At 64.7% G+C, this 54910-nt stretch carries 57 protein-coding genes and 3 pseudogenes; 35 read left to right on the top strand and 25 right to left on the bottom strand.

Annotated elements, in window-relative coordinates; translation table 11 throughout:
• Window positions 1-69: 69 nt before the first annotated feature.
• The 3 genes from ACT6VE_RS17760 (at window position 70) to ACT6VE_RS17750 (ending at window position 2395) form a co-directional block, all read left to right on the top strand.
• Window positions 70-687, top strand: a complete 618-nt coding sequence (locus tag ACT6VE_RS17760) for a LysE family translocator (RefSeq protein WP_444799853.1) — start codon at window positions 70-72, stop codon at window positions 685-687.
• A gap of 188 nt (window positions 688-875) precedes the next feature.
• Window positions 876-1844 (top strand): cysteine synthase A, encoded by a 969-nt coding sequence (cysK, locus tag ACT6VE_RS17755; RefSeq protein WP_444799852.1) that lies wholly within the window; start codon window positions 876-878, stop codon window positions 1842-1844.
• A 152-nt stretch (window positions 1845-1996) separates the two neighbouring features.
• Window positions 1997-2395: a VOC family protein gene (locus tag ACT6VE_RS17750; RefSeq protein ID WP_444799851.1), complete on the top strand. Its 399-nt coding sequence runs from the start codon at window positions 1997-1999 to the stop codon at window positions 2393-2395.
• A 145-nt stretch (window positions 2396-2540) separates the two neighbouring features.
• Here the strand turns inward: ACT6VE_RS17750 and ACT6VE_RS17745 are convergent, their stop codons facing one another.
• The 10 genes from ACT6VE_RS17745 to rsmI form a co-directional block, all read right to left on the bottom strand.
• On the bottom strand, window positions 2541-4073 hold the full coding sequence (locus ACT6VE_RS17745; RefSeq protein WP_444799850.1) for a YifB family Mg chelatase-like AAA ATPase: 1533 nt from the start codon (window positions 4071-4073) through the stop codon (window positions 2541-2543).
• Window positions 4074-4375: 302 nt separating this feature from the next.
• Window positions 4376-5320 carry a glutathione synthase gene (gshB, locus tag ACT6VE_RS17740; protein WP_444799849.1) on the bottom strand — a complete coding sequence of 315 codons (945 nt, stop codon included), beginning with the start codon at window positions 5318-5320 and terminating at the stop codon, window positions 4376-4378.
• Between the two features lie 107 nt (window positions 5321-5427).
• Window positions 5428-5931 carry a cupin domain-containing protein gene (locus ACT6VE_RS17735; protein WP_069060238.1) on the bottom strand — a complete coding sequence of 168 codons (504 nt, stop codon included), beginning with the start codon at window positions 5929-5931 and terminating at the stop codon, window positions 5428-5430.
• Between the two features lie 100 nt (window positions 5932-6031).
• On the bottom strand, window positions 6032-7024 hold the full coding sequence (locus ACT6VE_RS17730) for an endonuclease/exonuclease/phosphatase family protein (RefSeq protein WP_444799848.1): 993 nt from the start codon (window positions 7022-7024) through the stop codon (window positions 6032-6034).
• Entirely contained in the window at window positions 7021-8130 is a 1110-nt protein-coding gene (locus ACT6VE_RS17725) for a sn-glycerol-3-phosphate import ATP-binding protein UgpC (protein WP_444799847.1), read from the bottom strand. The genes ACT6VE_RS17730 and ACT6VE_RS17725 overlap by 4 nt, the downstream gene beginning before the upstream one ends.
• Before the next feature lie 11 nt (window positions 8131-8141).
• Entirely contained in the window at window positions 8142-8984 is an 843-nt protein-coding gene (gene ugpE, locus ACT6VE_RS17720) for a sn-glycerol-3-phosphate ABC transporter permease UgpE (protein ID WP_069060241.1), read from the bottom strand.
• A 13-nt stretch (window positions 8985-8997) separates the two neighbouring features.
• Window positions 8998-9930 carry an ABC transporter permease subunit gene (locus ACT6VE_RS17715; protein ID WP_444799993.1) on the bottom strand — a complete coding sequence of 311 codons (933 nt, stop codon included), beginning with the start codon at window positions 9928-9930 and terminating at the stop codon, window positions 8998-9000.
• Between the two features lie 17 nt (window positions 9931-9947).
• Window positions 9948-11246 (bottom strand): extracellular solute-binding protein, encoded by a 1299-nt coding sequence (locus ACT6VE_RS17710; protein ID WP_444799846.1) that lies wholly within the window; start codon window positions 11244-11246, stop codon window positions 9948-9950.
• 103 nt (window positions 11247-11349) lie between these two features.
• Entirely contained in the window at window positions 11350-11718 is a 369-nt protein-coding gene (locus ACT6VE_RS17705; protein ID WP_444799845.1) for a YraN family protein, read from the bottom strand.
• A complete protein-coding gene (rsmI, locus tag ACT6VE_RS17700; protein WP_444799844.1) occupies window positions 11708-12634 on the bottom strand; it encodes a 16S rRNA (cytidine(1402)-2'-O)-methyltransferase in 927 nt (308 codons plus the stop codon). Before rsmI ends, ACT6VE_RS17705 begins: the two co-directional genes overlap by 11 nt.
• 232 nt (window positions 12635-12866) lie before the next feature.
• On the opposite strand from rsmI, the gene dnaN reads away from it, so the two are divergent.
• The 6 genes from dnaN (at window position 12867) to ACT6VE_RS17670 (ending at window position 17669) form a co-directional block, all read left to right on the top strand.
• Window positions 12867-13985 (top strand): DNA polymerase III subunit beta, encoded by a 1119-nt coding sequence (gene dnaN, locus ACT6VE_RS17695; protein WP_444799843.1) that lies wholly within the window; start codon window positions 12867-12869, stop codon window positions 13983-13985.
• A gap of 219 nt (window positions 13986-14204) precedes the next feature.
• A complete protein-coding gene (gene pmtA, locus ACT6VE_RS17690; RefSeq protein ID WP_444799842.1) occupies window positions 14205-14807 on the top strand; it encodes a phospholipid N-methyltransferase PmtA in 603 nt (200 codons plus the stop codon).
• Between the two features lie 9 nt (window positions 14808-14816).
• Window positions 14817-15398, top strand: a complete 582-nt coding sequence (locus ACT6VE_RS17685) for a histidine phosphatase family protein (RefSeq protein WP_444799841.1) — start codon at window positions 14817-14819, stop codon at window positions 15396-15398.
• Between the two features lie 2 nt (window positions 15399-15400).
• Window positions 15401-16099, top strand: coding sequence for an orotidine-5'-phosphate decarboxylase (gene pyrF / locus ACT6VE_RS17680; RefSeq protein WP_444799992.1), 699 nt, complete (start codon window positions 15401-15403; stop codon window positions 16097-16099).
• 180 nt (window positions 16100-16279) lie between these two features.
• Window positions 16280-16567 carry a DUF1330 domain-containing protein gene (locus ACT6VE_RS17675; protein ID WP_444799840.1) on the top strand — a complete coding sequence of 96 codons (288 nt, stop codon included), beginning with the start codon at window positions 16280-16282 and terminating at the stop codon, window positions 16565-16567.
• Between the two features lie 121 nt (window positions 16568-16688).
• Window positions 16689-17669, top strand: coding sequence for a complex I NDUFA9 subunit family protein (locus tag ACT6VE_RS17670; protein ID WP_444799839.1), 981 nt, complete (start codon window positions 16689-16691; stop codon window positions 17667-17669).
• Window positions 17670-17763: 94 nt separating this feature from the next.
• Here the strand turns inward: ACT6VE_RS17670 and ACT6VE_RS17665 are convergent, their stop codons facing one another.
• Entirely contained in the window at window positions 17764-17970 is a 207-nt protein-coding gene (locus tag ACT6VE_RS17665) for a hypothetical protein (protein ID WP_444800002.1), read from the bottom strand.
• A gap of 197 nt (window positions 17971-18167) precedes the next feature.
• Complete coding sequence (locus tag ACT6VE_RS17660) at window positions 18168-18974, bottom strand: undecaprenyl-diphosphate phosphatase (RefSeq protein WP_444799838.1); 807 nt, start codon at window positions 18972-18974, stop codon at window positions 18168-18170.
• A 186-nt stretch (window positions 18975-19160) separates the two neighbouring features.
• Between ACT6VE_RS17660 and ACT6VE_RS17655 the strand changes: the two genes are divergently transcribed.
• The 16 genes and pseudogenes from ACT6VE_RS17655 to ACT6VE_RS17580 all read left to right on the top strand — a co-directional run bounded on the left by ACT6VE_RS17655 (window position 19161) and on the right by ACT6VE_RS17580 (window position 34274).
• Window positions 19161-19853, top strand: a complete 693-nt coding sequence (locus tag ACT6VE_RS17655; RefSeq protein ID WP_444799837.1) for a glutathione S-transferase family protein — start codon at window positions 19161-19163, stop codon at window positions 19851-19853.
• Window positions 19854-19863: 10 nt separating this feature from the next.
• Window positions 19864-21009, top strand: a complete 1146-nt coding sequence (gene queG / locus ACT6VE_RS17650; RefSeq protein WP_444799836.1) for a tRNA epoxyqueuosine(34) reductase QueG — start codon at window positions 19864-19866, stop codon at window positions 21007-21009.
• Entirely contained in the window at window positions 21006-21881 is an 876-nt protein-coding gene (locus ACT6VE_RS17645; RefSeq protein ID WP_444799835.1) for an SDR family oxidoreductase, read from the top strand. Before queG ends, ACT6VE_RS17645 begins: the two co-directional genes overlap by 4 nt.
• Before the next feature lie 363 nt (window positions 21882-22244).
• A complete protein-coding gene (locus ACT6VE_RS17640; RefSeq protein WP_444799991.1) occupies window positions 22245-22604 on the top strand; it encodes a septal ring lytic transglycosylase RlpA family protein in 360 nt (119 codons plus the stop codon).
• 77 nt (window positions 22605-22681) lie between these two features.
• Window positions 22682-23971 (top strand): RsmB/NOP family class I SAM-dependent RNA methyltransferase, encoded by a 1290-nt coding sequence (locus tag ACT6VE_RS17635; RefSeq protein ID WP_444799834.1) that lies wholly within the window; start codon window positions 22682-22684, stop codon window positions 23969-23971.
• A 194-nt stretch (window positions 23972-24165) separates the two neighbouring features.
• Window positions 24166-25443 carry an imelysin family protein gene (locus ACT6VE_RS17630; RefSeq protein ID WP_444799833.1) on the top strand — a complete coding sequence of 426 codons (1278 nt, stop codon included), beginning with the start codon at window positions 24166-24168 and terminating at the stop codon, window positions 25441-25443.
• 45 nt (window positions 25444-25488) lie between these two features.
• On the top strand, window positions 25489-27021 hold the full coding sequence (locus ACT6VE_RS17625) for a di-heme oxidoreductase family protein (protein WP_444799832.1): 1533 nt from the start codon (window positions 25489-25491) through the stop codon (window positions 27019-27021).
• Between the two features lie 64 nt (window positions 27022-27085).
• Window positions 27086-27212, top strand: a pseudogene (locus ACT6VE_RS17620) (endonuclease domain-containing protein); the annotation flags it as partial.
• Between the two features lie 12 nt (window positions 27213-27224).
• A complete protein-coding gene (locus ACT6VE_RS17615) occupies window positions 27225-28328 on the top strand; it encodes an imelysin family protein (protein ID WP_444799990.1) in 1104 nt (367 codons plus the stop codon).
• Complete coding sequence (locus tag ACT6VE_RS17610) at window positions 28328-29431, top strand: DUF1513 domain-containing protein (RefSeq protein WP_444799831.1); 1104 nt, start codon at window positions 28328-28330, stop codon at window positions 29429-29431. The genes ACT6VE_RS17615 and ACT6VE_RS17610 overlap by 1 nt, the downstream gene beginning before the upstream one ends.
• A gap of 53 nt (window positions 29432-29484) precedes the next feature.
• Window positions 29485-29943 carry a TspO/MBR family protein gene (locus ACT6VE_RS17605; RefSeq protein WP_444799830.1) on the top strand — a complete coding sequence of 153 codons (459 nt, stop codon included), beginning with the start codon at window positions 29485-29487 and terminating at the stop codon, window positions 29941-29943.
• Window positions 29944-30026: 83 nt separating this feature from the next.
• Window positions 30027-30476 carry a PaaI family thioesterase gene (locus tag ACT6VE_RS17600; RefSeq protein ID WP_444799829.1) on the top strand — a complete coding sequence of 150 codons (450 nt, stop codon included), beginning with the start codon at window positions 30027-30029 and terminating at the stop codon, window positions 30474-30476.
• Window positions 30473-31117 (top strand): 5'-methylthioadenosine/S-adenosylhomocysteine nucleosidase, encoded by a 645-nt coding sequence (locus ACT6VE_RS17595; RefSeq protein WP_444799828.1) that lies wholly within the window; start codon window positions 30473-30475, stop codon window positions 31115-31117. The genes ACT6VE_RS17600 and ACT6VE_RS17595 overlap by 4 nt, the downstream gene beginning before the upstream one ends.
• A gap of 53 nt (window positions 31118-31170) precedes the next feature.
• Window positions 31171-32733 (top strand): glutamine-hydrolyzing GMP synthase, encoded by a 1563-nt coding sequence (gene guaA, locus ACT6VE_RS17590; protein WP_444799827.1) that lies wholly within the window; start codon window positions 31171-31173, stop codon window positions 32731-32733.
• A 202-nt stretch (window positions 32734-32935) separates the two neighbouring features.
• The gene (locus ACT6VE_RS17585; RefSeq protein WP_444799826.1) at window positions 32936-33397 is read left to right on the top strand and encodes a carboxymuconolactone decarboxylase family protein; all 462 of its coding nucleotides are present in this window, start codon (window positions 32936-32938) and stop codon (window positions 33395-33397) included.
• The gene (locus ACT6VE_RS17580; protein WP_444799825.1) at window positions 33387-34274 is read left to right on the top strand and encodes a sigma-70 family RNA polymerase sigma factor; all 888 of its coding nucleotides are present in this window, start codon (window positions 33387-33389) and stop codon (window positions 34272-34274) included. Before ACT6VE_RS17585 ends, ACT6VE_RS17580 begins: the two co-directional genes overlap by 11 nt.
• Here the strand turns inward: ACT6VE_RS17580 and ACT6VE_RS17575 are convergent.
• Window positions 34271-34831, bottom strand: coding sequence for a methylated-DNA--[protein]-cysteine S-methyltransferase (locus ACT6VE_RS17575; RefSeq protein ID WP_444799824.1), 561 nt, complete (start codon window positions 34829-34831; stop codon window positions 34271-34273). The two genes, ACT6VE_RS17580 and ACT6VE_RS17575, sit on opposite strands and share 4 nt — an antisense overlap.
• A gap of 134 nt (window positions 34832-34965) precedes the next feature.
• Here ACT6VE_RS17575 and ACT6VE_RS17570 point away from each other — a divergent pair, with 134 nt between their 5' ends.
• Window positions 34966-36024 (top strand): peptidase M14, encoded by a 1059-nt coding sequence (locus ACT6VE_RS17570; protein WP_444799823.1) that lies wholly within the window; start codon window positions 34966-34968, stop codon window positions 36022-36024.
• Window positions 36025-36143: 119 nt separating this feature from the next.
• Window positions 36144-37604 (top strand): phospholipase D-like domain-containing protein, encoded by a 1461-nt coding sequence (locus ACT6VE_RS17565; protein WP_444799822.1) that lies wholly within the window; start codon window positions 36144-36146, stop codon window positions 37602-37604.
• Here the strand turns inward: ACT6VE_RS17565 and ACT6VE_RS17560 are convergent.
• Window positions 37576-38397: an endonuclease/exonuclease/phosphatase family protein gene (locus ACT6VE_RS17560; RefSeq protein WP_444799989.1), complete on the bottom strand. Its 822-nt coding sequence runs from the start codon at window positions 38395-38397 to the stop codon at window positions 37576-37578. The genes ACT6VE_RS17565 and ACT6VE_RS17560 overlap by 29 nt on opposite strands.
• A 116-nt stretch (window positions 38398-38513) precedes the next feature.
• On the bottom strand, window positions 38514-38984 hold the full coding sequence (locus ACT6VE_RS17555) for an Lrp/AsnC family transcriptional regulator (RefSeq protein ID WP_069061551.1): 471 nt from the start codon (window positions 38982-38984) through the stop codon (window positions 38514-38516).
• 159 nt (window positions 38985-39143) lie between these two features.
• Here ACT6VE_RS17555 and ACT6VE_RS17550 point away from each other — a divergent pair, with 159 nt between their 5' ends.
• The 3 genes from ACT6VE_RS17550 to ACT6VE_RS17540 are packed head-to-tail and all read left to right on the top strand — an operon-like array spanning window position 39144 to window position 41332.
• Window positions 39144-40313, top strand: coding sequence for an amino acid aminotransferase (locus tag ACT6VE_RS17550; RefSeq protein WP_444799821.1), 1170 nt, complete (start codon window positions 39144-39146; stop codon window positions 40311-40313).
• A gap of 7 nt (window positions 40314-40320) precedes the next feature.
• Window positions 40321-40938 carry a YitT family protein gene (locus ACT6VE_RS17545; protein ID WP_444799820.1) on the top strand — a complete coding sequence of 206 codons (618 nt, stop codon included), beginning with the start codon at window positions 40321-40323 and terminating at the stop codon, window positions 40936-40938.
• Window positions 40939-40987: 49 nt separating this feature from the next.
• Complete coding sequence (locus tag ACT6VE_RS17540; RefSeq protein WP_444799819.1) at window positions 40988-41332, top strand: ArsC family reductase; 345 nt, start codon at window positions 40988-40990, stop codon at window positions 41330-41332.
• A 3-nt stretch (window positions 41333-41335) separates the two neighbouring features.
• On the opposite strand, the gene ACT6VE_RS17535 is transcribed toward ACT6VE_RS17540, so the two are convergent.
• The gene (locus ACT6VE_RS17535) at window positions 41336-41722 is read right to left on the bottom strand and encodes a helix-turn-helix domain-containing protein (RefSeq protein ID WP_444799818.1); all 387 of its coding nucleotides are present in this window, start codon (window positions 41720-41722) and stop codon (window positions 41336-41338) included.
• 311 nt (window positions 41723-42033) lie between these two features.
• On the opposite strand from ACT6VE_RS17535, the pseudogene ACT6VE_RS17530 reads away from it, so the two are divergent.
• The 5 genes and pseudogenes from ACT6VE_RS17530 to ACT6VE_RS17510 form a co-directional block, all read left to right on the top strand.
• Window positions 42034-42594: pseudogene (locus tag ACT6VE_RS17530) on the top strand (ABC transporter substrate-binding protein); the annotation flags it as partial.
• Between the two features lie 63 nt (window positions 42595-42657).
• Window positions 42658-43263: pseudogene (locus ACT6VE_RS17525) on the top strand (branched-chain amino acid ABC transporter permease); the annotation flags it as partial.
• Window positions 43264-43536 (top strand): SDR family NAD(P)-dependent oxidoreductase, encoded by a 273-nt coding sequence (locus ACT6VE_RS17520; protein WP_444799988.1) that lies wholly within the window; start codon window positions 43264-43266, stop codon window positions 43534-43536.
• A 64-nt stretch (window positions 43537-43600) separates the two neighbouring features.
• Entirely contained in the window at window positions 43601-43978 is a 378-nt protein-coding gene (locus tag ACT6VE_RS17515; protein ID WP_444799817.1) for an MbcA/ParS/Xre antitoxin family protein, read from the top strand.
• On the top strand, window positions 43938-44696 hold the full coding sequence (locus ACT6VE_RS17510) for an RES family NAD+ phosphorylase (RefSeq protein WP_444799816.1): 759 nt from the start codon (window positions 43938-43940) through the stop codon (window positions 44694-44696). Before ACT6VE_RS17515 ends, ACT6VE_RS17510 begins: the two co-directional genes overlap by 41 nt.
• Here the strand turns inward: ACT6VE_RS17510 and ACT6VE_RS17505 are convergent.
• The 9 genes from ACT6VE_RS17505 to ACT6VE_RS17465 form a co-directional block, all read right to left on the bottom strand.
• The gene (locus tag ACT6VE_RS17505; protein ID WP_444799815.1) at window positions 44685-46211 is read right to left on the bottom strand and encodes an ABC-F family ATP-binding cassette domain-containing protein; all 1527 of its coding nucleotides are present in this window, start codon (window positions 46209-46211) and stop codon (window positions 44685-44687) included. The genes ACT6VE_RS17510 and ACT6VE_RS17505 overlap by 12 nt on opposite strands.
• A 369-nt stretch (window positions 46212-46580) precedes the next feature.
• Entirely contained in the window at window positions 46581-46757 is a 177-nt protein-coding gene (locus ACT6VE_RS17500; RefSeq protein ID WP_444799814.1) for a hypothetical protein, read from the bottom strand.
• Between the two features lie 302 nt (window positions 46758-47059).
• The gene (locus ACT6VE_RS17495) at window positions 47060-48787 is read right to left on the bottom strand and encodes a thiamine pyrophosphate-requiring protein (protein ID WP_444799813.1); all 1728 of its coding nucleotides are present in this window, start codon (window positions 48785-48787) and stop codon (window positions 47060-47062) included.
• A 145-nt stretch (window positions 48788-48932) separates the two neighbouring features.
• Window positions 48933-49649 (bottom strand): ABC transporter ATP-binding protein, encoded by a 717-nt coding sequence (locus tag ACT6VE_RS17490; RefSeq protein ID WP_444799812.1) that lies wholly within the window; start codon window positions 49647-49649, stop codon window positions 48933-48935.
• On the bottom strand, window positions 49630-50394 hold the full coding sequence (locus ACT6VE_RS17485; RefSeq protein WP_069060286.1) for an ABC transporter ATP-binding protein: 765 nt from the start codon (window positions 50392-50394) through the stop codon (window positions 49630-49632). Before ACT6VE_RS17485 ends, ACT6VE_RS17490 begins: the two co-directional genes overlap by 20 nt.
• A complete protein-coding gene (locus ACT6VE_RS17480) occupies window positions 50391-51374 on the bottom strand; it encodes a branched-chain amino acid ABC transporter permease (protein ID WP_444799987.1) in 984 nt (327 codons plus the stop codon). Before ACT6VE_RS17480 ends, ACT6VE_RS17485 begins: the two co-directional genes overlap by 4 nt.
• Window positions 51375-51397: 23 nt before the next feature.
• The gene (locus ACT6VE_RS17475) at window positions 51398-52261 is read right to left on the bottom strand and encodes a branched-chain amino acid ABC transporter permease (protein WP_444799811.1); all 864 of its coding nucleotides are present in this window, start codon (window positions 52259-52261) and stop codon (window positions 51398-51400) included.
• 222 nt (window positions 52262-52483) lie between these two features.
• Window positions 52484-53656 carry an ABC transporter substrate-binding protein gene (locus tag ACT6VE_RS17470; protein ID WP_444799810.1) on the bottom strand — a complete coding sequence of 391 codons (1173 nt, stop codon included), beginning with the start codon at window positions 53654-53656 and terminating at the stop codon, window positions 52484-52486.
• Window positions 53657-53795: 139 nt separating this feature from the next.
• Entirely contained in the window at window positions 53796-54851 is a 1056-nt protein-coding gene (locus ACT6VE_RS17465) for a 3-carboxy-cis,cis-muconate cycloisomerase (RefSeq protein ID WP_444799986.1), read from the bottom strand.
• Window positions 54852-54910 lie beyond the last annotated feature (59 nt).

The following is a 54910-nucleotide window of genomic DNA, read 5'->3' as shown; positions in this document are numbered from 1 at the left end:
GGCACGCCGCCACAACCATTGCCGGCACGCGTCGATACGCATAAAAGGAGCCGATCCAGGGAGCCTGCCATGACCCTCGCCGTCCTTCTCGCCTACAGTGGTGCACTGTTCATTGCCGCCATCATTCCCGGTCCCGGCATCACGGCGATCGTCGCCCGTGCGCTCGGCTCCGGCTTCCGGCCGACCTTCTTCATGGGACTCGGCCTGATCCTCGGCGACATGGCCTATCTGACGGCGGTCATTCTCGGCCTTGCCTTCATCGCGCAGACCTTCACCACGACCTTCATGCTGATCAAGATCGCCGGCGCGCTCTATCTCGGCTATATCGCCTGGAAGCTCTGGACGAGCGGCCTGCTGCCGCAGAATATCGAAGCGCAGCGTTCGACCAGCATGACCGCGTCCTTCCTGTCCGGCCTGTTCGTGACGCTCGGCAATCCCAAGACCATGCTGTTCTATGTGGCGCTGGTGCCGACGCTCGTCGATCTCGAAGCCATCGGCCTCAGGGACTACGGCCTGCTGCTCGCCGCGACCTTCATCGTGCTGCTCGTCGTTCTCGTGCCCTATATTGCGCTCGCATCGCGCGCCCGGCTTCTCTTGAAACAGCCGAGGGCGCTGCAGCGGCTCAATCGCGTCGCGGCCGGCATTCTCGCCGGAACCGCCGCCTATATCGCGACCCGCGCCGCCTGAGGCACCCTGTCTTCGCAAGCCGGTGCCCGCAAACTGACATGCTGGGTGCCGGTTGAACGACCGGACCCGGCTTTTGCGGGATCGGCACCCGATTATTCCGTCTTCGGCCCTTTTGTCGCGAAATTCAGACTCGTTTCTCGCCGCGTTCGCCCCTATCTTCACTCCAACGAGAACCGAGGGAGTACCCGATGACCGACACCCGCAAGCCCGGCCGCGGCCGCATCTACACCTCCATCACCGAGACGATCGGCGATACGCCGATCGTGCGGCTCGACAAGTTCGCCAAGGAAAAGGGCGTCGTCGCCAATCTCCTCGCCAAGCTCGAATTCTTCAATCCGATCGCCTCGGTCAAGGACCGTATCGGCGTGGCGATGATCGAAGCGCTCGAAGCGCAGGGCAAGATCACGCCCGGCCAGTCGACGCTGGTCGAGCCCACCTCGGGCAATACCGGCATTGCGCTTGCCTTCGCCGCCGCCGCGAAGGGATACCGCCTCATCCTCACCATGCCGGAAACCATGTCGGTCGAGCGGCGCAAGATGCTGGCGCTGCTAGGCGCGGAACTGGTGCTGACCGAGGGCCCGAAGGGCATGAAGGGCGCGATCGCCATGGCGGAAGAACTGGCTGCCACCATTCCCGGCGCCGTCATTCCCCAGCAGTTCGAAAACCCGGCCAACCCGGAAATCCACCGCAAGACGACTGCGGAAGAAATCTGGAATGACACCGAGGGTGCCGTCGACATCCTCGTTTCGGGCATCGGCACCGGCGGCACGATCACCGGCGTCGGCCAGGTACTGAAGGCCAGGAAACCCGGCCTGCAGGTCGTGGCGGTCGAGCCGGCCGACAGCCCGGTGCTTTCCGGCGGCAATCCCGGCCCGCACAAGATCCAAGGCATCGGCGCCGGTTTCGCCCCGGCGATCCTCGACAAATCGATCTATGACGAAGTCGTGACCATCGGCAACGATGAAGCCTTCGAGAATGCCCGCCTCGTCGCGCGCCTCGAAGGCGTTCCGGTCGGCATCTCCTCGGGTGCCGCGCTCGCCGCCGCCGTCAAGGTCGGCAGCCGCCCGGAAAATGCCGGCAAGACCATCGTCGTCATTATCCCGTCTTTCGCCGAACGTTATCTTTCCACCGCGCTCTTCGAAGGGCTCGGCGGCTGAATAGAACCGCTCGTCGCGTGAAAGATCATGTGACGGGCGCCCTCGCCGGGCGTTTTTCGCGAATTGCGGAAGCGCGCTAGCACTTTGTTTCAATGCAAATCGGCACGCAAAGCCACTTTGCACTTCTGCTGCAATTGCTCTGGTGTTCAAACATGCTTTACCACCTTTCCCTTGGTGTCGCCGACATAGTGCGCGCGGCGGCCTTTTATGACGCAGCACTCGCACCGCTCGGCTATGGCCGTGTCTGGTCGGACATCCGGCCCGGCGAGCCGGACCAGGTCGTCGGCTACGGGCCGCCCGGCGGCGGTGACAAGCTCGCGCTCAAACATCGGGGCGACGTCGCCCGAGCACCCGGCTCCGGCTTCCACATCGCCTTTGCCGCACCGGATCGGCCTGCCGTCGATGCCTTCCATCAAGCGGCGCTCGCCGCCGGTGGGATCGACAACGGCGGGCCCGGCCTGCGACTGCACTATGGCCCGACCTACTATGCAGCCTTCGTCATCGACCCGGACGGCCACCGGATCGAAGCGGTTTTCAAGGCACCGGCATAGTCGCATCCCTCTATGGGGGGACCCATATGTTTCGTCGTCCCTGAGCAGACCTCGCTCAAACCCTGTCGGCCGAGCCTGGACGGCCACCCGCGCAACGACCATCCGGGCGCTTTCCGTTGCCCCCAACGTCACCGCGACGACAGGCTCACGCCGCAGCGACCAACCGCTCGCCTGCGATGCGATAGGAAATCGCTTCCGCCAGATGGATGCGCCCGACGATAGCCGCCTGGTCGAGATCGGCGAGCGTGCGGGCGACCTTCAGAACGCGATGGTAGCCGCGCGCGGAAAACCGCATTTTTTCCGCGGCGTCGCGGAGCAGTTGAAGACCGGCAGGATCGGGCTCCGCGATCTTTTCGACGAGCGCCGTCGAGGCGCGGGCATTGTTCGTTACCGACGTCATGCCGAGGCGGGCAAAACGATCGACCTGCAAGGCCCGGGCGTGGGCGACGCGGCGGGCGACGGTCTCGCTGGGCTCGGCGGCCATTGGGCGGATGAGATCCGAGGCGGAGACGGCCGGCACGTCGATGCGGATGTCGATGCGGTCCATCAGCGGGCCGGAGACGCGCGCCTGATAGTCACTCATGCAGCGCGGTCCGCGAACGCAGCTGCGGCCCGGCTCGCCCGCCATGCCGCAGCGACAAGGGTTCATCGCTGCGACGAGCTGGACGGCAGCGGGGTAGCTCACCCGGTGGTTGGCGCGCGCGATGATACATTCCCCGGTCTCGAGCGGCTGGCGCAACGCATCGAGCGCCTGGGGCGAAAATTCCGGCAGTTCGTCAAGGAAGAGCACGCCATTATGGGCGAGGGAAACCTCGCCGGGCCGGGCACGCGCGCCGCCACCGACGAGCGCCGCCATGGTGGCCGAATGGTGCGGCGTGCGGAACGGGCGGCGATCCGACAGCCGGCCGCCGGACAGCTGGCCGGCGATGGAATGGATCATCGAGACTTCAAGCAGCTCGGTCGGTGTGAGCGGCGGCAGGATGGCGGCAAGGCGTGCAGCGAGCATGGACTTTCCCGAGCCCGGCGGGCCGACCATCAGGAGATTGTGGCTGCCGGCCGCCGCGACCTCCAGGGCCCGCTTGGCGCTTTCCTGCCCCCGGATATCGGCGAGGTCCGGCAGATTGCTTGCCGCCGCACGGATTGCGGGCGTCGGACGTGACAGGACCTGGCTGCCCTTGAAATGGTTGGCGAGCGCAATGAGGCTCCTTGGCGCGAGAATATCGAGGCCGCCGCCGGCCCAGGCGGCTTCCGCACCGTTTTCCGCCGGGCAGATCAGCCCCTTGCCGAGCGCATTCGCCCCCATCGCAGCGGGCAAGGCACCGGCAACCGGTGCGATCGTGCCGTCGAGATTCAGTTCACCGATGACGACATAGCCTTCCACCGCATCGCCCGGCACGGCGCCGAGCGCCATCATCAGGCCGAGTGCGATGGCGAGATCGTAATGGCTGCCTTCCTTGGGAAGATCGGCGGGTGCGAGATTGACGGTCACCCGCTTCGGCGGCAGCGACAGGCCGGAGGCGTGCAGGGCGGCCTGCACTCGCTCTCGGCTTTCGGCGACCGCCTTGTCGGCTAGGCCGACGATCTGCATGCCCACCTTGCCGGGCGCCACCATGACCTGCACATCGACGGGCACGCCCTCGATGCCCTGAAACGCAATCGTACTGACCCGTGCAACCATGACTGCCCCCGCTCGTCCCACAGCGCCGCGCGCCGGTCATGACGCGCAAAGAGCACCGCAACACGTTTTTGCCGAAAACGATCCCTGCAACCGCCCCTGGGTTGCAGGTGTAAATCTGGCATGAAATGCGGAATGAAACAAGAACAATCGTAGAACTTGCTGGAGGATTTTCCGCGTGCCGGTTGTGGCCGGTTGCCTTTGCGGAACGAAGGCGGGACGTTCGCGAACGGACCGTCCCGGAGAGGCCGTTCTACCCGCAAAACGCGGCGGATTTTCCGCCGCGTTCGCGCAGGGAAGAGATCTTAACGCTTCTTCTCGATGGCATCCCAGAGCAGGGCCGCAATGTCGGCGCCGCCGAATTTCTTGACCTCGCGGATGCCGGTGGGCGACGTCACGTTGATCTCGGTCATATAGTCACCGATGACGTCGATGCCGACGAGCAGGAAGCCGCGTTCGCGCAGCGACGGGCCGATGCGGGCGCAGATTTCCTTTTCGCGCGCCGTCAGTTCCGTCGGCTCCGGGCGGCCACCAGCATGCATGTTGGACCGGGCATCATGCTCGGCCGGCACACGGTTGATCGCACCGACCGGCTCGCCGTCGACGAGGATGATGCGCTTGTCGCCCTTGCGCACGTCCGGCAGGTATTGCTGGGCGATGAAGGGCTCGCGGAACATCTGGCCGAACATTTCGAGCAGCGACGAGAGGTTGCGGTCGTCCTTGGTCGAATGGAAGACGCCGGCGCCGCCATTGCCGTAGAGCGGCTTCAGGATCATGTCGCCCATCTCGTCCCGGAAGCGGCGGATCTCGCCGGCATCGCGGGTGATCAGCGTTGCCGGCATCAGGTCGGCGAATTCGGTGACAAAAATCTTTTCCGGCGAGTTGCGCACCCAGGCCGGATCGTTGACGACCAGCGTCTTCGGGTGGATGCGCTCCAGAAGGTGCGTGGACGTGATGTAGGACATGTCGAAGGGCGGATCCTGGCGCAACAGCACCACGTCCATCGTGGAGAGATCGACGCGCTCGGGCGTGCCCAGCGTATAGTGGTCGCCCTTGACGTCGCGCAGCTCCATCGGCTCGACGGTGGCATAGACCGTGCCGTCGCGCAGCGAGAGACGGTCCGGTGTGTAGTGGAAAAGCTTGTAGCCGCGGCTTTGTGCCTCGAGGCTCATGGCGAAGGTGGAATCGCCGGCGATGTTGATGGTCGAAACGTGGTCCATCTGGACCGCGACGTTCGTGATCTTTGCCATGAAAAGTCCCCTCAGGAATGCCCGACACATGTAGGATGCGGCAGGCACAATGGCAACGGGCGCAGCACTTTCCCAGCGCGACGCCCGTCGATCATTCGGGGTGTTTTTTAAGCGGCCAGTCCGCCGGAGGCCTGCCGGCCGCCGCGCAGGCGATCACGCAGCTTCAGGGCGAGATTGATCGGAGCCGGGAATTCCTTGCGGCAGAAGGCGATCTTGCGCACGTAGGTGTCGATGTGCCAGGTCGCCCAGCTCTTGCCGGGGAAATAGGCGATGTCGCCGGCCTTCAGCGTGCGTTCGCTGCCGTCTTCGCCGGTGATGTGGACTTCGCCGTCGAGGATCATGACGGTCTCGTCCCAGCCGAAATACCAGCGGAAGGTGCCGGCCGTGCAATCCCAGATCGCCGTCGTCGCCTGCTCGTCATAGGCGCGCGAATGCAGCGAAAGCCGCGCTTGCGGGTCGCCTGCGATCACCCAGGAGGGTTCGATCGGCTTCGGCTCCATTTCGAGCTTGTCGAGCGAAGACGCGATCAAAGGCCTCGGCGCGTTCATTTCAGCCTGCCGATTGCGCACGGCGACACCGACCATGGCGGCAAGCATCAGTTTCAGTACCATTTCATCCCCCTTGGAAGTCGTGCCGGGAGATTAGTCGATAGCGGTAACGGTGCCGTTCAAACAATCGGTTGCATTTTAAATATCCGTAACAATTCCCGCTTCAGGCGAAACCGTCGATCCGGCAGGTGATGAGATCGTGGTCGGACAGCGGCCGGCCGGAGGGGCAGAGCGAGGAGACGATGCGGGTCTGCGAGACGGCAAGGCCGCGGGTCAGGAACCAGTCGAGCTTCATCGCCCGCTCGGGCCAGCGCGTGATGAGGCTCGGACGTGTCGTCATCGTGTCGAGCGGGCCGCCGTGGCGCGTGAAGCCACGCTCGGCAGCGCGGGCGAAAAGGCCCTCCGCTTCGAAATCACCATCGGCATGGTTGCCGGTGTTGAGATCACCACCAATGATGAGCGGGCGGCCCGGGAAGGCGGCGTCCAGCGCATCCATCAGGCCGACCATCTGGCGCTCGCGATAGGCCGCCGTCGTCGCGCTTTCGAAATGGGTGGAGGCGAGGACGAGCGGACCGGATTCCGTGTTGATGACGGCGCCGATCGCCATGCGTTCGCCAAGACGCGGCTGGTCGACCTCGTCCATGAACCAAAGGCGTTCACCTTCGAGGCGCAGCAGGAAGGGCTCGTGCAATGGCACGGTCGACATCAGGCCGTTGCCATGCAGGCCGCGACGGTTGAATTTGTCCTTGCAGAATTCGAGTTCCGTCTCGGAGCCGAGGCCGAGCTCGATGAATTCGACACCGTAAAGATAGGCCATGCCGAGCTCGTCGGCGACCTCTGCCATGGTGTGGCGCTGGCGCGTGCGGGCCATGCCGTCGTCCATCTCGGAGAGCAGCACGATCTCGGCACCGGTGGCACCCAGATGTTCGGCGCTTTGCAGCGGAAACAGGCAACGCTCCAGGTTCCAAGCGGCGACGGTGAAGGGAAAGGGCAGCGGCTCGGCGCGCTCGGCCCGGCCACCGGCCTCCACCGCGTTCATGCAGGCGAGGTCCGCCATACGGGCGTCGTGCGCGGCGATCGACTTTTCGAGACCTGCAATGGCGGCGCGCTCCTCCGGGGAGGGCGCGGACAGCCTGCCGACGGTCGTGCGGATCATGATATCACGAACTCCACCGTGGAAGCGCTTGTCGTAACCGTTCTTTCGCCCGCCCAGTCGATGCGACGACCGCTGGCCGTGTCGAAGAAATGCAGCCGGGAGGGCGAAATCGACAGCGAGGCGGTTTCCGGAAGCGGGATTTCCGCCGAGAGCGCCGCAACCATCGGCTGATCGCCGACGAGCCCGTGCACGAGGCGCTGGGCACCCAGTTCCTCGACATAGTCGATGCGGAACGGCATGCTGCCATCCAGCCCCTGATGCAGGCGCAGGTCCTCCGCGCGCAGACCCACGGTGACCGCGCCCTGTGCCGGCACCGTCGAACCGAGGTCGATGAGCGCCGGGCCAAGCGCCAGCTTCGTGCCATGCACTTCACCGCTGACGAGGTTCATGGCCGGCGAGCCGATGAAGCTTGCGACGAAGGTGGTGGCCGGGCGGTGATAGACCTCCAGCGGGCGGCCGATCTGCTCGATCCTGCCGCCTGACAGGACGACGAGGCGATCGGCGAGCGTCATGGCTTCGAGCTGGTCGTGCGTGACGTAGATCGACGTGGTGCCGACGCGGCGTTGCAGGCGCTTGATCTCGCCGCGCATGGAGACACGCAGCTTCGCATCGAGATTGGACAGCGGCTCATCGAACAGGAAGGCCGACGGCTTGCGCACGATGGCACGGCCCATGGCGACACGCTGGCGCTGGCCGCCGGAAAGCGCGCGGGGCTTGCGTTCCAGATAGGGCTGGAGTTCCAGCATGCGGGCGGCCTCCGCCACGCGTGCATCGATCTCTGCCTTCGGCGTGCGACGGTTCTTCAGGCCATAGGCGAGGTTTTCGTAAACCGACATGTGCGGGTAGAGCGCGTAGTTCTGGAAGACCATGGCGATATCGCGGTCGGCCGGGTCGACGTCGTTGACCACGCGGTCGCCGATCGTCACGCTGCCCTCGCTGATCGCCTCCAGCCCGGCGATCATGCGCAGCAGCGTCGACTTTCCGCAGCCCGACGGGCCGACGAGCACGATGAACTCGCCGTCGGCGATGTCGATGTTGACGGCGCTGACCGCGGTCACCCCGCCATTGTAGATCTTCGATACGTCCTTGATGCCGATCGATGCCATGGGGAGGTTCCTTACTTGTCGCTTTCGGTGAGGCCCTTGATGAACCAGCGCTGGAAGATCAGCACGATCATCACGGGCGGCAGCATGGCGAGGATCGCCAGCGCAAAGGCCTCGTTGTAATCGGGAATGTTGGAGCCGACCCAGACGAGCAGGATCTGCTTGATGCCGCGCACCAGGGTGAAGAAGCGCTCATCGGTGGTCATCAGCGTCGGCCAGAGATACTGGTTCCAGCCATAGACGAACATGATGATGAAGATCGCCGCGATCATGGTGCGCGAGAGCGGCACCAGAATGTCGAAGAAGAACTTGATCGGCCCGGCGCCATCGATACGCGCAGCCTCCAGCAGTTCCTCGGGTACCGACTTGAAGAACTGGCGGAAGAAGAAGGTGCCGGTGGCGGATGCGAGCAGCGGGACGATGAGACCGGTATAGGTGTTGGTCAGCCCGAGCTTGGTCATCACCTCGTAGGACGGCACGATGCGCACTTCGAGCGGCAGGAGCAGCGTCGTAAAGATCATCCAGAAGAACAGCGTGCCGAACTTGAAGCGGAAATAGACGATCGCATAGGCCGCCAGCATCGAGAGCACGATCTTGCCCGCAGCAAAACCGATGCCGAGGATCAGCGAATTGAGGATCATGCGGGTGCCGGTGATTTCGCCGGTGAAGCCACCCTTGCGCGTCAACACGGTGTTGTAGGTCTCGGTGAAATGGTCGCCCCAGGAGAGGAAGACGCCGTTGCGGTGGATGTCGACCGCGTCGTGGGTCGAGGTCATGAAGGCGACGACGACCGGCGCCACCATGATGAAGACGCCGAGCATGAGGACGAAGTGATCGAAGAAACGGATGCGGTTCATGGCGGGCGCCCTCTCAATTGTAATGGACGCGCCGCTCGATGAAGCGGAACTGGAAGATGGTGAGCACGAAGACGACGATCATCAGGATGACGGACTGGGCCGAGGAGCCGCCGAGGTCGTTGCCGCGGAAGCCGTCCATATAGACCTTGTAGACGAGCGTGATCGGGTTGTTCGCCGCCTTGTCCTTCACCATCACGTCGATGACGCCGAACGTGTCGAACAACGAATAGGTCATGTTGATGATGAGCAGGAAGAAGGCGGTGGGGGCAAGTAACGGCAGCGTCATCGTCCAGAAGCGACGGACGCCGGAGCGGCAGTCGATGGCGGCGGCTTCGCGCACGGAGACGGGGATGCTCTGGAGCCCTGAGAGAATGAAAATGAAATTGTAGGGGATCTGCTTCCACACCGACACGATGATCATGGCGATCGCGGTGTCGTTATAGTTGAGGCCAACTTTCATGTCCCAGCCGAAGAAGCCGGCGAGCTTCACAAGCGGGCCGATATGCTGATCGAAGAACATCATGCCCATCAGGCCGGCGACCGGCGGGGCGATGGCGTAGACCCAGATCAGCAGCGTCTTGTAGGTCGAACTGCCCTTCAGCACCGCGTCGGCCTTGACGGCGAGCAGCATGCCGATGCCCAGCGACAGGAAGGTCACCAGCACCGTGAACACGACGGTGAAGCGGGCGATTGCCTGGTACTGCACGGAGCCCAGCGCATCGGAGTAATTGGAGAGGCCCACGAATGTGGAGCCGAAGCCGAACGGGTCTTCGAGATAGAAGGACGACTGGATCGCCTGCACGGAGGGCCAGTAGAAGAACACGAAGATGATCGCCATCTGCGGCGCGATAAAGAGATAGGGCAGATAGGGCGACGAGAACTGCACGCGCTTCATGGAGCCACCTTCATAGCGGCGTGCCGGGAGCAGGACGCCCCCGGCACGAATTTCAACGGATGGCGGTATCAGCCGGCGGTCTTGGCGAAGCGGGCGAGCAGCGCGTTCGCTTCGGTCTCGATCGTCTTCAGAGCTTCTTCGACAGTCGTTTCACCGGCGAAGATGCGGCCGTATTCGCGTTCCATGATTTCGCGGATCTGCGGGTAGAAGCCGAGGCGGTAACCCTTCGACCAGTCGCCCGACTTCAGCATGAGCTGCTGGATGCCGACTTCGGCAGCCGGCTTCTCCTTGTAGTAGCCTTCGGACTTTGCGAGTTCATAGGCAGCCTTGGTGATGGCGACGTAGCCGGTTGCCTGGTGGTAGAATTTTTGGATTTCCGGCGAGGTCAGGAACTGGAAGAAGTCGGCCGTGCACTTGTTTTCGGCTTCCGGCTTGCCGGACATGGCGAAGAGAGCAGCACCGCCGATGAAGGTGTTGGTGCCGGCACCCTGGATGCTGTTCCAGTAGGGCAGGAAGGTTGCCGAGAACGGCTTCTGCGCGGTCTTCTGGAGGCCGCCGAACGAACCCGAGGAGCCGATCCAGAAGGCGGCCTTGCCTTCTTCGAAGAGCTTCTGGTTGTCGTTCCAGCCGGCGCCGTAGTAGCCGAAGTAGCCTTCGTCAGCCCAGGCCTTGAGCTTGGTGAACATCATGACGAGGTTCGGGTCCGTCATGTTGATCTTGGTGTCGACGACCGAGTCGTAGCCGTTGTTGTTCGTCGCGAACTGGATGTTGTGGCGCGAGAAGAAGTTTTCGGTGAACTGCCAGGTCAGCTGCGACTGGACGAGCGGCAGGTAGCCGGCTTCCTTGAGTTTTGGCGCGATCGCCTCGAACTCTTCCCAGGTCTTCGGGGCTTCGACGCCGGCCTTTTCGAGGGCTTCGGTGTTCACGTACATGATCGGTGCCGAGGAGTTGAACGGCATGCCGACGAACTTGCCATCCGGCGCGGCGTAGAAGTAGCGCACGCCCTCGATGAAGGCTTCGCGGTCGAAGGTGTAGCCGGCCTGGGTGATCAGGTCTTCAGCGGGAATGACGGCGCCCGGCGCATTGATGATCGTCGCCGCACCGGCGTCGAACACCTGCAGGATGTTCGGCTGTTCGCCCGAACGGAAAGCCGCGATGCCGGAAGCGAGCGCTTCCTCATAGGTGCCCTTGGAAACCGGCGTGATGGCGCAGGTCGATTGCGCCGCGTTGAACTTCTGCGCGACTTCGTTGATCACTTCGCCGTTGCGGCCGGCCATGCCGTGCCACCAGGTGATGTTGGTGGCGGCCATCGACGTCGTGGCGGAAATGGCGAGCGCGAAACCTGCGAGGGAAAGCGGCTTGAACATGGGTTGCTCCTCTTCACCGGATTTGGTGTGAGGGGTGCACTAAGGGGCGACCATGACGGGCGCGTTACGCTTTCGTGTCAGTTTCGTTACATTTTCCTTTTGATCAAAACGCATCCGCTAGGTGTTTTGGAAGCCGCCAGGGCCGCACCGCGACAATATCATACCGTAACGACAGGCGATGGCCGTCCGGCTGGCGGGAAAGCCAGAGTTCGCTGGCCGCGCGAATGCGTTGCTGAGTGGTTCCGGTGACGGCGAAGACGGCGCTGTCGATGTCGCGGCGGGCTTTCACTTCCACGCAGACGATGAGATCGCCGCGCCGGGCGATGATGTCGATCTCGCCAAGCTTGGTGCGATAGCGGATGGCGCGGATGCGGTAGCCTTTGGCGACCAGATACAGTGCAGCGATGTATTCGGAAACGTGTCCGCGGCGGAAGGCTTTGAGCCGGTTCGGATCCGCCGCTTTACCCGGCATCGCCGCCCTTCAGGTCGATGAGCCGCTGATAGAGGTCGCGGCGCGGCAGGCCGGTCTGGCGTGCCGCCTCCGTCGCGGCCTTGCCGGCCGACATGTCCTTGACGAGCGCCGAAAGCAGCCGGTCGACATCCGCCGCCTCGGGGGCTGCCGCCTCGCCGGGCGGGGCGATGACGAAGACGATTTCACCCTTCACTGTATGGCCGTCGCCATAAAAGGCGGCGAGGTCGCCGAGCGGGCCGCGGCGGAATTCCTCGAACGTCTTGGTCAACTCACGGCAGACGCAGGCTGCGCGCCCCTCGCCCAATACGTCCGCCGCAGCAGCGACTGTCGCAGCGATGCGATGCGGCGATTCAAAGAACAGCAGCGTTGCCGGAACGCTCGCAAGTTCGGCGAGACGGTCGCGCTTTGCCTTGTCCTTGGTCGGCAAAAAGCCGGCGAAGAAGAAGGCATCGTTCGGCAGGCCGGAGCCAACGAGGGCAGCGAGCGGCGCGGAGGCGCCGGGGATCGGCACGACACGGTGGCCGGCCGCGATTGCCAGCAGCGCCAGCCGATAGCCGGGATCGGAGACGAGCGGCGTGCCGGCATCCGAGACGAGCGCCACGGATTTTCCCGCTTCCAGCGCGGCGATGAGCCGGGGACCGGCCTCGTCCGCATTGTGCTCATGATAGGCATAGGGCCGGTTGACGATGCCGTAACGGTCGAGCAGCACGCGGGTGACGCGGGTATCCTCGCAGGCGAGCACGTCGGCGCCGGCCAGCGTTTCCAGCGCGCGCAGCGTGATGTCGGAGAGATTGCCGATGGGGGTCGCGACCAGATAGAGCGCCGGCTCCTGTGGCCGGGCCGGGATCACGGCATTGTGCAGGCGAAAGCTTTTCGCGTTTTCGCCCGCTCCGCTCGCCACAGCCTCGTCCCGCATATCCGTCACCTTTCCGGCCATTGAAGGGCCGCACTTTTCTCTCCTTATGGGCGAGCAGGCATGCCCTCGCAAGGTGCGACCAGTGAGTATCGCGTGTCCAGCGCCGTTAGCACTTGCAATCGTCCGCATCTTTCTGCCATTTTGCCCGTCCACATCCTTCCGGCACAACCGGAATTCCAAGGCAATGCCGCGCCGGTCTCCGGCGCACTAGCGGTCGAAAGCGGTACAGTTCATGCGCATTACTCTCGAGCGGTCCAATCTTCTGAAGTCGCTGAACCACGTTCATCGCGTGGTCGAACGGCGCAACACGATCCCGATCCTCTCGAACGTGCTGCTGCGCTCGGACGGCACCAGCCTCGACATGAAGGCGACCGACCTCGACCTCGAGATCACGGAAGCCACGCCGGCGCAGGTCGAACAGGCCGGCGCGACCACCGTTCCGGCGCATCTCCTCTACGACATCGTGCGCAAGCTTTCCGATGGCTCTGAAGTGGCGCTCGCCACCAATGCCGACGGCTCCGCCATGACGGTGACGTCGGGCCGCTCGAAATTCTCGCTGCAATGCCTGCCGCAATCCGACTTCCCGGACCTCACCGCCGGCAGCTTTTCGCACACGTTCCGCCTCAAGGCGACGGATCTGAAAATGTTGATCGATCGCACGCAGTTTGCGATCTCGACGGAAGAGACCCGCTATTATCTCAACGGCATCTTCATCCACACGATCGAGAGCAACGGCCAGCTCAAGTTGCGCGCCGTCGCCACCGATGGTCACCGCCTCGCCCGCGCCGATGTCGAGGCCCCGTCGGGCTCCGAGGGCATGCCGGGCATCATCATCCCGCGCAAGACGGTCGGCGAACTGCAGAAGCTGGTCGACAATCCGGACCTCATCGTCACCGTCGAAGTGTCCGACGCCAAGATCCGCTTCACCATCGGCTCGATCGTGCTGACCTCCAAACTGATCGACGGTACCTTCCCGGATTACCAGCGCGTGATCCCGACCGGTAACGACAAGGAACTGAAGATCGACTGCCAGTCCTTCGCGCAGGCCGTCGACCGCGTTTCCACCATTTCCTCCGAGCGCGGCCGTGCCGTGAAGCTGGCGCTCATCGAAGGCCAGTTGACACTCACCGTCAACAATCCGGATTCGGGCAGTGCGACGGAAGAACTGGCCGTCGGCTACGACAGCGATCCGCTGGAAATCGGCTTTAACGCCAAATACCTGCTCGACATCACCTCGCAGTTGTCCGGCACGGAGGCCGTCTTCATGCTGGCTGATCCGGGCTCGCCGACGCTGGTGCGCGATCTCGCCGGCGACGACGCGCTCTACGTGCTCATGCCGATGCGCGTCTAGGCCTGCGGTCTCGACATCGGGAAACCGTTGTGGAACCCGCCGGCCATCCGGCGGGTTCTTTTTTTGCATGAGCGGCGGCGCCCGAGGAAACTTGGGGCGACGGCGCGATCAGACTTGCTTTTGACGCAAACCGCGTCACATATTTGCCCATGGCCGGACGAACTGGACGGGAATGAAACCCGCTGCCGGCCTAGCGAATGCACCATGAAGGGGAATGGCATGACGTTGCGCGTAAAGGTCAAGGAACGGCTGGGCAAAAAGTTCGACGACGAAATCCGCTTCTTCAAGGGCTGGATGAGCAACACGCGGGCCGTCGGCTCGATCATTCCTACGTCCTCGATCACCGCGCGCCGCATGGCGAGCGTCGTCAACCCCGCCTCCGGCCTTCCCGTTCTGGAACTCGGCCCGGGTACCGGCGTCATCACCAAGGCGATCCTCGCAACCGGCCTTGCCCCGGAAAAGCTGACCTCGGTCGAATTCTCGACGGATTTTTACAACCACCTGGTCGAGCGCTTCCACGGCGTGAACTTCATCAATGGCGATGCCTTCGATCTCGACAAGACGCTCGGTGACCTGCGCGATGTGACCTTCGACAGCGTTGTTTCCGCCGTGCCGCTCTTGAATTTCCCGATGCACAAGCGCGTATCGATGATCGAAGACTTGCTGGCCCGCATTCCCGTCGGCCGCCCCGTCGTGCAGATCTCCTACGGTCCGCTTTCCCCGGTCATCGCCATGCCGGACCGCTACCAAATCACGCATCTCGACTTCGTCGTGCGCAACATTCCGCCGGCACAGCTCTGGACCTACCGCCGCACCCATTGAGGCACGGCCATGTTCGCGCTCTACATCACCCATCCGCAGGTGCTGATCGACCCGGCCGTGCCCGTGCCCGACTGGGGTCTGTCGGAGCGCGGCCGCGAGCGCGCCCTGCTTGCCGCGTCATCCGATTGGTCCCGCCAGATCGGCCGCTTCGTGGCGAGCACCGAACGCAAGGCGATCGAGACGGCGGACATTCTGGCCGCCGGCCGTCTCGCCATCGAAACCGACCACGCCATGGGCGAGAACGACCGCTCCGCCACCGGCTTCCTGCGGCCCGACGCCTTCGAGGAGGCGGCCGACTGGTTTTTCGCCCATCCGGAACAGAGTTTTCGCGGCTGGGAACGGGCCGTGGATGCGCAGGCGCGTATCGTTTCGGCCGTCGAGCGGGCATTGGCCGACCACGATCCCAAAATCCCCATCGCCTTTGTCGGCCATGGCGGCGTCGGCACATTGCTGAAATGCCACCTCAAGGGCAAACCGATCCACAGGGATGGTGACCAGCCGGCGGGCGGCGGCAATCTTTTCGCTTTCCGGCTTGCAGACCGCGCTGTCACATGCGACTGGACGCCAATGGAGTTTTGGAAAGGGTTTTGACCATGTCCGCGCGCGACCGTCTGATCGTTGGCCTCGATGTTCCAACCATCGCGGAGGCGGAAAAGGTGGTCCGGGCGCTCGGCAGTACCGCCCTCTTCTACAAGATCGGCTACCAGCTGGTCTTCGCCGGCGGCCTCGAATTCGCCCGCGACCTTGCCAAGGACGGCAAGAAAGTCTTCCTCGACATGAAGCTGCTCGACATCGACAACACGGTGGCGAAGGGCGTCGAAAACATCGTCAAGATGGGCATGTCCATGCTGACCCTGCACGCCTACCCCAAGGCCATGGCCGCCGCCGTGTCCGCTGCCAAGGGCTCCGACCTCTGTCTGCTCGGCGTGACGGTCCTCACCTCCATGGATGCCAAGGACGTCATCGACGCCGGTTATGAATATGACCCGCACACGCTGGTGCTGCGCCGCGCCGAACAGGCGCGCATCGCCGGCATGGGCGGTGTCGTCTGCTCCGCCGAGGAAGCCAAGGCCGTGCGGAAAATCGTCGGTGCGGACATGGCGATCGTCACCCCCGGTATCCGCCCTGCCGGCGCGGAACTCGGCGACCAGAAGCGCGTGATGACACCGGCCGACGCCTTGAAGGCCGGCTCCAGCCACCTCGTCGTCGCCCGCCCCATCGTGAACGCCACCGACCCGCTCGCCGCGACCAAGGCCATCCTCGCCGAGATGGACGGCGCGCTGGCGGCGTGAAATAACAGCCCGTTACAGGGGATACCCCCCTCATCCGGCCTTCGGCCACCTTCTCCCCGCTGGGGAGAAGGGAAACGAGACGTCTGCGATGTCCCCTTCTCCCCAGCGGGGAGAAGGTGCCGGCAGGCGGATGAGGGGGAAATCTCGACGGCGCTTTGACAACAAAAGACGGAGAGAGACATGCCGAAGGGCTACTGGATTGCACAGGTCGACGTGCGTGACGCCGAGCGCTACAAGGACTATGTCGCCGCCGCCAAGCCGGCCTTCGAGAAGTTCGGCGCGAACTTCGTCGCCCGCGGCGGCGCCTATGCGCAGCTGGAAGGCCGCGTGCGCGCCCGCAACGTGATCATCGAATTCCCCTCGCTGCAGGCCGCCGTCGACTGTTACAACTCGCCGGAATACCAGATCGCCGCCGCCATCCGCCAGGAAGTGGCGGATGCGGAGATGGTGGTCGTCGAAGGGCTCTGAGCGTCCCACCGAAAATCGCCGCAAAACCCGGTCGGAGAGACGCTTCGTCGCGCTTCACCTTGTCGGTGCTTTGGGCTATGTAGGCCCTACCTACCTTTCCTATCCTTTCAGGAGCAGCCACATGACCTTGTCCAACCTTCCGCCGCTCGTCACCGTCTTCGGCGGCTCGGGCTTCGTCGGGCGTCATGTGGTGCGCGCGCTGGCGCGCCGCGGCTACCGCATCCGCGTTGCCGTCCGTCGCCCGGATCTCGCCGGCTTCCTCCAGCCGATCGGCGGCGTCGGCCAGATCTCCTTCGTGCAGGCGAACCTGCGCTACCGCCAGTCGGTCGACCGCGCCGTCGAAGGCTCCGACCATGTCATCAACTGTGTCGGCGTGCTCTTCGAGAGCGGCCGCAACACCTTTGATGCCGTCCAGGATTTTGGCGCCCGCGCGGTTGCCGAGGCTGCCCGTGCGGCCGGTGCCAAGCTCACCCACATTTCCGCGATCGGCGCCGACGAAAAGTCGCAGTCCTCCTACGCCCGCACCAAGGGCCGCGGTGAAGCCGCCGTGCTGCGCACGGTGCCGGACGCCACCATCCTGCGCCCCTCCATCGTCTTCGGCCCGGAAGACGGCTTCTTCAACAAATTCGCCACCATGGCCCGCTATGCGCCGGCTTTGCCGCTCATCGGCGGCGGTCATACCAAGTTCCAGCCGGTCTATGTCGCGGATGTCGCAGAAGCCGTTGCCCGTTCTGTGGATGGCACCATCGAACGCGGCCGCATCTACGAACTCGGCGGCCCGGAAGTGCTGACCTTCCGCCAGTGTCTCGAACTGATGCTGCGCGTGGTCGACCGCAAGAAGCCGCTTGTGTCCCTGCCCTTCGGCATCGCCTCGCTGATCGGCTCCATCGCCTCGCTCGTGCCCTTCATCACGCCGCCGCTGACCTCCGACCAAGTGACGCTGCTGCGCTCGGATAACGTGGTTTCGGACGCAGCCCGCAATGAAGGTCGCACCCTCGAAGCCATCGGCATCGAGCCGATCCTCGTTGAGGCGATCCTGCCGAGCTACCTCGTGCGCTACCGCCAGCAGGGCCAATTCACCCGCATCGACAAGACGGCCTGATAGCGCTTTCCTGGAATTCAGAACGGCCGCCGCAGGGGCATTCCCCGCGGCGGCCGCTTCGTTTTCTGAAAGCGCTTTGATCGCCCTGTTGCACTTATGCAGCGGTTAAAAAAAGCGTTGCGGCATTTACGCAGGATTCAGCATGTCGCGATATTGCTTGTCTTCGGGCCAGCGAATAAACACCGCCCCCGTCGCGTTGTACTGAATGACAGTTCTGCGGCGTATTTTCAGGACTTTGAGAGGCTTCTCCGCCCATGGGCAAGGCAATTGCAATCTTCTTCGGATTTTCGGCTCTGATCATCGTGGCCGGATCCTTTGCCGCGCCCTCGACGGTCTCCGCGGGCAAGCATGGCTGCTCGCCGGCCTACGGCGTCGACCCGTGCACGACCGCATCGGTCAAGTAAGCTTCGGCCGGTCCTGAGACCGGCCGAACTGATTCTTTGTTTGACGCAATTCGCGGCAGGGAAAACCGCTACACACTTTTCCTGGAATTGCTTCTCAGCCAAAGACCAGCAGGCCGATAAGGCCCAACGTTCCCACAACGATTCGCCAGATCGCAAACAACGTGAAGCCGCGGCGCGACACGAAGTCGAGCAGCTTGCGCACGACGAACAGGCCGGCCACGAAGGCGGCGGCAAAGCCGACGCCGACCAGCAGCAGGTCGCCCGACGACAGCGCATCGCGGTTCTTGTAGAGATCAAGCGTGAAGGCGCCGACCATGGTCGGCATGGCGAGGAAGAACGAGAATTCTGCCGCCGAACGCTTGTCGGTGCCCATCAGCAAAGCGCCGGCGATCGTGGCACCCGAGCGGGAGGTGCCCGGAATCATCGCGAGGCACTGGCAGAGGCCGATCTTGAAGGCCAGCGACGGCGGGTAGGTCATCGCATCCGTATAACGCGGCGTCAGCGGCAGGCGGTCGATCACGTAGAGGATGACGCCGCCGATGATCAGCACGATGCAGATGAGCATCGGCGTCTCGAACAGCACCGTCTTGATGAAATCATGCGCGAGTGCACCGATGACCGCCGCCGGCAGGAAGGCGACGAGCACGGTGAGCACGAAACGCCGGGCTTCCGGGCTCGATGGCAGCGCGAAGGCGATGCGCAGCAATTTCCCCGCATAGACCGAGAGGATCGCCAGGATGGCGCCGAGCTGGATCAGCACGGCAAAGCTGTTGCCCGGCGACTTGAAGCCGAGAAAATGCCCGGCAAGCAGGATATGGGCGGTGGAGGACACCGGGATGAATTCGGTCAGCCCCTCGATGAGACCGAGAATGAGGGCGCTGACAATCGACTGGTCTGCCATGAAAGTTCCTTGAGACTGGGGAAGGAAGGCATGAAAGTGAAGCAGGCTACGGCAAAAAGCCCGATTCGCTTGTGTTTGTACCACCAAATTTCTATAGGTTCGTCAAATCAGCCGTCGCCAAATCAGCTCCGCATGAGGCGGCAGGCCGGCATCGCCCTTTCCGCAAGACGAGTAAAAGCAGCGTACATGCCCACACTCTATCATCAGCCCATGTCGTCCGCGTCGCGCTTCGTTCGCCTGATCCTTTCGGAATACGGCTTCCAGACGGAGCTTGCCGAGGAGGCGCCGTGGGAAAACCGCCGCGATTTCCTGGCCCTCAATCCGGCCGGAACGCTGCCCGTCTATGTCGATGACAGCATGCGTGCGCTCTGTGGCGCGAGCATCATCTCCGAATATCTCGACGAGACGCACGGCGTGCTGAAGCGCGATCGCCGGCTGCTTGCGGAGGACCCCTTCCAGCGCGCGGAAATCCGCCGTCTGACGGAATGGTTCCTGCAGAAGATGGAACAGGACGTCACGCGCCCGCTGGTGCGCGAGCGCATCTTCAAGCTCCAGATGACACCGGACCAGGGCGGCGGCGCGCCGGACAGCAAGATTCTCCGCAACTCGCGCGCCAACATCCGCCAGCATATGAAATATCTCTCCTGGCTTGCCGGCTCGCGCACCTATCTCGCCGGCGACCGCCTGAGCTATGCCGACCTCGCCGCCGCCGCCATGATCTCGGTGCTCGACTATATGGGCGAGATCAACTGGGCGGACGCGCCGCAGGCCAAGGACTGGTACCAGCGGCTGAAATCCCGCCCCTCCTTCCGCCCGCTGCTCGCCGAGCGCGTGCGCGGCGTCACGCCGGTCTCGCATTACGCGGACCTGGATTTCTGAGGACAAGACAATGTCGGGCGACGAGAGGATCCGGCGCCGCCTGACCGATTTTGTGAAGGCGGAAGCCGCGGACAAGGGGTTCGACCTCTGTCGCATCACCGGCCCCGACTCGATCCCGGAAGCGCCGCCGCGTCTCGCCGACTTCCTCGCCGCCGGCTACCATGGCACGATGGACTGGATGGCCGAGACGGAAGCCCGCCGCGCCGATCCGCGCGTATTGTGGAGCGACGTGCGCTCCGTCGTGCTGTTCGGCATGAATTATGGCCCCGAGCACGATCCACGCGCCGTGCTCGCCATGCCGGACCGGGCGGCGATCTCGGTCTATGCGCAAAACCGCGATTATCACGACATCATCAAGGGCAAGCTCAAGGAAGTGGCGACGCGTTTTGCCGCGCGCGGCGGGGCTGATGTCAAGGTCTTCGTCGATACGGCGCCGGTGATGGAAAAGCCGCTTGCGGCCGCGGCAGGCCTCGGCTGGCAGGGCAAACACACCAATCTGGTCAGCCGCACGCATGGCTCCTGGCTCTTCCTCGGCAGCCTCTTCACCACCGCCGATCTCTTCCGCGACGAGCCGGAGCGCGACCATTGCGGCTCCTGTCGCGCCTGCCTGGACGCCTGCCCGACACAGGCTTTCCCGGCACCCTACAAGCTCGATGCCCGGCGTTGCATCTCCTACCTCACCATCGAGCACAAGGGACCGATCGAGCCGGAATTCCGGACAAAAATCGGCAACCGCATCTATGGCTGCGACGACTGCCTCGCCGCCTGCCCCTGGAACAAGTTCGCAGCCAGCGCCTCCGAAATGAAGCTCGTTGCCCGTGAGGAGCTGAAGGCGCCGGCCATCGCCGACCTTTTGACGCTCGACGATCCCGGCTTCCGCACGCACTTCTCCGGCTCGCCCGTCAAGCGCATCGGCCGTGACCGCTTCGTGCGCAACACGCTCATCGCCGCCGGCAATTCCGGCGACCGCAGCCTGATCGAACCCTGCATGCGCCTTGCCGACGATGCCGCGCCCGTGGTGCGCGGCATGGCCGCATGGGCGCTTTCCCAGCTGATGACACCTTCCGAATTCCGGCAATTTGCGGCAGGAAAGACGGACGACGCGGACGAAGACGTGCGCGCGGAGTATGAAAGAGCGAAGGCAGACGGACGATGACGCACCTCCTGATCCTCGGCGCCGGCTTTTCCGGCAAGGCCATCGGCGAAATTTTTCGAGATGCCGGCTTTTCCGTTTCCGGTACCACGCGCTCGGCCGAGAAAGCCGAGGCACTCCGCGCCCTCGGCATCGAACCGATCCTCTATGACGGCGGCGTCATCTCCGAGCCCCTCGCTGCCGACATGGCGCGCGCCACCCATCTTGTGCAGTCGATCGCCCCCGGCAAGGACGGCGATCCGCTCTTTCGCGCCGACGCACCGGCGCTCGCTGGCCTGATGCCGAAGCTCGAATGGGCCGGCTATCTCTCCACCGTCGGCGTCTATGGCGATCACAAGGGTGGCTGGGTGGACGAAGAGACCGTGCTGAACCCGGTCTCCGCCCGCTCCGTCGAGCGGGTCGAAGCGGAAAACCATTGGCTCGCCTTCGGAGAAGCATCAGGCCTTCCCGTCGCAGTCCTGCGCCTCGCCGGCATTTATGGGCCGGGGCGCAATGCGCTGCGCAACATGGAGGAAGGCACCGCGCGCCGCCTCATCAAGCAGGACCAGGTGTTCAACCGCATCCGCGTCGAGGATATCGGCGGCTCGGCGCTGTTCCTTGCACAAAGGCATCTCGGCGGCGTGTGGAACATCACCGACGACGAACCGGGCCCGCCGCAGGATGTCGTCGCCGAAGCCGCGCGCCTGATGGGCCTGCCGACGCCGCCGGATATTCCTTTCGAGACGGCGGAACTTTCTCCCATGGCCAGGTCTTTCTATGGCGAGAACAAACGCGTCTCGAACGCGAAACTGCGTGTTGCGGGCTTCGACTTCCGCTTCCCGAACTATCGCCAATCGCTCGCCGAACTCCTCTCGTCCGGGCGCTGGCGGGGTTGAGGGGCGAGGCCGGCGGGTCAGCTTTTTGCTGTTTTATGCAACCTGAAATTTATCTGCCCCATTTTTGCCGCCGAATTCCTGCGCAGTTGTTGCTAATATTGGAAGTTTTTTCTGAAAATTTGCATGAATGCCCCATCGACGTTCCAGCTTTACAGTCGATACAGTTTAGCGACTGATTCAAAAGACCTTTTCTGGTCATCTTAACGAAGATTAAAAATCCATCGTGGGCGATGGACTGTATATCGGAACGCCATTCGACAGAATTGCGGCGGGTTGAGGCACGTTTTTGCCACTTTTGCTTCATCATAGGGCGAGCATCACAGCGGAAGTTCACACCTTGCCCGGAAGGTCACCCGATACATGATGCTCAAGCTCTCCAGTCTCGCGCTTGCGTCGCTCGTCGCCGCCTCCTCCACCTTCGTTACATTCTCCGATGCTCAAGCCGCTGGTTGCGGTCGTGCCTCGTGGTATGCGCTGCATTCGCGCACCGCGTCCGGCGAGCGGATGAATCCGAACCTGATGACGGCCGCCCATCGCAGCCTGCGCTTCGGCACCAAGGTGAAGGTCACCAACGCCAACAACGGCAAGAGCGTCGTGGTGCGCATCAACGATCGCGGCCCGTTCATCCGCGGCCGGGTGCTCGATCTTTCCAAGGCTGCCGCTTCCAACATCGGCATGATCCGCTCCGGCCACGCCAAGATCTGCTTCGAAGTCATCGGCTGATCAAACCTTGAATCTGCGTGCGCCGGCTTGCCCTCGGCGCATTCCGCCGCTACCACGACGCAAAATGGAGTAAGCGGATGCGATTGGGTGGGCGGCTCTCGGGAGCCATCGAGGTTCTGACGGATATCGAGACGCGGCGACGCCCCGTCGCCGATGCGCTCAAGGACTGGGGCCTTTCCCATCGGTTCGCCGGGTCCGGCGACCGCGCCGCGATCGGCAATATCGTCTACGACGCGCTGCGCATGAAACTGTCACACGCCTATCTGATGGACGACGACAGCCCCACCGCCCTCGGCTATGCCGTGCTGCTGCGCCAGTGGGGCCTCGCCCCCGAGGCACTGGCCGCGGAATTCGACGGCGACCGGTTTGCCCCGGAGGCACTGTCCGAAGAGAAGCTCGCCACCTTCCGCGCCCGCAACCTCGACGAGGCGGCACCGCATGTGCAGGGCGACATCCCGGAGTGGATCCAGCCCGCATTCGAGACCAACTTTTCCGACGCATGGCTTGCTGAAGCCAAGGCGCTTGCCGGCCGCCCGACACTGGATCTGCGCGCCAACACGCTGAAGGCCGGCCGCGACAAGGTGCTGAAGGCACTGGAGCGCAATGCGGCGGTCGCCTCGACGATTGCCCGCCACGGCATCCGTATTCCTGCGGGCGAAGGCCCGTCGCGCCTGCCGAATGTTACCGCCGACCTCGCCTTCCAGAAGGGCTGGTTCGAGGTGCAGGACGAGGGCTCGCAGATCGTCGCCGACCTCGTCTTCCCGCAGGACGGCGACCAGGTACTCGATTTCTGTGCCGGCGGTGGCGGCAAGACGCTCGCCATGGCGGCCGCCATGCACAACAAGGGCCAGGTTCACGCCTACGATACCGACCGCAAGCGCCTCGCGCCAATCATCGAGCGGCTGAAGCGCGCCGGTACGCGCAATGTCCAGGTCCATGAGGACATTTCCAGCCTGTCGTCGTTCAAGGGCCGGTTCAACCGTGTGCTGGTCGATGCGCCCTGCACGGGTACCGGAACCTGGCGTCGGCGCCCGGACACCAAGTGGCGCCTCACCGAAAAGAACCTCGAGGAACGCATCGTTCAGCAGCAGGAAGCGCTCGCCAATGCCAGCGCCTTCGTGCGGCCGGGCGGGCTTCTGCTCTACGTCACCTGTTCCATCCTGCCGCAGGAGAACGAGGACCAGGTGCACGGCTTCTGTGCAGCCAATCCGGAATTCGAGGTATTGCCCGTCACCGATACGTGGCAGAAGCTGTTCGGCGTAGACAAGCCGCAGCCCTGGTCGCGCGATGGAAAGACCGTAACGCTCACCCCGGCGTCCACCGATACGGATGGTTTCTTCTTCTGCGCCATGGGTCGCAAGGCCTGAGGCGATTGCGCTCTGTCAAAACGGGCAGAACAGCTTGAAATCGTTCTAAACTATACACTTTGACACCAGTTTTTATTTGGTCCATGACAAGACCGCCTGAATAATCCCGGGCTCGGCGACCTGCCGGGCCATCCGGGCAGCAGCGTTACGTTGCGGCGCCCGGTGTCGGGGGGACACGCCAACCAGGAGACGTCATGACCACTTCCTTCCTTCGCGCGGCCACCTTTGCGCTAGCTGCCGCGGCGTCAAGCCTCGCCATAGGCTCCGCGCATGCGGCCGCCGATCCGGCCGCGATCGTCAAGCATTATGCCGAGATTGCGCATGCCAAATTTTCCGACTCGCTCGACGCCGCCAAGGCGCTCGATGCAGCAGTCGATGCCCTCATTGCCAAGCCGAGCGACGAAACGCTGAAGGCGGCGCGCGAGGCGTGGCTGAAGTCCCGCAATCCCTACCAGCAGACGGAAGCCTACCGCTTCGGCAACCCGCTGGTTGACGACTGGGAAGGCAAGGTCAACGCCTGGCCGCTCGATGAAGGCCTGATCGACTATGTCGACCCGAGCTACGGCACGGAAAGCGACGAGAACGCACTGTTCGTCGGCAATGTCATCGCCAATCCGAAGCTGGAAATCGCCGGCAAGACGATCGACGCGACGACGATCACGCCGGCTGTGCTGCAGGAGCTGCATGAGGCCGGCGAAGTCGAGGCGAACGTCGCCACCGGCTACCATGCCATCGAATTCCTGCTGTGGGGCCAGGACCTGAACGGCACCGGCAAGGGCGCCGGCAACCGCCAGGCTTCGGACTACGACAAGGCCAATTGCACCAACGGCAATTGCGACCGCCGCGGCGCCTATCTGAAGGCCGCCTCCTCGCTGCTCGTCACCGATCTCGAAGAGATGGTGAAGGCCTGGGCCGCGGATGGCGACGCCACCAAGAACGTCACCGCCGATCCGAAGGCCGGCATCACCGCCATGCTGACCGGCATGGGCTCGCTCTCCTACGGTGAACTGGCCGGCGAGCGCATGAAGCTCGGCCTGCTGCTGCACGATCCGGAAGAAGAGCACGATTGCTTCTCCGACAACACGCACAACTCGCACTACTACGACGTCGTCGGCATCCAGACCGTCTATACGGGTGAATATACCCGTCCGGACGGTTCGAAGCTGACCGGCCCGTCGCTTTCGGAGCTGGTTGCGGAAAAGGACGCCGCACTCGACACCGAGATGAAGGGCAAGCTCGACGCCAGCCATGCCGCCTTCAAGGCGCTGGTCGACCGTGCGGAAGGCGGCGAGGCCTATGACCAGATGATCGGCGAAGGCAACGCGGAAGGCAACAAGGTGGTGCAGACCGCCGTCGATAGCCTGATCGACCAGACGAAGACCATCGAACGCGTCATCGGGTCGCTGGACATCGGCAAGATCGAGCTTGAAGGCTCCGACAGCCTGGATAATCCTAACGCTGTCTTCCAATGATAGAAGGCGGGCCGCCTCTCCCAAGATGGCGGCCCGATTTCACGCATGACAGAACGCCCTGCCCGTCGCCTGCTCGCGGTTTCTGCCGCGGTCTTCGTCGCGGCGGGCGTTTTTGTTATTGGCGCCCATTCCGCTGATGGCGGGCGCGACGATCTTTCGGAAAAGGATCGCAAACGCGTCGCTACGGTGACGCGGCTAACGACGGACTTTTCAGCCGCCGAACAATACGAGGCCATGTCCGGCGGGGCCGCGACCTCGCTTGCGTCGACCGACGTGAACAGTTTTTCGCATTTTTCGGACAACATCACCTTCGCCGAGGAAGAGACGTTCAAGCTCGGCAACGCGCTGTTCCAGAAGCTCTGGGTCTCCTCGCCCTCCTCCACGCAGGCCTCGGACGGCTTGGGGCCGCTCTACAATGCACGCTCCTGCCAGACCTGCCACATCAAGGACGGCCGCGGCCATCCGCCGGAGGGGTCGGCCGAGGCAAGCTCCATGTTCCTGCGTCTGGCGCGGCCCGCAACGACGCCGGAGGAAGAGACGGCACTGAAGACGTTTGGCGAGATGAGCCTGCCGGACCCCGTCTACGGCCGCCAGCTTCAGGATCTCGCCGTGCCCGGCCTCAAGGCCGAGGGCCGCATGGTGATCACCTACACGGAAGAGCAGGTAGCGCTTGCCGGTGGCGAGGTCGTCAGCCTGCGCCGGCCGAGTTATTCCGTTGCCGCCCTCGCCTATGGCGACCTCGATGCGGCGACCACGCTCTCGCCGCGCGTCACCCAGCCCATGCTCGGCCTCGGCCTCGTCCAGGCGATCCACGCGGCGGATATCCTGGCGCTCGCCGACCCGGACGATGCGGATGAAGACGGGATCAGCGGCAAGGCCGCGATCGCCATCGACCCGAAAACCGGCAAGCAGACGCTGGGCCGGTTCGGCTGGAAGGCGCAGTCCGCCACGGTGCGCCAACAGAGCGCCGACGCCTTCGCCTTCGACATCGGCATCTCGACACCGGAGGTGCCGCTGCACCAGGGCGACTGCATGCCCGCACAGGTCGCCTGCCTGGAGCGCCCGGACGGCGTGCAGAAGCGGCTCGGCGACGTGGAGGCGCCACCGCCGATCATGGATCTCGTAACCTTCTACGCGGAAAACCTCGCCGTGCCGGCGCGCCGCAAGGCGAGTTTTGCCGAGACGCTGGCGGGCAAGCGCGTCTTCTACGAGACAGGCTGCGTCAGCTGTCATCAACCGAAATTCGTGACCCGCCGTGATGCCGAAAACAAGGCCCATAGCTTCCAGCTCATCTGGCCCTATTCCGATTTCCTGCTGCACGACATGGGCGAAGGCCTTGCCGACGGGCAGGCGGTCGGCGTGGCGAGTGGCCGGGAGTGGCGCACGCCGCCGCTCTGGGGTATCGGCCTTACAAAAACCGTCAACGGCCATACGTTCTTCCTGCATGACGGACGCGCCCGCAACCTCACCGAGGCCATCCTCTGGCACGGCGGCGAGGCTGAGGCAGCACGCAACCGCTTCACTGCTCTCGAAAAACACGACCGCGACGCCCTTCTGACCTTCCTGGAGAGTCTCTGATGCAGACCCGGCGCCTATCCTTCCACCGTTTCGGAACTCTCCTCGCCGCAGGCCTGTCCCGCCTTTGTGGAACACCCCCTCATCCGACCCTTCGGGCCACCTTCTCCCCGCTGGGGAGAAGGGAAAACGAGACGTCGGCGATCTTCCCCTTCTCCCCAGCGGGGAGAAGGTGCCGGCAGGCGGATGAGGGGGGTACTCCCCGGATGGTTACCCTGCTGCTCGCCGCCGGCCTGCTGCTCTCGGCGAGCCTGCCGGCCGCTGCGCAGGAGGGTGGCGCGCCGGTGCTGCCGGATCTGACGGACGAGATCGTCACCGGCATCATGACGCGCGCCGTCGACGACGTCATCCGCCCCGGCTACCGCGCCTTCCAGGCCTCTGCCGGCGCGCTTGCCGAGACGACCACCGCCTTCTGCAAGGCCCCGTCCGAGGATGGCCGGAAAGCGGTCGATGACGCCTTCCGCCAGGCGGTGACCGACTGGGGTCACATCGAGATCGTGCGCATCGGTCCTGTGATCGAGGACAACCGCTTCGAGCGCATCCTGTTTTACCCCGACCGCAAGGGCACCGGTCTGAAACAGGTGCAGGCGCTGCTCCAGAAGCAGGACGAAGCGGATACGAAGGCCGAAACGATGGGTGGCAAGAGCGTCGCCATCCAGGGGTTTGGCGCCATCGAATTCGCCCTCTACGGCACCGGCTCCGAAACGCTGATGAATACCCCCGACGGTTTCCGCTGCCGCTATGCCGCCGCCGTCGCCACCCATATCGAGACGACGGCCGGCCAGCTCGTCGCGGCCTGGGACGCGCCGGACGGCGTGCAGCGGGACTGGAAACATCCCGGCCCGCAGAACCCGGTGTTCCGCACCGCCAAGGAAGCAATGACCGCGCTGCTCGGCATTCTCGTGCACGGCGCGGAGGCGGTGCGTGACCAGCGCATCGAAACCTTCTATCGCAATGGCGGCATCGCCCGGCCGAAATCGGCGGTGTTCTGGCGCTCCGGCAACACCTGGACGTCGATCACCGCCAATATCGACGGCCTGAAAACGCTGTTCGACAAGTCCGGCATGGCTGACCTCGTCGATCCCAACGTCGCGTCGATCAACGGCAATATCGAGTTCGTGCTGAAATCGCTTCACCGCATCGCCCCGACGATCGATCCCGACATGGAGAAGGCCGTTTCCACGCCGGCGGAACAGCAGAAGATCAACTTTCTTCTCGTCAACACGCGCGACCTGATCGTCAGCCTCGACGGCGGCTACGGCGGCGCCATCGGTCTCGGCTCCGGCTTCTCCTTCTCGGACGGCGATTGATGACGGCGACAGGCGGCCATAGCGCGCTTGTCGACCGGCGCGCCTTCCTGCGCATGGCGGGTGCGGCCTGGGTCGCGACGCTTGGCGCGCGCCAGGCCTTTGCGCTCACCCGCACGGATGCCGTCTTCGCTTCCGGTTACCGGGACAGCAATGGCCGGTTCGGCATCGCGGTTCTTGCCGAAGACGGCACGATCATCGACCGCACCGCCTTGCCCGCGCGAAGCCACGGCATGGCCTTTTCGCCGGCAACCGGCCACCTCGTCGCCTTCGCCCGGCGCCCCGGCACTTTCGCGCTGGTGATCGACCGCAGCGGCAAGGCGGAGCCCATGACGATCGCCGCAGCCGACGACCGGCACTTCTTCGGCCACGGCTGCTTTTCGCCGGATGGAAGACTGCTCTATGCCAGCGAGAACGATTTCGACGCCAACCAGGGCGTGATCGGCCTCTATGATGCGCGCGACGACTACCGCCGCATCGGCGAATATCCCACCTACGGCATCGGCACGCACGACCTCTCCGTCAGTGATGACGGAAGCCTGCTGATCGCCGCCAATGGCGGCATCGAAACCCACCCGGATTTCGGCCGCACCAAGCTCAACCTCGACCATATGGAGCCGTCGCTCGCCCTCATTGACGCTGCGACCGGCGCGCTGATCGAGCACCACACGCTGCCTGAGAAACTTCGCCAGCTTTCCACCCGCCATATCGATCTCGACGACAAGGGCCGTATCTGGTTTGCCTGCCAGTACGAGGGGCCGCGCAACGACCTGCCGCCGCTCGTCGGCCATTTCGGAAAGGGCGAGGACCTGACCTTTCTCTCCCTGCCGGCGGAGACGACCATCGGCCTCGCCAACTATGTCGGCGCCATCGCCGTCAACCGGCGCGAGGGTCTTGTCGGCCTGACGTCGCCGAATGGCGGACGCTTTGTGGTGCTCGATGCAGGAACCGGCAGCGTGCTGCGCGAGGAAAGCGTCACGGACGCCGCCGGCATCGCCGCCGCGACGCAGGGTTTCGCCGTCTCCTCCTATGACGGGCGTTTTGCCGGCCGTCGCGAGGGCGTTGCCTGGGACCAGCATATTGCCGGGCTGATGCCGCGCCGCTGATTACGGCTCCTCTGCCTCTGGACGGTCGTCTGTCGCGCACTACCTCCAGGCGCATGAACAACAAACCCCTCGTCTATCTGCTCTTCATCATCCTTGTCCTCGGTGGCGGTCTCCTGATCGGTGCCAACAACGTGCCGGGCGACTGGTACCAGTCGCTGGCAAAACCGTCCTTCAACCCGCCGAACTGGGTGTTCGCGCCGGCCTGGAGCCTTCTCTACGTCATCATCGGCGTGGTGGGCGCCCGCACATGGCTTTCCCCGCTCCGCCGGTCGATCGCGATGCGCCTGTGGTTCGCCCAGCTCGTCTTCAACTTCGCCTGGTCGCCGGCCTTCTTCGGCCTGCAGGATCCGATGTCGGCGATGATCATCATCCTCGGCCTTCTCATCTCGGTCGCAGGCTTCATCGTGGTCTCCTGGCGGCAGGACCGGACGGCAGCCCTGCTCTTCCTGCCCTATCTCGCCTGGGTGCTTTTCGCGACGGCCCTCAATGCGGCAATTCTTACGTTGAACTGAAAGACGCTTGCGATGCAGCATGGGCCGTGCAAACGTCGATCAACTCCGTTCCAGGCCGGCGCGCCGGCAGACATGTGTGCACCATGATCGATTTTCCGCCCGCCGATTTTGCCGGCCGCATCACCCGAAGCTTCGACCGGCAGCCCGCGCTGCGGCTGATCGGCGCCGAGCTGACCCGCGTCGAGCACGGTACGGTGGAAATCGAGCTGCCCTTCGACGAGAAGCTGACGCAGCAGCACGGTTTTCTGCATGCCGGCATCATTTCCGCCGCCCTCGATGCCGCCTGCGGCTACGCTGCCTATTCGGTGATCGATGCGGATGCCTCGATCCTCACCATCGAGTTCAAGGTCAACCTCATGTCGCCCGGACGCGGCGACCGCTTCCTGTTCCGCGGCGAGGTCACCAAGCCGGGCTCCAACATCATCGTCGCCGACGGGCGCGGTTATGCCATTTCCGACGGCCCGGCAAAGCTCATCGCCTCCATGACCGGCACCATGATGGTGGTGCGCGGCCGCGAGGACGTCGCCGAATGAGCGTCGTCCTGAAGACGGTCGGCGCGCACCGCATCCTCTATGTCATGGCGGCGAACGCCGAATACGGGCCGCACCTCAAGGCCCGCATCACGCCGTTCATGACCGGCGTCGGCCCGGTCGAGGCCGCGGTACAGCTGACGCTGGCGCTTTGCCACCTCGAAGCCGAGGCCCAGCTGCCTGATTTCGTCGTCTCGCTCGGCTCCGCCGGCTCCGCCACGCTGGAGCAGACCGGCGTCTATCAGGCGACCGCCGTCTCGTATCGCGACATGGACGCCTCGGCGCTCGGCTTCACCAAGGGCGCCACGCCCTTCCTCGACCTACCCGTGGAAGTAACACTTCCCGTTCGCATACCCGGCATCCCGGAAGCCCGCCTTTCGACCGGCGCCAACATCGTCTCCGGTCCCGCCTACAGGGGCATCAACGCCGACATGGTGGAGATGGAAACCTACGCCGAACTGCGCGCCTGCCAGGCCTTCGGTGTGCGCCTCATCGGCCTGCGCGGCATATCCGACGGCAAGACCGAACTCACCCATATCGGCGACTGGACGGAATACCTTGGTGTCATCGACGAGAAGCTCGCCGCCGCCGTCGACCGGCTGGAAGCGGCCGTTCTCGACGGCACGATCGTGTTGAAGGGCTGAAAATCCAGCCTTCCCCCGTTGCGCGGCGCGCGGTTTTTCATTAAAGGCTCGCCATGACCCAGACAGCCACTCCCGACAGCGTTCTCATCATCGATTTCGGCAGCCAGGTGACCCAGCTCATCGGGCGACGCGTGCGTGAAGCAGGCGTCTATTGCGAGATCATCCCCTTCCAGTCGGCGGAAGAAGCCTTCCACCGCATGCAGCCGAAGGCGATCATCTTCTCCGGCGGCCCCGCCTCGGTTCTCGACCAGGGCAGCCCCCGCGCACCGCAGGTGGTCTTCGATTCGGGTCTGCCGATCCTCGGCATCTGCTACGGCCAGCAGACACTCAGCCTGCAGCTCGGCGGCAATGTCGAAGGCGGCCATGCCCGCGAATTCGGCCGCGCCGACGTGGAAATCCTGAAGGACAGCCCGCTCTTCGACGGTTTCTGGGAAGTCGGCAAGAAATACCCCGTCTGGATGAGCCACGGCGACCGCGTCACCGAGGCACCCGAGGGCTTCGAAATCATCGGCACCTCGGAAAACGCGCCCTTCGCGATCTGCGTCAACGAGGCGAAGCGCTACTACACCACCATGTTCCACCCGGAAGTGGTGCACACGCCGGATGGCGCCAAGCTGCTGTCGAACTTCGTGCACAAGATCGCCGGCATCAAGGGCGACTGGTCGATGTCGGCCTACCGCGCCCGCGCCGTGGAAGCGATCCGCGAACAGGTCGGCGAGAAGCGCGTCATCTGCGCGCTGTCGGGCGGCGTCGACAGTTCCGTTGCGGCCCTTCTCATTCATGAAGCCGTCGGCGCGCAGCTCACCTGCATCCTCGTCGACCACGGCCTGATGCGCAAGAACGAGGCGGCCAACGTCGTCGCCATGTTCCGCGAGCACTACAATCTGCATCTCATCCATGTCGACGCCGTCGATCGTTTCGTCGGCGAGCTGGAAGGCGTCTCGGACCCGGAAACCAAGCGCAAGATTATCGGCCGCCTGTTCATCGAAGTGTTCGAAGAGGAAGCCAAGAAGCTCGGCGGCGCGGAATTCCTCGCCCAGGGCACGCTCTATCCGGATGTCATCGAAAGCGTCTCGTTCACCGGCGGCCCCTCGGTCACCATCAAGTCGCACCACAATGTCGGCGGCCTGCCCGATCGCATGAACATGAAGCTGGTTGAGCCGCTGCGCGAACTCTTCAAGGACGAAGTGCGCGTGCTCGGCCGCGAACTCGGCCTGCCGGACAGCTTCATCGGCCGCCACCCCTTCCCCGGCCCTGGCCTCGCCATCCGCTGCCCGGGCGGCATCACCCGCGACAAGCTGGAAATCCTCCGCGACGCCGACGCCATCTATCTCGACGAGATCCGCAAGGCCGGCCTCTACGACAAGATCTGGCAGGCTTTTGCCGTGCTGCTCCCCGTCCAGACCGTCGGTGTCATGGGCGACGGGCGCACCTACGAATTCGTCTGCGCTCTGCGCGCCGTGACCTCCGTCGACGGCATGACCGCCGATTTCTACCACTACGACATGAACTTCCTCGGCCGCGCCGCCACCCGCATCATCAACGAAGTCCGCGGCATCAACCGCGTCGTTTATGACGTGACCAGCAAGCCGCCGGGCACGATCGAGTGGGAATGACGGGCCTCCTCCCGGGCATCCCTCAGAGCGAATAGACAGAAACAGGGTCCCGGTGCCACGCGCCGGGACTTTTTCTTTGCCTGCGCGCCGTAATCCAGATGGGGTGCGGCAAAACCCGTCTTGTCTAAAAATTTCGGCGGCCATGTCACATCGCGCACTGCTGTCTCGTCATGGTGACGTATGAATAGAAAAGGAGACTGGAATGTCACCCCGCATGACCGACTATTTCAAACGTGCAGAGCCGGCCTTCAAGACGATGTTTTCCCTGGAAGCGGCAATAAAGGCGAGCCCGCTCGATGCGACGCTCGTGCACCTGGTCAAAATACGCGCCTCGCAGATCAACGGCTGCGCCTATTGCATCCACATGCATGTGGGAGAGGCACTGAAGGACGGCGAGGACGCGATGCGCCTGCACCTGCTTGCCGGCTGGCGCGACTCGTCATTCTACTCGCCGCGCGAGCGAGCCGCCCTTGCCTGGACCGAAGCCCTCACGCTGGTGGCTGAAACGCATGCCCCCGATGCGGACTGGGCAGCCGTCGAGGCCGCCTTCACGCCCGACGAGCAGGCCTGGCTGACCGTCGCCATCGGTGCGATCAATGTCTGGAACCGCGTGCAAGTCGGGTTCCGCGCGCAACATCCGACCGAGCAGCGCCATGCCGCTTGACCCGTCCACGGATGTCTTCGAGATGCAGCGGCCCCGGCTGCTGCGTCTCGCCTATCGAATGCTGGGATCGCATTCGGAAGCGGAGGACATCGTACAGGAGGCCTGGCTGCGCTGGCACCGCAGCGATCGCGAAGCGGTGGCCGAGCCCGCCGCCTGGCTGACCCGCATCGTCTCGCGCCTCTGCCTCGACGCGATGAAAACCGCCCGCTCCCGCCGCGAGACCTATCCCGGCACCTGGCTGCCCGAACCGCTGATCGAACCGGCGGATGACGAGCTGCGGGCCGACAACATCACGCTTACCCTGATGGTGGCGCTGGAGCGCCTTTCGCCCCTGGAGCGCGCGGCGTTTCTGCTGCACGACGTCTTCAACCAGCCGATGGACGAAGTGGCAGCCACGCTGCAAAGAAGCCCGGCCGCAACCCGGCAACTGGCCGCCCGGGCGCGGGCGCATGTGCAGATCGACCGGCCGCGCTACGAGATCGCACGCGAGGACGGCGAGGCGCTTGTCCGCGCCTTCTTCGAGGCCTGCCGCCTGGGCGATGCGTCAGCGCTCGGTTCCATGCTGGCGGCCGATGTGGCGCTCCGCTCGGACGGCGGCGGCAAGGTGCTGGCCTTTCCGAACGCGATCCATGGTGCCGACCGCCTGGTGCGCCTCTATCTCGGGCTTGCGCGCAAGCTGGGGCCGCGCATGGAGTTCATCGGCCATGCCGTCATCGATGGCCTGCCGGGCTTTCTCAGCCGTATCGACGGCTACTTGCAGACCACGGCCGTGGAAATCGTGCAAGGTCGCATTACGACAATCTATATTACGCGCAATCCGGACAAGCTGGCCGGCCTGATCAGCCTGGCGCTGCCCGGACCACCGCAAGCCCACTAAAACCCGAACGACGACTGTGCGGGTTCCGGCGGGGCGAAGGAGATGCCCTCCAGCGCCAGCATCTTCAGCTTGGAGGACGCGCCGCCGGGGGCGGAGAAGCCGCCGACCTTGCCGCCGGCGGCGAGCACACGGTGGCAGGGGATGATGAGGGCGACGGGGTTTTTCGCCATGGCCTGGCCGACCTCGCGGGCCATTTCCGGACCGGCGCCGAGATCGCGGGCGAGCGTGCCGTAGGTCGTCGTCTCGCCCCAGTGCACGCGGCGCGCCGCATCGTAGATCGCGCGGAAAAAGTCGCTCTGACCGGCAAGGTCGAGCGGGACCTTTGAAAAATCCGCCGGCTCGCCGGCGAAATAGCGTCTGACGCCTTCAATGGCCTCGGCAACCGCAGGCGACGGCTCGGCGGCTTCCGCCTCCGGCAGGTGGCGCAGCAGCAGGCGGCGCGTCGTCGCCGCATCGTCACCCGGTAGCTGGAAGCGCAAAACGCCCGCCGCCGTCCAGGCGATGCCGCAGGGGCCACCGTCGGTGTCGAAGATCCGATAATAGGTTTTGCCGGTCATGGTTCGGCTCCTTCCCGTTTCATCGAAAGATCGGGCTTTGCCCGGTCGCTTTCAACCCGTTTCTTGCCGGGGCTTGCGCCAGAGGCCGCCAATTCGCATAAACCGTCGCAAAAACGTGTCAGCGAGGAAATGACGTGGAGACTTCGGAGATTATCATCAGCGGCGATACGGCGGGCACCGAATGGCGCGTGCCCGTCTTCCGTTTCAAGGGCAGCGACGCAAAAGCGCCGTCCACCTATCTCCAGGCGGCGCTGCATGCCAACGAGCTGCCGGGCACCGCCCTCCTGCACTTCCTGCTGGAAAGGTTGCGCAAGGCGGATGCGGAGGGCGCGATCCTTGGCGACATCACCGTCATCCCGCAGGCGAACCCGATCGGCCTTGCGCAATCGCATTTCGGCGAGATGCAGGGGCGGTTCGATCTCGGCTCGCGCACCAATTTCAACCGTGATTTCCCGTTGATTGCCCTTTCCGAGCGCGAAACGCTTCTGGAAGACGTCGCTCGCCGTCCGGCCGCCGGCCGGCTGAAACGCATGTTGCTGCACGCGGCACTTGGCGCCGACCTGGTGATCGACCTGCACTGCGACGACGAATCCCTGCAATATGCCTATATCGACGACGCTTTCTGGCCGGAGGCGGCCGATCTCGCCGGCGCGCTCGACATGCAAGCCGTATTCCTCTCGGACGGCGAAAGCACCGCCTTCGAGGAGGCCGTCGGCCACGCCTTCAAGCATCAGGGCGGCGAGAAGCTCAAATCCGTACCGGGCCGCCTTGCGGTCACCGTCGAGCTGCGTGGCCGACGCGATGTCTATCCGGACATGGCGAAGCGCGATGCGGACGGCCTGTGGGCCTTCCTTGCCGGTCGCGGCGTCGTGGCAGACCCGGCACATGCGGCCAAGCCCTACACCGGCCCGGCCCTGCCACTCGACAATATCGAGATGGTGCGTGCGCCTGAGCCCGGCACGATCCTCTTCCACCGCACGATCGGTGAACAGGTCAAGGCCGGCGATCTTCTGGCAACGCTGATCACGCGGCCTGGTGCTGCCGATGGCACGCTGGAGGTCAAGGCCGGCCATGACGGCCTGATCGCCACCCGCAGCTCCGCCCGCTATGCGCGGCGCGGCGACGACCTGATGAAGATCGCCTGCCATGAGGCGACGCGCAAGGACCGCAAGCCGGGTACGCTGGAGGACTGAACATCCTCCGGTAGAGAATTTTGCCGGCGCATGCACTTGGCCCTCGCCTTCGGCTCGTCCGGCACAATATATAGGGGCGGCAGCATCGACTGCCGCGCTTTGGATGATCCGCACGCATCATGTTTGAAACGCTTTCCGCCTATTGGCCGCATATCCTCGTCGCCCTGTCGATCATCCTCGGCGTGCCGGCGGCCATTCATGCGACCATGACGAAGGAAGAGGTGCGCGCGGCCATCGGCTGGGTCGGCGTGATCATGCTCTCGCCGGTCGTCGGTCCGCTGATCTATGCCATCGGCGGGGTGAACCGCATCCGCCGCAAGACACTCAACCTCAGCCGCGAAGGCTTGCTCGCCGCCGGCTGGCACCACATGGCCGAGTACGACGTCTCGAACGCGCACATGCAGGTGGCCTATGGCGGGGCGCTTGCCGCGATGCAGCGCCTCGGCGACACGGTCGGGCGCTGCAAGCTCACCTCGGGCAACCGCATCGCGGTGCTCTCGACTGGCGACGAGGCCTATGCCGCGATGCTCGCTGCCATCGACGCTGCCGAACGCTCCATCCTGCTCGAAACCTATATTTTCGACCGTGACAAGGCCGGCGAGCGCTTCGTGCGCGCGCTGTCGGCGGCGGTCGCGCGCGGTGTCGAGGTGCGCGTGCTGATCGATGCGGTCGGCGCGCGCTACTCCATCCCCTCGATCGTCTCGGAACTGCAGCGGGCGAACGTGCCGACGGATGTCTTCAACGGCAACATCGTCATGGGCCTGCGCCTGCCCTATGCGAACCTGCGCACCCACCGCAAGATCCTCATCGTCGATGGCAGCATCGCCTTCACCGGCGGGCTCAACATCCGCGCCGGTTTCTGCACGGAATTTTCCGGCGAGGCGGCGGCGCTCGACACGCATTTCCGTATCACCGGTCCCATTGTCAGCGACCTCTTCCGCATCGCCTACGAGGACTGGCGTTTTTCCGGTGGCGACGAGCTTTCCCACGAAGCCTGGCAGATCGCGCCACCGCCGGATGCGCCGGGTGACGGCATGCTCGCCCGTATCGTACCCTCGGGGCCGGACAAGAGCCTGGAGACCAATCACCGCGTGCTGATGGGCGCCGTTTCCGTCGCCAAGAAGCACATCCACATCATGTCGCCCTATTTCCTGCCCGACCGCGAGCTGATCAGCGCCATCGTCACGGCGGCGCGGCGCGGCGTGGAGATCGACATCGTCGTGCCGTCGGCCAACAACCTGAAGCTCGTCGATCTCGCGATGACCGCACAGTTCGACCAGATGCTGAAACACGGCTGCCGCATCTGGCGCGCCTCCGGTGCCTTCAACCATTCCAAGCTGACCGTGGTCGACGGCGTCTGGTCCTATGTCGGCTCGTCGAACATCGATCCGCGCTCGCTGCGGCTGAATTTCGAGGTGGATATCGAGGTGGTGGATGCGGATTTCGCCGATCTCATCGGCCGCCGCATCGGTGCCGCGCTTTCGGAGGCGGTGGAGGTGAAGCTCGACGAGCTCCGGGCCCGCCCCTTCGCGCAGCGCCTCGTGGAGCGCGTCACATGGCTTGGCTCACCGTATCTGTGAGGCCCAGCGAGCGTTCCCAGATAACTTTCAGATCGATATGCGCCTTGATCGGCAGGTGATCGGACGCGACGCGGGCGAGCGGAGAATCATGCACCTCGACCGAGGTGACGAGATCGTGCGGATGGCCAAGCGCCCGGTCGAGCGCCAGCACCGGAAACCGTGATGGAAAGCTCGGCACCGCGCCGGAGGCCGGATCGAAGGTCGGCTGGAGGCGGGAGAGCGACGAGCGCCGGCCGACGCGCCATTCGTTGAGATCGCCGACGAGCAGCGTCGGCATCTGCTCCTCTTCGGCGACCGACGCAAGGATCGCCATGGCCTGTTGCTCACGCGAGCGCTTCAAGAGGCCGAAATGCGCGGCAACGAGGCGAAGTTTCCCGACCGGCAGATCGAGCGTCACCACCAGCGCGCCGCGCGGCTCCACGCCCGGCAGCTTCAACTGCCGCACGGCGCCGACCGCACCCTTGCGGATCATGATCATGTTGCCGTGCCAGCCATGGCCGGTGGAGGAGAGCGAGGTGATCGGCACCGGCACGAGGCCGCAATCGCGCTCCAGGATTTCGAGGTTGAGCAGTCCCGAGCGTTCGCCGAAGCGTTTGTCCGCCTCCTGGATGGCGATGATGTCCGCATCGATCTCGGCGATCACGCTTGCCGTGCGCTCCGGATCGAAACGCCGGTCAACGCCGATGCATTTGTGCACGTTGTAGGACGCGATCACGGTATCGCCCGGGCGATTGGCTTCCGGCGGCCGATGGCCGCGGCGGTTGCGGATGGCCGACAGCAGCGCGGCCGACATGACCTTGTCGTTCGACTTTCTGTCCACGAGCCCTTCCTTGGTGACGCAGTCCATCATATGGGCGCTTTCCCGCCATCGGCAACCTCCGCGGACCGAGAAAGGTTCCGCGCCAGGCGTCAGGGAAGCGCGCTCACCTGCATCTTCGGGCTGTCGAGCAGAATGGTCGAGCGCAGCGTCTTGATCTCGCTGATGCGCTCGAACTCGCTCCACAGCAGCCGACGGTAATCGGCAACATCCTTTACCGCGATCTTCAGCAGGAAGTCGAAATCGCCGGCGACCGTGTGGCATTCCACCACCTCCGGCATGCGCCGCACGAGATCGATGAAGCGCTCGCCGACCTTCGGCGCCGTGCGCTCCAGCGTCACTTCCAGGAAAGCCTGGAAACCGATGCCGGCAGCACGCGGATCGACGATCACGGTATGGCGGATCACGCCACTCGCCTCCAGCCGCGCCAGCCGGCGCGACAGCGGCGCCGGGGACAGGCCGACCTTCTCCGCGAGCTGGTTGTTGGAGAGCCCGGCATCCTCGACGAGCAGGCGGATGATGCGCCGGTCCGTCTGGTCCAGCACGACCTCGTCACCCGCCATTTTGTCCATCTTCGTCCCTCACGCAAAAACCTGCATAAATCTAGCGGGTAGCGGCAAGAATACAAAAGCTTCTTGCGCCCTTCCCGCAATATCATGGTCGATTTTGCGGAGGCTTTGTCCTACACCCCTTTGACACCCCACACGCACAGGAAACCGGCCATGTTCGACGCCCTCACCCGCCAACCCGATGATCCGTTGCTTGCCCTGATCGGCCTTTTCCGGGCCGACGAGCGGGCCGGCAAGGTCGACCTCGGCGTCGGCGTCTATCGCGACGAGACGGGCGCGACCCCGATCTTCCGCGCCGTGAAGGAGGCCGAACGCCGCCTCGTCGAAACGCAGCCGACCAAGGCCTATATCGGCCCGGAAGGCGACGCGCTCTTCCTCGAACGCCTCTGGGCGCTGACGACGGGCGAGGCGGGCCGCGGCCGCGCCACCGCAGCCCTCCAGACGCCGGGCGGCTCCGGGGCCCTGCGCCTTGCCGCCGACCTGATGGCCCGCATGGGCACCAAGGGCGTCTGGCTCGGCCTGCCGAGCTGGCCGAACCATGCCAGCATCTTCAAGGCTGCCGGTCTCGACGTGATCACCTACCCGTTCTTCGACATTCCCTCCCAGGCCGTGCAGTTCGACCGCATGATGGAGGCGCTGTCGGGCGCCGCGGCTGGTGATGCCGTGCTGCTGCATGCCAGCTGCCATAACCCGACCGGCGCGAACCTTTCCGCCGACCAGTGGCGCGCCGTTTCCGACCTTATCGCCGCGCGTGGCCTGCTGCCGCTCGTCGATATCGCCTATCAGGGCTATGGCCGCGGCCTCGACGAGGATGCCGCCGGTCTGCGCACGCTGCTTGCCGCCGTTCCCGAAGCACTGGTCGCCGTCTCCTGCTCGAAATCCTTCGGCCTCTACCGCGAGCGCACCGGCGCGATCTATGCCGCCTGCAGCAACCCCGAGACCGCGCTTTCCGTGCGCACCAACCTCGCTGCACTCGCCCGCACCAGCTATTCCATGCCGCCGGACCACGGTGCCGCCATCGTCAGCATGATCCTCGGCGACGAGGCGCTGAAAGCCGACTGGATGGAGGAAATCGAAACCATGCGGCTGCGCATCACCTCGATCCGCGAGCGGCTGGCTACCGGCCTGTCCCGCCGTTGGCAGGTGCTGACGGCCGTGCGCGAGCAGGAGGGCATGTTCTCGCTTTTGCCGCTCGAAGAGGCGGATGTGCTGAAACTGCGCGCCGAACACGCCATCTACATGCCGACCTCCGGCCGCATCAACATTGCCGGTCTCAAGTCGGCGGAAGTCGATGCCGTCATCGAGAAATTCCTGAGCCTCTGAGGTCGCCATGTCGGTCGAGATCGCAACGCCCGAGCGTCATTCCGCCTACGAGGATGCCATCGCCATCGTCGTCGGCACGCTGTTCATGGCGCTCGGCGTGGTGATCTACACCAAGGCGGTGCTGCTTGCCGGCAGCACCGCAGGCCTGGCACTCCTCGTGCAATATGCGACCGGCATAAGCTTCTGGTGGCTGTTCTTCGCCATCAACCTGCCCTTCTACATCCTCGCCGTCAAAAAGCTCGGCTGGGCCTTCACGCTGCGCACCTTTGCCGCCGTCACGCTTGTATCGATCTTTACCCGGCTAACATCGGAACTTGTTTCCTTCGCCCATCTCGACCCGCTCTACGCGGCCGTCATGGGCGGAGCACTGTCCGGTGCCGGCCTGCTCATCCTCTTCCGCCACCGCACCGGGCTCGGCGGCATCAACGTGCTGGCGATCTACCTTCAGGACCGTTTCGGTATCCGCGCCGGCTATTTCCAGCTCGCCGTCGATCTTGCCATCCTCGCTGCCGCGTTCTTCGTCATTCCGCTCGATCGCCTCGCCCTTTCCGTTCTGGCCGCCGTCGTCGTCAACATGACGCTCGCGATCAATCACCGCCCCGGGCGTTATCTCGGGGTGACGTGACGGCCTCGTCGCTCTAAGAAAGCGCGACTGACACAATCGGGAGAGACGCGTGACCGTCACGATCTACGGCATCAAGAACTGCGACACGATGAAGAAGGCGCGGACCTGGCTCGACGCCAAGGGCGTGGCCTATGACTTCCACGACTACAAGGCCGAAGGCATCGACGACGCGAGCCTCAAGCGTTGGGTGGACGCACTTGGCTGGGAAACCGTGCTGAACCGCGCCGGCACCACGTTCCGCGCGCTTCCCGATGCCGACAAGCAGGACCTCGATGCGAAGAAGGCAATCGCCCTGATGCGCGCGCAGCCCTCGATGATCAAGCGCCCGATCCTCGACCGCGATGGCCAGCTTACCGCCGGTTTCAAGCCGGATATCTACGAAACGCTGTTCTGAGCCTCATGGCCAGGCGGCATAAGACGTCTCCTCGCGCACCTGCCGGCTGACGAGGCCCGCCCGGCGGGCGCGCGGCGACACACCGGCAAGCCGCTTGAAGAACCGGCTGAAATAGGCGGCATCGCGAAAACCGAGGGCTTCCGCCACCTCGGCGATCTGCAGGCTCGATCCGCCGAGCAGCATTTCCGCCTCCATCATCAGCCGGGCGAGGGCATCGCGCACCTCGGCAAAAATGGCGCCCGTCGGCATGGCGGGACGGAGCGCCAGTTCCGGGATGGCCAATGCTGCCCCCTCCGCCCCCGCATCGAAGGTCACGGAGCCCCGCGCGCCGGCTGGCGCCCAGACGAGCGAGGGACCGGAAAGGCCGAGATCGGTGCCGCCGAGCGACACGCGCCCGCTTTCCGACAGCAACAAGAAGACACGGTTGCGCCCGCCCCGAAACGTCCAGCCGATTGTGAAAGGGCGCCGCGGAAAAGCCGCGCCTCCGTCGGCAAGGGCGGCGCATTGGCGAGAGCGCGATACTGCGGTGCAAGACCTTCCTGGAACCGCATGGCCAAAACTCCTTATTCTCGCGCCCTTGGGCACGGGCTTTAACCGCACTGCCGCCCCCCTTCGACCGCTACGGCTATCCGCAGCTTGCCGTCTCCTCCGTCACCGACAAGGCGCCGGATTTCGTCAAGCGCTGGACGAAGAGTTTCTGGATGCCCGCCGCCGACGGCACGCTCAACAACAAGGTCGCCATGGTCTCGGTCGCCGACGGCTTCGGCATCGACTTCGTGACCGCCGCCCGCCCCGCCTTCGAGGCGGCCGGCATCGAGGTGGTCGATTACAAGACCTACCCGATCGGCACCTCCGACTTCACGCCAATGATCAACGAGGCGAAGGCGAGCGGCGCCGACAGTTTCGTCGCCTTTTCCTACCCGCCGGACACCTTCGCGCTGACCCAGCAGAGCCAGGTCGCGGACTTCAATCCCAAACTGCTCTATCTCGGCGTCGGCACCGGCTTCCCCATCTACGGCAAGAACAATGGCGACAATGCCACCGGCATCATGAACCTCGGCGGCATCGACCCTGCCAATGCGGAGAATGCCGCCTATCGCAAGCGTCATGAAGAGGTGACAGGGCAAGGCCCGGATTACTGGGGCAGCGTCATCACCTACGCCTCGCTGCAGATGCTGCAGGAGGCGATCAAGCGCAAGGGCCTCGACCGCGAGGCCGTGTCGGCAGAACTGTCGACCGGCACGCTCCAGACCGTGCTCGGCCAGACGAAGATGGAGGACAACCAGCTTCGTACCCTCTGGTGGATCGACCAGTGGCAGAACGGCCTTCTCGCCGCCGTCCCGCTCGGCTTCGCCTTCGGCTACGTCGTCTACGGCCTGATGATGCGCCCAATGGTGCGCCGCGCCAGAAGCCGGGAGACCCTCGAGATCGATTCCATCCTCGCCACCTTCGGCCTGCTGTTCGTCCTGCAGGGTGTCATGCTGGTGCTCTTCGGCAGCAACTATACGAGCTACAGCTACCTCAATGTCGGCGTGAACGTGCTCGGCACCAATATCGCCGCCAACCGCCTACTCGCCTTCCTTCTCGCCATTGTGCTCGGCGGCGGCCTCTATCTGCTTTTGACCCGCACCCTCTGGGGCACGGCCCTGCGCGCCGTTGCCGTGTCGCCCGCCTCCGCGCCGCTCGTCGGCATCGACGTCGACCGCGCGGCCCGCTTCGCCTTCGCGATCGGCGGAGCGCTCGCCGCCGCCGGCGGTGTCGCCATCTCCATGTACCAGACATTCACCGCAACGGCCGGCGTCATCTTCACCATGAAGGCGCTGATCGTCGTCATCATGGGCGGCGTCGGCAATGTCCTGGGTGCTTTGCTCTCCGGCCTCATCCTCGGCCTCGTGGAAACCTTCGTCGCCACCTATGTCGATCCCGATCTGATGCGCTGCCTAGCCAAGGAACTCGCGCCGCGCGGCATCCGCGTCAACACCGTCAATCCCGGCCCCGTCGACAACGGCTTCCAGCTTGCCGTGGAACAGGGCCTGGGGGCCGCGATCGGTGCGGATGGAACGGAGTTCTTCAACGGGCTCATCCCCATGGGCCGCCATGCCAGCCCCGACGAAGTCGCCCGCGCGGTGCTCTACCTCGCCTCCGATCGGGCGAGTTTCGTCACCGGCACGATGCTGATGGTCGACGGGGGCATGAGCATCTAGGACGGTAAAACCTTGTCATTGGAAAAATGTATGCTACATTATTTCCAGTGAAAGGATTTCGACCATGCAACGCAACCCCATCCCACAGGCCAATGCAGAAGGCTCGGTGCTCACCAAGGCGGCTGTCGGCGCGGCGGATCGGCTGGGGCTGACGGCGCGCATCCTCTCCGGCGTCATCGGTGTTTCGGAGGCGACGGTGTCGCGGCTGAAGCGGCAGGATGTGCTGCTGGAGCGCGGTACGAAACCCTTCGAACTCGCCGTGCTGCTCGTGCGCCTCTTCCGCTCGCTCGACGCCATTACCGGCGGCGACGAGACCGTCGCCCGCGCCTGGATGACGGCAGAGAACACCGCGCTCGGCGCGCGCCCCGTCGACCGTATCGTCTCCATTTCAGGCCTCATCGATGTCCTTGCCTATCTGGACGCCCGCCGCGCTCTCGTCTGAGGCGCGGCCCTTTGCGGGCCACGTCTGGCGGTTCGTCGAGGCACAGCACCGCGTCTCGACGCTGAAACTCGTCGATACACTGGATGAGCAGGCACTGCTGGAAGACATTCTGGAGGAGAGCAAACCGGTGCTGCCGCCGGAATGCGCCGGCCTCGACTACCTGCTCGCCACGCCCTTCCGCTACGGCGCGGTCTATCCGCATGGCTCGCGCTTCCGTCGTGCCGGGCGCACACTCGGCGTCTACTATGCCGCCCTGTCGGTGGAGACGGCGCTCGCCGAAATGGCCTTCTACCGGCTGCTGTTCTTTGCCGAATCGCCCGCAACGCCGCTGCCGGGCAATGCCGCCGACTACACCGCCTTCTCCGCCGCCATCCGCACGGACGCGGCAATCGACCTGACCGTCCCGCCACTCGACCGGGACCTCACCCTCTGGACGCACCCGACCGATTACGCGGCCTGCCAGTCATTGGCCGATGGCGCAAGGATGGCGGATATCTCCGCCATCCTCTATCGCTCGGTGCGCGACCCCGGTGCCGGCACGAACATGGCGCTCCTGACGGCGGCCGCCTTCGCCGCGCCGAAACCGGTGGAGCGCCAGACCTGGCGCATCCGGTTGTCGGCGCTCGGCGTGCAGGCCCTGTGCGACCACCCGCCGAAGCGCATCGGCTTTTCCCGCGAGGATTTTCGCGCCGATCCGCGCATCCTCTCACGCGGATAAGGCGGCCTCTGTGAAAAAGTCCTCCGGGCCGTCCACCTCGATGAGCCGCCGCTTCTCGATCACCCAGAAGCGGTTTGCCACCGCCCGCACGAAGGCGCGGTCGTGCGAGACGAAGAGGCAGCTTGCCTCGCTTCCCGTCAGTTCCCGTTCCAGCGCTTCCTGCCCCTCGATGTCGAGATGGTTGGTCGGCTCGTCGAGCAGGTAGAAATTCGGGTTGGTGAGCCGCAGCACCAGCATGCCGAGCCGCGCCTTCTGCCCGCCGGACAGCTGCCCCACCGGTCGCGCCTGCATCTCGATCGACAGGCCGGCGCCTGCAAGCAGACTGCGCGCCCGCTGGTCGCCCACGTCGAAGCGGTGGATGATCGTGCCGTGCGGCGTCTCCGTGTCGGAGAGATCGGAAAGCGCCTGGTCGCCATAGCCGAGCACCAGCGATGGCGTCGCCTTGATGCCCTGAAGGCTTGCCCCCGCCGCCTCGATCGCCCGGCGCAACTGGCCGACCAGCCGCGTCTTGCCCGCGCCGTTCAGCCCGAGCAGCACGATGCGGTCGCCCTGGCAGATGAATTTCTGGCCCGTGCGGAAGAGAGGCGTGCCATCCGGCGTTTCGACCGCCGCATCCTCCAGCGTCAACAGCACCTTGGCATGGGTGCCGCGGTTGGCGAGGCGAATCGCACCGGCGGAACGCTCCAGATGGGCCGGCTTTGCCCCATCCTCGATCTTTTCCGCCCGCTGCTTCAACTGCTTGGTCTTCACCACCAGCAGGTCGCTGCCGGAATTGATGCCAATATTGTTGAGCTTCGCCGCTTGCTGGCGAAGCTGCTGAGCGCTCTTCATCTCACGCTCGTAGCGTCGCTCCTCGGCCGCATCCATCTCGTCCAGCGCCGCCCGGGCCTCGGAATAGGGCAGAGCAAACAGCGGCGACCGCTCGGGACGCAGGAACAGCGTGCGGTTGGTCACGGCATCGAGGAAAGCGCGGTCATGGCTGGAGATGATGACCGGCATGTCGCGCGGCAGCGTCGCGAGCCAGGTCTCCAGCAGGGCGATCTTCGAGAGATCGAGATGGTTCGTCGGCTCGTCGAGCAGCAGCAGGTCCGGCTCGCCGACGCGCACGCGGGCAACAAGGGCGATGCGCTGCCAGCCGCCGCTCAAGGCATCGAGCCGGCGCTCCCGCAGCGCGTCGGGCACCTCCAGCTCTTCGAGCGTCACGTCGGCGCGCCAGCCCTCGCTCTCCTGCTGCTCGGGCGAAAGCGCGCCCAGCACGGCGTCGCGGAAGGTGAGCGTTTCGAGCCCGGCGGGCAGGTTCTGCTCCATGTGGCCGACGGTGAGGCCGCGCGCGCGGGTAATCTCGCCGGTCGTCGGCTCGAACTCGCCGGTGATGCATTTCAGCAGGGTGGACTTGCCGCGCCCGTTGGCAGCAACGAGACCGATCCGGTCGCCGGCAGCGACGGAGAGGCTGAGATTGGCAAAGAGGGTGGTGGACAGCGTGACGCCGAGCGCGCGGATATTGAGAAGCGACATGGGAATTCTCTGGTCTTTCAGGACCCCCGCGGCGCGGCATCAGCCGTCAGTCACGCGAAAAGGCCCGATGGAAACGGATGCAGGCATACGCACCTGAAGGCACGCGGCTGTATCGCCGGGAAAGGCAGACCAGAAGAAAAAGTGTTCGTTCCGATCAGCCCTGCAAACGCATTTGCAGGGCAAGATCAGGGCCATGCGTGCGATGTGGCAGGAAGTCGGTCTTCACGCGCAGCCCTCTCTTACGTGTTGCGAACGGGTGCATGGCTACCATTGCGCGACGGAATTTGCAACCGGGCCGGTTGTCCCGACGGCAAAAGACCCGGATGCAGGGGACATCCGGGCCTTTGGGGAGGTCAGCGAACGATCAGCTTACTTGCAGACCTTGATCCGCTTGATGACGACGTTGCCGTAATAGTCGTAGGACTTGATCTTCTTGATGAAGCAGTAGGGCTCGTAGCCGTAGCTGTAATAGCCGGCCTGCGAGGGAGCGGCGAAGGACACGGCGGCAACGAGGGCAACGGTGGCGGAAACGATGAACTTGCGCATGGGGTCTCTCCTGATCTCTGGTTGGGGATGAGCCTCTCTCATCCAGTGATCAGACTTTCCCATATCGCCCCGCCCCGCGCTGTTCCGCACGGAACACGACTTTCTTTCCACGCAATTCGCGGAACGCAAACCGCTGCACACTTTCGCTAGAATTGCTTTACCGGAACAACCGCTCCACACAATTCTGCAGATAGACTTCCGGCAGGGCATCCGGCTGGAACACCTTGTCGATCGGTTTCAGGTCCTTCCAGAATTCATGGGTCGCCAGTTCGGGCTTGGTTTCCTCCTTGCACGGGTCTGGTTCAGGCGCGGACCTGCACGTCGATGAGCGCCAGCGTCCGCTTCGTCTCGATATGCTCGAGCGCCTCCGCAATGGCGCCGGCCAGCACCGCACCATCGGTCACGCGGCGGGCATAGGCCCGGCTTGCCTCCGCGACCTTGACGAAATCCGGCACCGGCGACAGGGCGGTCAGCGGCATGCGGTTGGTTTTTGCGGCATAGCCGTCCGGATAAAGACCCAGCACCGACTGGCGCACCGCGCCCCATTCCGCATTGTTGACGATGAGGACGAGGATCGGCAGGTCGAGGGCTTCGGCAATCTGGTGGCAGGCGACGGGATTGGCGAACATGTAGGAACCGTCGCCCATGGTGGCGACGACGAGCCGGTCGCGCCGCGCGAGCTGCATGCCGAGCGCTGCCGGAAAACACCAGCCGAGCCCGCCGGAATGCGGCTCCTGATACCAGGCCTGGTGATGGGCGAGCGTCATCGGCGCCATGGGGCAGCCGAGTTCCGACAGCACCGTCGCATCCCGCCCGGCCAAAGCCTCCGACAGTGTCAGCGAGACAAAATCCTTCGCCATCGGCGTGCCGTTGCCGCGCCGTGCCGTTTCAAGCACGCCGGCACGGGCCGCCCGATTGCGCGCCGCCACGTCCCGGGCATTTCGCTCGGCCTTCGCCCGATGGATGGGCAGCAGCAGATTCATCGCCGCCTTCAACGCGACAAGGCCCGCATCGACATCACAGGCAAGTGTTACGTCCGAGCGGAAATAGCGCACCGGCTGGCGCTGGTAGAGCGGGTCCTGCGCGAGCTGGATGACCTTGCAACCGGGTTTGAGCGGATGTGCATCCGGCGACCAGGGCGCGAGTGCGTCGAGCACCAGAATGACATCCGCCGTGTCGAGTAGCGGCTTGGGATCGGCCTGCGCCGCCATCGGATGATCCGTCGCGATGGCGAGCTGCACCGCCCAGTACTGGCAGACCGGAATGCCCCACGCCTCGGCAAGTGCTGCCAGCGCGGCAAACCCTTCGGCCGAGCCGGCACCGCGCTGCGCAAAGATCACCGGGTTTTCCGCTTCCGCCAGCAGCCGCGCCGCTGCCTCGATGTCCTTCGGTGACGGCACGGTGATTGCCGGCGCCATCGTGGCCGGCGCGTCCAGCCCCTCCGTCGGGCAAGGCTGGCACAGCACCTCGCGCGGCAGGCTCATATAGACCGGCCCGCGCGGCGTGGAGCAGGCGATGGCATAGGCGCGATCGACCATCTGCGGGATATGCTCGGGTACGCGCAGTTCGTCGTCCCACTTGCAGGCCTCGCGCACCAGCGCCGCCTGGTCGCGCATTTCCTGTCCCCAGCCGATCGGCACGGTGCGCGACCCCTTGCGCCCACGTTCGGTAACGGGCGTGCGGCCGGAAAAGAGCAGGACCGGGATATGCTCCATGGCCGCGTTGATCGCGCCGATCGCGCAATTGGCAAGGCCGACATTGGTGTGCGCCATCACCGCTTGGGCGCGGCCGGTCGCAAGATAATAGCCGTGCGCCATGCCCATGGCCGCCCCCTCGTGCGGCATGACGAGCGCCTGCGGCAGCGCGATACCCTTGGCTTCGGCCTCGGCAAGCCCTTCGATGATCGGCGGAAAATCCGTACCGGAATTGGCGAAGATATAGTCGACCCCGACGGCCTTCAGCCGGGCGAGCAGCGCGCCGCCCGCCGTCATCACCGGCGTTACGGAGGGATCGCCTTCGTGCCTGCCCATCGGAACCTCCCCTTCGTCCAGACCCGTCGTCGCGTCCGGTCTCCTCAAACTGGGACGCGACTGTCAGGCCGCACTCTGGCAGCCGAGGCAGCGATGTAAAATGAAATGCCGGCTCCGTTTCATAACGAAAGCCATATGAATCCCATCAGTGCAGGCCACCGACGCCGAGCAGGATTTCAACCGTGTGCGCATCGGCGGACAGTGCCTGCGGCGTGCCGGTCCAGGCGATCCGGCCGCGCTCGAGGATGATCACCTCGTCGGCGAAATCGAGCGCGCTCTGGATGCGCTGTTCGACGAGCAGGATGGTCATTTCGCCCGAGGCGGCCAGCGTGCCGAAGGCAGCCATCAGTTCCTCGCAGATGACCGGCGCCAGGCCCTCCAGCGGTTCGTCGAGCAGCAGCACGGAAGGCTGGCCGAGAATGGTGCGCGCCGTCGTCAGCATCTGCTGCTCGCCGCCGGACAGCTGCGAACCGAGATTCTTTCGTCGCTCCTTGAGGCGGGGAAACATCGCATAGGCTTCCTCGATCGCCGAGCGCGGCCGGGCCTTCAGGCCGACAAAGAGGTTTTCCTCGACGGTCAGCGTCGGGAAGACGTCGCGCGATTGCGGCACGTAGCCCAGCCCTTTCAGCGCGCGCGACGAGCTGTCGATACCCTCGATCGGCTGGCCGCCGAGACGGATTTCGCCGCCGTAGCGCTTGGTCTGGCCGGCGAGCGTGGCAAAGAGCGTCGATTTGCCCATGCCGTTGCGGCCAAGCACCGCGAGCCTTCGGCCGGCGCCTGCGGAGAAGGAAATATCCTCCAGCACCCGCGTCGGGCCGTAGCCGGCGGACAGACCTGAAATTTCAAGCGACGCTGCGGGCATCGGCATAGCTCCCGAGATAGGCCTGGCGGACGCGGGCGTCCTTGGTAACGGCGTCCGGCGACCCGTCGAAAATGATCTCGCCCGCCGCCAGCACGATGACGCGCTTGGCGAAGCGGAAGACGAGATCCATGTCGTGTTCGATCATCAGCACGGCAAGATCGGCCGGCAGGTCGGCGATCGCCTGCTCGATACGCGCCGTATCGCTCTGCGGCACGCCGGCGGCGGGCTCGTCGAGCAACAGCACCTTAGGCTTCAGGGCGAGCGCCAGCGCCAGTTCCAGCAGGCGCTGCTGGCCATAGGCGATTTCGCTGACGCGGTGGCGGGCCAGATGCGCGATGCCGAGCTTGGCCAGCAAGGCATGCGCTTCGTCCATGACGTCCGGCATCGCGCGATGGCTCGCAAACATGTGCCCCGAACGGCCTTCGCGCTGCAGGATGGCGAGCGCTACATGCTCCTCCGGCGTCATCTCGGAAAACAGCCGCGTCACCTGGAAGGAACGCACGAGGCCGCGGCGCACGCGCTCGGTCGGGCCGAGCCGCGTCACGTCCTGACCGCCGAGCATAACGCTTCCGGAATTCGGCAGGATGTTGCCGGTGACGAGGTTGACGAAAGTCGTCTTGCCGGCACCATTCGGGCCGATCAGCGCAACGCGGTCGCCCGGCGCCATCGAGAGGGAAACGTCGTTGGTGACGGCGAGACCACCGAACATCTTTTTCAGGTTGCGGACGTCGAAGATCGCACTCATCGGCCCTTCCTCCCGCGGCGTTCGAGATAGGCGGCGAACGAACCGTAAAGGCCTTTCGGCGCGAATAGCACGACGGCGATCAAGAGCGCGCCGACGATGGTGAGCCAGTGGAAGGGATTTGCCGCCGAGACGACATCCTCGAACCACATGAAGACGACGGTACCGATCAGGGCGCCGTAGAGCGAGCCGGTGCCGCCGAGCACGAGCATGACGAGCGCCTCCGCCGACAGGGTGAAGGACAGGCTGTCGAGGCCGACGACCTGGGTCGAGATGGCGTTGAGCGCGCCGCCGGCCCCGGCGACGGCGCCGGAGACCGCGTACATCCGGATCACCGTGCCATGCACCGAGCCCCCCATGGCACGGACGCGCACCGGATCCTGCCGGATGCCGCGGCACAGCATGCCGAAGGGCGAGCGCACGATCTGGCGCAGGATGACGAAGGCGACGACGAGCAGCACGATGCCGAAGACATAGGCCGTGCGGCCCCAGAGATCGAACTGCCAGAGGCCGAAGACGGCGTCCGGCATGATGCCGGCAAGCCCATCGCTGCCACCGGTCCAGCCGGAGGCCTTGTTGGCGGCCTCATGGGCGAGGTGAACGATGGCGATGGACAGCACGAGCTGAGGCAGGCCGTGGGCGCGAAGCACGACGGCGCCGGACAGGAGGCCGGCAAGCGCGCCCGCGACGACGCCGACGGCGAGCATGGCGATCGGGTCGGTGATACCGAAATGCGCCGCCGCGATGCCCGCGCCATAGGCCCCCGCGCCGAACAGCGCCGCATGGCCAAGGGTCGCGACGCCGCAATAGCCGGTGACGAGATCGAGCGAGAGCACCAGCAGTGCGATCGCGATGATGCGGGTGAGCAGCGCGAGATTGTTCGGGAAGAGGACATAGCCCACGACGGCCAAAGCGAGGATGACAAGTACGCCGATGGCGTCGCGCGTCAGGCGTGCGCGGCGGTCGCCCGCGGCGGAGAGCATGTCGGAATTCGTCAGCAGCGCCATCACTTCGCCCTTCCGGCAAGGCCGCGCGGGAAAAGCCAGACGATGGCGATGACCGCAAGATAGAAGAAGAATTCGCCGAATTCCGGCATGAGATAACGCCCCGTCGTGTCGATGGCGCCGAGCAGCAGGCAGGCGGCAAGCGCGCCGGGAATGGATCCCGCCCCGCCGACCGAGACGACGACGAGGAAGGTCACCATGTAGCGCAGCGCATAGTAGGGCTCGATCGGCAGCAGCTCGGCACCGACCACGCCACCGAAGGCGGCAAGGCCGACGGCGACGGCGAAGCTCACGGCATAGACGACCTCGGTCTTCACGCCGAGCGCTGCCGCCATTGCGGCATTGTCGACGCTGGCGCGCAACTTTACACCGAAGGCCGTGCGCTCGATGAAATACCAGAGGCCGACGGCAACGGCGGCCCCGCAACCGATGACGAAGAGCCGGTGGGCCGAGACGGTGCGGAAGCCGAGGCTGACGGGTTCGCGCAGCGTTTCCGGCGTCGGAATGGTCTTCAGCGTCGGGCCGAAGACGTAATTGGCGATGCCGATGATGCAGAAGGTGATGCCGATGGTCATCAGCACCTGCGTCAGCTCCGGCTGGCCGTAGATGCGGCGATAAAGCAGACGCTCGATGGGAATGGCAATGAGGATCGTGCCGGCGACCGCGAGCATGACGGCAACGGCATAGGCAAGGCCAAGGTCGCGCGCCGCATAGGAGGCGATGTAGCCGCCGATCATCGCGAAGGCGCCATGCGCCAGATTGACCACCCGCATCAGCCCCATCGTCACCGAAAGGCCGATGGAGATGACGAAGAGCACCATGCCATAGGCAAGGGCATCGACCCCGATGCTGAAGACCGTTTGCATGTTCCTGTCCTGCTTGTCGCCGGGATGTCGGCGGTCACTCGTCGGAGGCCGGTGGATCCTCGGGTCAAGCCCGAGGATGACGAAAGAAGCGAGGGCGGCGTATCACGGCGGCGACGACACTTGCCGCGCCGTCTGATGGACGGGAAGCGCTTCCCTGCCGTCCGTCATCCTCGGGCTTGACCCGAGGATCCACCCGCCAGGCACGTCGCCGGGGTAGTCCGGCTACTTCGCAGCCGCCAGACCCGGATCGCCCTGCTTCTCGAAGGTCTGGATTTCCTTGTTATAATACGTCCCGTCCTCGGCCTTCGCCACCTCGCGCAGATAGATGTTCTGCGTGATATGGCGGCTTTCGGGATCGATGGTCACCGGCCCGCGCGGGCTTTCCCAGGACAGGCCCTTCACGGCCTCGACCGCCTTGGCCGCATCCTGCTCGCCGCCCGTCGCCTCGATCATCTTGTAGATGACATGCATGCCGTCATAGGCGCCGACCGAGGGAAACGACAGTTCCGCGGGATTGCCGATCGCCTTGGCGGCGGCCTCCACGAATTTCTTGTTTTCCGCCGAGTCATGCGAGACGGCATAGTGGAAGGTGGTCTGGAGGCCGAGTGCGGCCTCGCCGAGCGCCGGCAGGTCGGATTCCTGCGTCAGGTCGCCGGGCGCGAAGAACTTGACGCCGGCATCCTTCAGACCGTTTTCGTTGAAGGCCTTGACGAAACCGAGGGTCGTCGGGCCGGACGGCAGGAAGGCGAAGACGCCTTCGGCACCCGAATCCTTGATGCGCTGCATGATCGGCGAGAAATCGTTGGTCTGGAGCGGGATGCGGAGCGCCTCGACGACGGCACCGCCGGCCTTCTCGAAACCGGTCTTGAAGGCTGCCTCCGCATCGACACCCGGGCCATAATCGCTGACGACGGAAATCACCTTCTTCGTGCCGCCGTCGAAGGCGACCTTGGCGATCGGCGTCGAGGTCTGCCAGGTGGTAAACGAGGTGCGCACCACATAGGGGCTCTTCGTGACGATGGCCGAGGTCGCGGCGTTCATCACCACCATCGGCACATTCGCCTGCTCCAGCAGCGGCGTGGCGGCCATGGCATCCGGCGTGAAGTAGAAGCCGGCTAAGTATTGCACGCCTTCCTTGACCACCAGTTCCTGCGACAGGGCCTTCGACTGCGCCGGGTCGGCGGTCGGGATGTCGCGGTAGATGATCTCGATCGTGTCGTCGCCGACGGTCGCGCCGTTCAACGCCATATAGGCATCGATGCCCGCCTTGAAATTCTTGCCCTGCAGCGCGAAGGGACCGGAGAACGGCCCGACCACCCCGACCTTGATCGTATCGGCATGGGCGACACCGCCCAGAAGTGCAGCCGTCAGCGTGGCGATTGCAATCGTCTTCATGTTTTCCTCCCAGAAAAGCCGGCCTCCCGCCAACACGCGGTCCAGTCCCAGAATGGCTTTTTGTCAGGTTGCCAGATGAAATGGTGATGTAAAATGAAAAAAACAGCCATTTTCATAACCAATAAATTATGAAAATGCGTTAGGCCGGACCAAGCCAGCGAATGGAAGAAAGAAGCGCGCCGGCAAGGCGAAGAGATGCACCGCAAGCCACCACCATCTGCGGCAGGACCAGCCATTCCAGCGTCCAGGCTGCACCGGAGCGTTCCTGCTCGTGCACCATCGCCTGGGCCAGCCCGCCGAGTTGGGCGGCGTTGAAGCGGGCAAGCGTGACGAGACCTTCGGCGGCGACCGGGTTCTGCTTGTGCGGCATGGCGGACGAACCGCCGCCGCCCGCAAGCGCGATCTCGTCACCACGATCCGCCATCAGCGCGATGTCCTGGCCGATCTTGCCGAGGCTGCCGGTGATGGCCGCCAGCAATGCGGCGAGCGCGCCGATCCGGTCGCGCTGGCTGTGCCACTGGGGGGCGTCGGCAAGGCCAAGCTCGGCCGCCAGCGCCGCGCGCACCGCCGGCGCCTTTTCGCCGAGTTTCTCCAGCGTGCCGGCGGCACCGCCGAACTGGATGGCAAGGCCCGTCTGGGCGAAGGCCGTCAAATGGTCCGCATGGCGCTGCAAGGGCGCGCGCCAGGACGTGATGCGGTCAGCCACGGTGATCGGGATTGCCGCCTGCATGCGTGTGCGTCCCATCAGCGTGCGTTCGCCGAACGTGACCGCAAGTCCGTCGAGCATATCGCTCAAGACCGCCAGCCGCGTTTCGAAGATCGGCACCACCCGCGCAAGGCGCAGCATCAGGCCGCTGTCGATGACATCCTGGCTGGTCGCGCCGAAATGCACGTGCCTGCCATGCGGCTCGCCGACGGCGGCACGCAGTTGGCGCACGAGATCCGGCACCACGACGCCGTCGCGCGCCGTGGCGTCGCGCAGGCTCGCCACATCCGGCGAGAAACGATGCGCTCTATCCGCAATCACATCCGCCGCTTCGGCCGGGATAAGCCCTTCAGCCGCCTCGGCCTTCGCCAGTGCCACCTCGAAGGCGAGCATGGCTTCCAGCTCCGCGGCGATGGAGAAGAATGCCGCCACCTCCTCGTCGCCGAGAAGACCCGAGAGATAGGGATGGTCGAAGGATGAAACGGTCATGGGTCCCTCTGGCAAGGTGGGCGGGGCGTGGATCCTCGGGTCGAGCCCGAGGATGACGG

Origin of the sequence: Shinella sp. (genome assembly GCF_052438155.1) — a bacterium.
In the GTDB taxonomy this organism is placed as follows: domain Bacteria; phylum Pseudomonadota; class Alphaproteobacteria; order Rhizobiales; family Rhizobiaceae; genus Shinella.
Note: the sequence above shows the minus strand (reverse complement) of the source record. Positions and strands in the feature narration are given on the sequence as shown.

Coding starts and splice junctions, on each gene's coding strand:
- ACT6VE_RS17760 (WP_444799853.1), top strand. CDS start 70: ATGACCCTCGCCGTCCTTCTCGCCTACAGTGGTGCACTGTTCATTGCC.
- cysK (WP_444799852.1), top strand. CDS start 876: ATGACCGACACCCGCAAGCCCGGCCGCGGCCGCATCTACACCTCCATC.
- ACT6VE_RS17750 (WP_444799851.1), top strand. CDS start 1,997: ATGCTTTACCACCTTTCCCTTGGTGTCGCCGACATAGTGCGCGCGGCG.
- ACT6VE_RS17745 (WP_444799850.1), bottom strand. CDS start 4,073: ATGGTTGCACGGGTCAGTACGATTGCGTTTCAGGGCATCGAGGGCGTG.
- gshB (WP_444799849.1), bottom strand. CDS start 5,320: ATGGCAAAGATCACGAACGTCGCGGTCCAGATGGACCACGTTTCGACC.
- ACT6VE_RS17735 (WP_069060238.1), bottom strand. CDS start 5,931: ATGGTACTGAAACTGATGCTTGCCGCCATGGTCGGTGTCGCCGTGCGC.
- ACT6VE_RS17730 (WP_444799848.1), bottom strand. CDS start 7,024: ATGATCCGCACGACCGTCGGCAGGCTGTCCGCGCCCTCCCCGGAGGAG.
- ACT6VE_RS17725 (WP_444799847.1), bottom strand. CDS start 8,130: ATGGCATCGATCGGCATCAAGGACGTATCGAAGATCTACAATGGCGGG.
- ugpE (WP_069060241.1), bottom strand. CDS start 8,984: ATGAACCGCATCCGTTTCTTCGATCACTTCGTCCTCATGCTCGGCGTC.
- ACT6VE_RS17710 (WP_444799846.1), bottom strand. CDS start 11,246: ATGTTCAAGCCGCTTTCCCTCGCAGGTTTCGCGCTCGCCATTTCCGCC.
- ACT6VE_RS17705 (WP_444799845.1), bottom strand. CDS start 11,718: ATGCCGGGTAAAGCGGCGGATCCGAACCGGCTCAAAGCCTTCCGCCGC.
- rsmI (WP_444799844.1), bottom strand. CDS start 12,634: ATGCGGGACGAGGCTGTGGCGAGCGGAGCGGGCGAAAACGCGAAAAGC.
- dnaN (WP_444799843.1), top strand. CDS start 12,867: ATGCGCATTACTCTCGAGCGGTCCAATCTTCTGAAGTCGCTGAACCAC.
- pmtA (WP_444799842.1), top strand. CDS start 14,205: ATGACGTTGCGCGTAAAGGTCAAGGAACGGCTGGGCAAAAAGTTCGAC.
- ACT6VE_RS17685 (WP_444799841.1), top strand. CDS start 14,817: ATGTTCGCGCTCTACATCACCCATCCGCAGGTGCTGATCGACCCGGCC.
- pyrF (WP_444799992.1), top strand. CDS start 15,401: ATGTCCGCGCGCGACCGTCTGATCGTTGGCCTCGATGTTCCAACCATC.
- ACT6VE_RS17675 (WP_444799840.1), top strand. CDS start 16,280: ATGCCGAAGGGCTACTGGATTGCACAGGTCGACGTGCGTGACGCCGAG.
- ACT6VE_RS17670 (WP_444799839.1), top strand. CDS start 16,689: ATGACCTTGTCCAACCTTCCGCCGCTCGTCACCGTCTTCGGCGGCTCG.
- ACT6VE_RS17665 (WP_444800002.1), bottom strand. CDS start 17,970: ATGATCAGAGCCGAAAATCCGAAGAAGATTGCAATTGCCTTGCCCATG.
- ACT6VE_RS17660 (WP_444799838.1), bottom strand. CDS start 18,974: ATGGCAGACCAGTCGATTGTCAGCGCCCTCATTCTCGGTCTCATCGAG.
- ACT6VE_RS17655 (WP_444799837.1), top strand. CDS start 19,161: ATGCCCACACTCTATCATCAGCCCATGTCGTCCGCGTCGCGCTTCGTT.
- queG (WP_444799836.1), top strand. CDS start 19,864: ATGTCGGGCGACGAGAGGATCCGGCGCCGCCTGACCGATTTTGTGAAG.
- ACT6VE_RS17645 (WP_444799835.1), top strand. CDS start 21,006: ATGACGCACCTCCTGATCCTCGGCGCCGGCTTTTCCGGCAAGGCCATC.
- ACT6VE_RS17640 (WP_444799991.1), top strand. CDS start 22,245: ATGCTCAAGCTCTCCAGTCTCGCGCTTGCGTCGCTCGTCGCCGCCTCC.
- ACT6VE_RS17635 (WP_444799834.1), top strand. CDS start 22,682: ATGCGATTGGGTGGGCGGCTCTCGGGAGCCATCGAGGTTCTGACGGAT.
- ACT6VE_RS17630 (WP_444799833.1), top strand. CDS start 24,166: ATGACCACTTCCTTCCTTCGCGCGGCCACCTTTGCGCTAGCTGCCGCG.
- ACT6VE_RS17625 (WP_444799832.1), top strand. CDS start 25,489: ATGACAGAACGCCCTGCCCGTCGCCTGCTCGCGGTTTCTGCCGCGGTC.
- ACT6VE_RS17615 (WP_444799990.1), top strand. CDS start 27,225: ATGGTTACCCTGCTGCTCGCCGCCGGCCTGCTGCTCTCGGCGAGCCTG.
- ACT6VE_RS17610 (WP_444799831.1), top strand. CDS start 28,328: ATGACGGCGACAGGCGGCCATAGCGCGCTTGTCGACCGGCGCGCCTTC.
- ACT6VE_RS17605 (WP_444799830.1), top strand. CDS start 29,485: ATGAACAACAAACCCCTCGTCTATCTGCTCTTCATCATCCTTGTCCTC.
- ACT6VE_RS17600 (WP_444799829.1), top strand. CDS start 30,027: ATGATCGATTTTCCGCCCGCCGATTTTGCCGGCCGCATCACCCGAAGC.
- ACT6VE_RS17595 (WP_444799828.1), top strand. CDS start 30,473: ATGAGCGTCGTCCTGAAGACGGTCGGCGCGCACCGCATCCTCTATGTC.
- guaA (WP_444799827.1), top strand. CDS start 31,171: ATGACCCAGACAGCCACTCCCGACAGCGTTCTCATCATCGATTTCGGC.
- ACT6VE_RS17585 (WP_444799826.1), top strand. CDS start 32,936: ATGTCACCCCGCATGACCGACTATTTCAAACGTGCAGAGCCGGCCTTC.
- ACT6VE_RS17580 (WP_444799825.1), top strand. CDS start 33,387: ATGCCGCTTGACCCGTCCACGGATGTCTTCGAGATGCAGCGGCCCCGG.
- ACT6VE_RS17575 (WP_444799824.1), bottom strand. CDS start 34,831: ATGACCGGCAAAACCTATTATCGGATCTTCGACACCGACGGTGGCCCC.
- ACT6VE_RS17565 (WP_444799822.1), top strand. CDS start 36,144: ATGTTTGAAACGCTTTCCGCCTATTGGCCGCATATCCTCGTCGCCCTG.
- ACT6VE_RS17560 (WP_444799989.1), bottom strand. CDS start 38,397: ATGTCGGCCGCGCTGCTGTCGGCCATCCGCAACCGCCGCGGCCATCGG.
- ACT6VE_RS17555 (WP_069061551.1), bottom strand. CDS start 38,984: ATGGCGGGTGACGAGGTCGTGCTGGACCAGACGGACCGGCGCATCATC.
- ACT6VE_RS17550 (WP_444799821.1), top strand. CDS start 39,144: ATGTTCGACGCCCTCACCCGCCAACCCGATGATCCGTTGCTTGCCCTG.
- ACT6VE_RS17545 (WP_444799820.1), top strand. CDS start 40,321: ATGTCGGTCGAGATCGCAACGCCCGAGCGTCATTCCGCCTACGAGGAT.
- ACT6VE_RS17520 (WP_444799988.1), top strand. CDS start 43,264: ATGCGCTGCCTAGCCAAGGAACTCGCGCCGCGCGGCATCCGCGTCAAC.
- ACT6VE_RS17515 (WP_444799817.1), top strand. CDS start 43,601: ATGCAACGCAACCCCATCCCACAGGCCAATGCAGAAGGCTCGGTGCTC.
- ACT6VE_RS17510 (WP_444799816.1), top strand. CDS start 43,938: ATGTCCTTGCCTATCTGGACGCCCGCCGCGCTCTCGTCTGAGGCGCGG.
- ACT6VE_RS17505 (WP_444799815.1), bottom strand. CDS start 46,211: ATGTCGCTTCTCAATATCCGCGCGCTCGGCGTCACGCTGTCCACCACC.
- ACT6VE_RS17500 (WP_444799814.1), bottom strand. CDS start 46,757: ATGCGCAAGTTCATCGTTTCCGCCACCGTTGCCCTCGTTGCCGCCGTG.
- ACT6VE_RS17495 (WP_444799813.1), bottom strand. CDS start 48,787: ATGGGCAGGCACGAAGGCGATCCCTCCGTAACGCCGGTGATGACGGCG.
- ACT6VE_RS17490 (WP_444799812.1), bottom strand. CDS start 49,649: ATGCCCGCAGCGTCGCTTGAAATTTCAGGTCTGTCCGCCGGCTACGGC.
- ACT6VE_RS17485 (WP_069060286.1), bottom strand. CDS start 50,394: ATGAGTGCGATCTTCGACGTCCGCAACCTGAAAAAGATGTTCGGTGGT.
- ACT6VE_RS17480 (WP_444799987.1), bottom strand. CDS start 51,374: ATGCTCTCCGCCGCGGGCGACCGCCGCGCACGCCTGACGCGCGACGCC.
- ACT6VE_RS17475 (WP_444799811.1), bottom strand. CDS start 52,261: ATGCAAACGGTCTTCAGCATCGGGGTCGATGCCCTTGCCTATGGCATG.
- ACT6VE_RS17470 (WP_444799810.1), bottom strand. CDS start 53,656: ATGAAGACGATTGCAATCGCCACGCTGACGGCTGCACTTCTGGGCGGT.
- ACT6VE_RS17465 (WP_444799986.1), bottom strand. CDS start 54,851: ATGACCGTTTCATCCTTCGACCATCCCTATCTCTCGGGTCTTCTCGGC.